Below are 47,569 nucleotides of genomic sequence, written 5' to 3' on the forward strand. Positions count from 1 at the left end.
TCACAGAGCCCGTAGGATAAGTCCGTCCGGGGAAAGGGGAACTGCGCTCAAAATCCGATTTGTGCAACAGAGCCCATAGGACCACAGGTATTCCCCACGTCGGCCCCTCCCCGACACATATCTCGCATAACGGCAATTTGCACCGCTAACGCACTAACCAGTTACTTCTTTACGAAACGCTATGTCAAGCGTTAAGAATGAGGTAGAAACGAAGGTGGGCGGCACGCAGTAGCGTGCAATTGAAATCGGAAGGTCAGGCAAAAGGACCGCGTTGGCCATTTTCACCGTGCAAAAAGCCCGGAAGAAAGGAAGTTCGAATTGGTCGAAAAAACAAAAAACAAAAAGAAAAGAGATGCTGAGGCGACAAAGGCACGGATACTTCACGCCGCGAAGAAAGAGTTTGCCAAACATGGCTTGGGCGGCGCGCGCGTGGATGAAATTGCCGAGCGCGCGGATGCGAACAAGCGGATGCTCTATCACTATTTCGGAAGCAAAGAAGATCTGTTCCGAACGGTTCTGGAAGCGGCCTATCTCGACATCCGAACCGCGGAACGCAAGCTGAACCTTGAAAGCCTGTCACCGTCTGATGCCCTGGAATCCCTAGTGAGATTCACCTGGAAATACTACCTCAAGAACCCAGAATTCATTACACTCGTCAATAGTGAGAACCTGCACCGCGCGCGCCACATAAAGTCGCTTTCGAGTCTTCCGGAAACAACCAAAGGTCTCGTGGAGATGGTGGAAGACATTTTGAAGAGAGGCGAAGAAAGTGGCGAGTTTCGTTCGGGTATAGACGCTACGCAGCTGAACATCACAATTGCCGCCATCGGGTATTACTACCTGACCAACAGGTTTACCGGCTCATTTCTGTTTCAACGGGACATGATGGACGAGCAAGCCTTGAACGAGCGCTTGGACTTCAACGTCGACAGCATTCTGCGGATCGTTCGAAATGAGCAGCCTTAGTTGTAGTGAAACGAATGCATCGAGTAATGCTGACACTTGGATGATCTGAGAAAGCCTTTCCTGCGTGGCCGCGACGTTACTTCGCGCCCATGCGAGGTGCCGAATAAGTTTTCTTGACTTGGTGAACACTTCCGTCACTATAATGAAAGTAACCGAACAGTTACAAAAATACAATCAGGGAGGACATCATGAACAAGATTGCCAAGATACTGCACTTTACGACGGCAGTTGCTGCCCTATCCGTGACAGCTGCTCAGGCCGAAGATGTGGAAGTTCTGCACTGGTGGACATCAGGCGGCGAAGCTGCGGCGCTGAACGTGCTCAAACAGGATCTGGAAAGCCAGGGCATCGGTTGGCAGGATATGCCCGTTGCCGGTGGCGGTGGAACCGAGGCCATGACTGTATTGCGTGCCCGCGTCACTGCAGGTGATCCGCCCACGGCAGTTCAGGCGCTGGGTTTTGACATACTGGACTGGGGAAATCAGGGGGCACTTGCCAATCTGAATGAACTTGCCGCCCAGGAAGGATGGGATGAAGTTGTTCCCGAAGCGCTGCAATTCTTTGCCAAAGTCGATGGCAAGTGGATTTCAGCACCTGTCAATGTGCATTCAACAAACTGGGTCTGGGCCAACAAGCCCGTGCTTGATGCCAATGGTATCGCCGTACCCGAATCCTGGGAAGATTTCGTAGCGGCAGTTGAAACTCTGAAGGCAGCAGGTATTACGCCAATCGCGCATGGCGGTCAGGCCTGGCAGGACGCAACAGTGTTCGATGCGGTAGCCATGTCAACGGGTGGGCCAGATTTCTACAAAGCCGCCTTCATTGATCTCGATGAAGAGGCTCTGGGTTCGGAGACCATGAAAGAGGCATTCGACCGGATGGCGTTCATTCGCGAAAACGTCGATGACAACTTCTCGGGCCGCGATTGGAACCTGGCGACGGCGATGGTCATCAATGGCGAAGCCGGCTTTCAGATGATGGGCGACTGGGCGAAGGGCGAGTTCCTGAATGCAGGCAAGGTTCCGGGCAAGGATTTCCTGTGCTTCCGCTTCCCCGGCACGCAGGATCAGGTCACTTTCAATGCAGACCAGTTCATGATGTTTGATCAGGGCGGCACCGTTTCGGCAGAACAGGCGGCTTTGGCCAGCGCCATCCTGTCACCATCCTTCCAGATCGCCTTCAACAAGGTGAAAGGGTCAGTCCCGGCCCGCACCGACGTAGATGGAAGCGAATTGGATGCCTGCGGCCAGCAGGGTATGAAAGACCTTGCAGCAGCGGCATCCTCGGGCAACCTGTTCGGCTCGATGGCGCATGGTCATGCTGCTCCGGCTTCGGTAAAGAATGCGGTTTATGATGTGGTCACCGCGCATTTCAACGGCGAGTATGACAGTGAAACCGCTGTTCAGGAACTGGTCGACGCGGTTTCCATCGCAAAGTGATCCATTTGCGTGGGGCGATTCCCAGTGATCGCCCCGCACGACTTTTAACTCACGTAACCCGTCCTCAGGAGAGTTGCCATGGCCACGGTTGCTGAGGCAGATTTCAAGACCCGTCTGCAAAACTGGATTCCCAAGCTCGTCCTGTCACCATCTCTGGCGATGGTCCTGATATTTGTCTACGGGTTCATTCTGTTCACGATCTACGTATCGTTTACCGACAGCCGCATCTTGCCGTTCGTCGACAAGAACGGGCAGCGGACATTCGACCTGATCGGGCTGTCGAACTACAAAAAACTGTTCAAGCTTTCCCACTGGGAGATCGCATTGACTAACATGGCCGTCTTTGCCGGTCTGTATATCGTAGTCTGCACAATTATTGGCCTGACACTGGCCATTTTGCTGGACCAGAAGATCCGCGGCGAGGGATTTTTGCGCCCGCTCTATCTCTACCCAATGGCGCTGAGTTTCATTGTAACCGGCACCGCCTGGAAATGGTTTTTGGATCCGGGCATCGGACTGGAAAACATCGTGCAGTCTTGGGGATGGCAGAGCTTCGAGTTCGACTGGATCAAAAACCGGGACTTCGCAATCTATACGGTCGTTCTGGCGGCCGTCTGGCAAACCTCCGGGTTTGTCATGGCAATGTTTCTGGCCGGTTTGCGCGGCATCGACAACGAAATCCTCAAGGCTGCTCAGATGGACGGCGCATCGAACTGGAACCTGTATCGCCGTATCATTATCCCGCAACTGCGACCTGCATTCCTGTCGGCCTTCGTGATCCTTGCGCATCTGGCAATCAAAACCTTCGATCTTGTCATCGCGATGACCGGAGGTGGCCCCGGCAGGGCAACGGAATTGCCTGCGACTTTCATGTATTCCTACACGTTCAGCCGAAATCAGATGGGTATCGGTGCATCCTCAGCCGTCATTATGCTGATGACGATTGCCGCAATCATGATCCCTTATCTCTATGCTGAGCTGAAGGAGAAGAAGTGATGGCCGTCGCAAGCTCTGACACCGCTGTCCGAACAGGCCGATACACTCGCACGCTGATCTACGTCGTGCTGATCCTGTTCGTGTTGTTCTACATGCTTCCGCTTTATGTCATGCTGGTGAATTCAGTGAAACCACTGTCCGAAATCACCGGCGGAGGGATGATGTCCCTTCCAAACGCCTTCACGCTGGAACCCTGGGTAAAGGCGTGGTCCACTGCGCAGGTCGGGGTTGAGCCGACAGGTCTCAGACCCTATTTCTGGAACTCAATTTCGATGGTCGTCCCGGCCGTTGCAATTTCAACGGTACTAGGGGCGCTGAATGGATACATCCTGACCAAATGGAGGTTCCGTGGCGACACGATCCTGTTTGGGTTGATGCTGTTTTCCTGCTTCATCCCGTTCCAGATCGTCCTGATCCCCATGGCTGCGATCCTCGGCGTTCTTGGCCTGTCCGGCAAGACCGCCGGACTGGTTCTGGTTCATGTGGTTTATGGCGTCGGTTTTTCGACCCTGTACTTCCGGAACTACTACGCGGCGTTCCCGACCGAATTGGTTCGGGCCGCTCAAATTGATGGTGCAGGGTTCTTTCAGATCTTCTGGCGCATCCTTCTGCCATCCTCGGGCCCGATTATCGTGGTTTGCGTGATCTGGCAGTTCACCAACATCTGGAACGACTTCCTGTTTGGTGCCTCCTTCGCCTCGGGCGATGGCGCCCCGATGACAGTCGCCCTGAACAACCTTGTGCAAAGCTCGACCGGCGTGAAGGAATACAACGTCCATTTTGCCGGCGCGATCCTAGCCGCAATGCCAACCCTGCTCGTCTACATCGTTGCCGGACGCTATTTCGTGCGCGGCTTGATGGCGGGCTCTGTTAAGGGGTAACCGATGGGTTTTCTCGATATCGACAACGTCACCAAGTCCTACGGCTCTGTCGAGGTTCTGCATAAAGTAAATATCGCAGTGGAAGAAGGCGAGTTTCTGGTGCTTGTTGGGCCCTCTGGTTGCGGAAAATCCACACTGTTGAACATGATTGCGGGCCTAGAGGACATCACGTCGGGCGAAATCCGGATCAAGGATGCCCGCATGAACGGGGTACACCCGTCCAATCGCAATATCGCGATGGTATTCCAGTCCTACGCCCTCTATCCGAACATGACTGTCGGCCAGAACATTACCTTTGGTCTGGAAATGCATGGTGTTCCCAAGCCCGAACGTGAAAAGGCGATGGCGGATGTCGCCAAGTTGCTGCAGATCGAACAACTGCTTGACCGAAAACCGGGCCAGTTGTCGGGCGGTCAGCGTCAGCGGGTTGCCATGGGTCGGGCGCTAGTGCGCAACCCCGACGTTTTTCTGTTCGACGAGCCCTTGTCAAATCTCGACGCCAAGCTGCGGGTCGATATGCGCACCGAAATCAAGAAGCTGCACCAGAACCTTGGTACTACCATAGTCTACGTGACCCATGACCAGATCGAGGCAATGACTCTTTCGACCCGGATTGCCGTGATGAATGGCGGATATGTACAGCAACTGGGCACACCGAAAGAGATTTACGATACTCCGGCAAACCTGTTCGTCGCTACATTCATGGGCTCACCGTCAATGAACCTGATCAAGGCATCCGTACGGGTCGAAGGGGCCTCGGTCTATGCAGTTACATTTGATGATCGCGGCGACGAAGTGCGACTCGCCCTTTGCGCGCCTTCGGACGCGATAAAGACATACGAAGGTAAAGATGTGATATTGGGCATCCGCCCCGAAGCGCTTACCGATGTGGAAGGCGCTGATCACCGGTCAACGCACATTGTGTCGATCCGAAACACGGTGACTGTGACAGAACCCGCAGGCTCGGACACATTTGTGGCCACAACGATCGGAGGCGCCGAATGCGTCGCCCGCATGCGCGCGGATGCAGAGGTTACGCCCGGCCAACAGGCCGAGTTTGCTTTCAATATGGAAAAGGCCGTCGTGTTCGACCCGGTATCCGAAAACAGAATCCCGTAGATGCTCATGACACCAAGCTAAATGCCATTTGTGATAGCAAAGATCGCCCGCTCAACCGGTTCGTTACCGGCGGGCAAATCAGCGATTACATCCGTGCTCGGTCTCTGCTCAGCAGCATACCGAATGTGGGCTGATTGTTCGGCGATCATGGCCATGGTTCCGACTGGCTCCGAGACGCCTTAAAAGACAAGGAGATACACGCCTGCATCCCCCACAGAAAGCAGCGCGAGACACCGGTCAAGTACGACAATCGCAGATCATCGGCATAGACGCCGCGATTGACTTGACGTTCATTGTCTGCCGGACATTCATGGGTTGCGGCTCTCGAACAGTGATGAGGGCCACGCGCGGCTTGTTAGTCTGGCAAATTCGATGCACGCGTTTGTTTGTTTCAAGGCGGCTAGAGGATACCTGGCCGTCTTAGAAAACTAACGAAGAGATACGAGGTGTGTCCGCGGGTTACGAAATTTCGAAGCCGCTGGGCTTTCCCGCCGTTCAGCGACCAGACACAAAACTATGCTCGACCGTTATCTTCCGTCGGAATACTTAAGAATAAATAGTGTAGACTAGAAGCCCAACAAATGGATGAGTTTTTCCCGGTCAACTTTGGATCTGTGACGTTTGTCCATTGGCATTTTTCGCACATGGACCACTTTGGAAACACCAAATTCCTGGGCCAAATTTTCCCAGTTTGATAGCTGATACGCGTCACCTTCAATGCATAAAGCGGGACTGCCGTTGAAGTTCATGAGCGCGCTGTTCGTCACGCTCGGCCATTGCCGGGCAGCTATTTCGATTGCAAAAGGAAAGATGCGGCCAGACGAAGTTGTCACCTCGCTCCCCAGTCTACCTAACAGCCACAAACGACCCAGGTCATCCAACTGACCAGCATCGCCGGTTCGATGCCAGATCGTGGCGCCATCTTTGATTTTGTTCTCTTTGGAGTGTGCTGGATCTAGATAGCCATCATTTACATGATCACCCGCCACCTGAACTTCGTCCTCCCAAATTCGAAGTTTGATTTGCGAAACCGGATGCCCGACAAGAAGTCCCTTACCCGCTGCCATTTCGCGTTGGTCGCTTTCGGAGATGTCACGCGCGTCAAGATGCGCAATCGGTTCAGCTTCGGTTGACCCATAGACGCAGACCACGTCCAGACCGGTATTGGTGAGAAGCCTTTCAATCAGGTCAGGGAACACCGGGCCGCCACCGGTGAAAACTGTATGCAGTCGGTCCGTTTCGCTACACTGAGCAAGCTTTTCGCACAAAGACGGGGGGATCAGAAGCCGCGTAACTTGCTGAATTGATATCCAGCCCGCCAACTGCTTGGGCGATAGTCGATCCAGATTTCTCATCTTCCAGTTCGGTAGAACGGTCGTGCGCCCAGCCGCAAGGTTTATCAGGGTGAACACCGGGAACGCTACCAGATCCCGCTCTGCTTCATTACTGTCAAGAAGCGGTGCGATGGCATCATGTTGTGCCATCAAAAACGCATGGCTGCGGGGGATGGCCTTGGGCCGACCTGTTGTTCCGGACGTAAAGGAAATGAGCGCCATGTCACTGTCCTTGACAGCCGCTTTCCTCAGGTCGCCCTTGGCATTGCCTGGTAGCAAAAGCCGCAGCTTCCAAAGTTCGGGCACAACAAACCTGAGCAGCGCAAAGAAACCTGATGCGCAAATGGCCTTGGGTCGGGTCGTTCTCGCTGCGTGACGCAACCCCGCTAGCCCCATCGCTGGTTCAGGCAATACCACCGTTGCACCCAACGACCACAAGGCCGCAAGACTTGCGTAGAGATCAGCATTGACTGGCATCGCCAACAGAACGCGATCGCCATGGTCAATTCCCTTTCGGCTCCACTTTCTGGCAAATTGCTGCGCACGATTCTGAAGCTCACCAAAGGTGACCTCGCGACCGTTGCTTTCGACGATGGCCGTTCGGTTTGGATATCGATCGACGGCAACGGCAAAATGGTCCAACAGATTAACCATCCAGGCGCAACCCCAACAGGCTGTACCGCCGGAAAACCTCAGCCCCTTCGACAACACTGCGGTCGGCGGATTGATTGTCATCATGGATCAACGCATGGATGGCTGTTTTAAAACCGAGATTTAGGGCTGACCTATGGAAATGACTGGCCAAATGACGGCCTGCGCCGCGCTCAAGGCTCGCATAGGTCTTCAGGATGGCCCCAGCTGGATTTGGGCCTTCTGCATAGTTGGGGATCCCAAACAGAAAACCCGCCAACGAGCCGTCCGGACGACGAGCAAAAAAGATAAGTTCGCGCTTCAACATCGGAATGACGGGCAAGTACATTGCAAGAAAATCATTCTCAGATATGGGTTTATAGAAGGCGTTTTTGGAAAAAGCCTCAACTGACAGTTGGTACACTTGCCGGAACAATCCTTCAGGGTTGGTTCCGTCCCAGGGTTCGACATCAAACGAGTCGGCTGCCGCAAGAGGCGACCTGGACGTTTGTGCCAACGACACGCGCGCCGAGAAATACCTGCTGATGGTCGTAAATCCTGCCGCCCGAAACACATCGGGCTCATGTGGCTTGTTCGTCGGCTCCATTAAAAAAGGCGCTGAACCGTCGCTATCGGATACGAACCGATAGCTATGCCATGTGTCGCCAGACATTGGCCCAATGATCCGATCAATCCCGGCCCGCCGGACACACGCAACGGCCGTTTTCAAAGCCTCCAAACCGGCCTCTGGGGTCTGGCAAGAAAAGTCGCCGATTGTTGCAGCGGGAACATCGTCCCAATCGGGGCCTTGCAGATAAACAGACAGTTTGGCGCCATCGGTCTGAATGGTTTCTTTCGTCATGATACAACTCCTGAGACCATCCCACCGCCAACGGCCCCTGCTATGGACCAGATGTAATAGGCAAGCGGTGGAAACAGTGCCAACAGCGTGAGCCTGAAAACACGATTCTTTTGGAGCAAATGTGGAAGCAACAGGGGCACAATCGCCATTGTTGCGAGTGATACAAGTGCGAGTGCAGTCAGGGGCTCGGCCCAATTCGATTGGTCAGAGTTCAGGGAAACCACCCAGGACCGGATGAAGAACAGGAGGGCGGCAGCAAACGGTATCGCTATTGGCGTGGTGCGCAACGCCACTGCAATAAGCCCCATGGCCAACCCCATCGCACTCAGCCCAAAAAAGGATATCGCATCCCATCCCGCAGCATTCCCCGCCGCGAGCCAACCGAAGCCCAACAGGCCCAGGGCGGCAACAATATCCAGATCGGGGTACTTACTGTCACACGGAGAGGCGGTGCGCGCCCAGCCGTGTGCCGCCAGAACCATGATCGGCAGTACTGTATTCTGGAGTTTCGCAGCTGCCAGTAACAGAAAGACCGCAACAACATAAACGCGGGTCGTATGTTTGGTCAGGCCCAGCTTGGTTCCCACCACGCCGAAACTGGCAAGGGAGGCAAGAAACAAAACGGCCAACAACGACAATTCTGCCAAAGAGCTATGATAGTGACTTTTCAGAAAAATCAGCAAACCAAGCGGCAGGAACAGGTTGTCAAACCCTCGCCAGCTTTGCGCCTCGACCAATGTGCCAAAGGCCGCAACCATAAGGCACAGCATCATGATGTTCGAGGGTGGTAGTTTCGACAAGAACAGGAAACAGATGATCGCAACCAATAGCGTTACGACAAAAAACACCACTGACCCTTCTAGGCTCTTGTCGCCGTCTTCAACCACGTAGCGTTTGGTTCCATATGTCGTGCCGGCAAGCGCAGCAGCAGCATCCGCCAGCGTCAAAACGGCGATCGGAAGCACGTAATACAGAGTGTTTGCCCCTGCCAGCAGAAAGCAAAACCCAACGGATAACGCCAACAGGAAATCACCGTATGAGGTGCGTTCGACGCTGTGCAGCGCTGCTCCCAGACCTTTTGAGAAACGCGGCAAACGCAAGATCAACATGACAATCATCGTTACCGCGATCAGCATGTACACCGGCCAGCGATCCGGGAAAATCCAAGGCAGAACCAGGGTGAAAAGCCCGGTTCCAACATGCATCAGTTTACGTTGCACTTCTGCGTTCAAGCCGACCTTTTGCGCCAACCGACGGACAACTGCCATTAATCCCAACAGGGCGAGAACAGACGTCAAGGCCAGCAGGATCTGTACCAGAACACTCACACAAGCACCTCTTCCACGACAAAGTCCGAGTAGAAAAAGGCCATGTCTCGCGCCTTCAGTCGATCCTCGATCGCGTGATGTGTTTCTATTTTTTCCTTGTGTACGACCGGCACGCGGCGGGGTGCCATCATGTTCCAATACACAAGGCGGGCCTTGGGCGCGGAAGCGGACAGGATAGACCCGTAAACCTGTTCAAACACTTCGGGCGACATATATTCGAAGATATCCGACAGGTTGAAACCATTGGCTTTTTCACCGGTCGAAACGAAGGCCTCCAACGACCCCGGACGGATATCCAGGCGGTCCAGGCGGGCGCGGATCGTATCAAAATGCTCGGGCCTCCAGGCCATTGGGAGTGCATCGCTATGCGTGCCCTTCAGAATCCAGTGCAAATATGGATTTCGCGATGGGTCGGTTTCAACACCTGCGTGGCGAATTCGACGAGCTACATGCTGAGCGGGGCTGCCCTCGACGTGATCAAAGAATGCCTTGTCGCGACCCATACGCCCCATCACAAAGCGCGAGAAAAACACATTCAGCAACAGCCGCCATCTAAAGGTATCAAAGCGTGTGTCAAAGAAAACTTCGCGCGCTTCGGGTGTTCGGGGCGTAAAGACGTCATCAATCGTGCGTCGGGAATGAACAATCGGCAAAAGCCGGGTGCGGAAGATGCGGAAATACCGCTCAAACTTGCCGACCCCGCCGATCCCGAAACGTTCGACGTCGGGGACCAAGCTGGTCCAGAAGGCGCGTGTTTCAGGGTCGGTTTCCCGCAGGGCCTGCGACAGCAACTCCTTGCGTCTGTTGCTTGGTCGCGATCCGGTCAGTTCCAGAAACTCGGGATGTGTCAGCGACCGGAAAGCACCGATCCTTAGCTTCAGGCAGGCAATCTGTGCCGGTGACAGATCAACTACCACAACTTTCGACGGGTCCAGCGTCAGCATGGCCAATGCATTATCCCCGGCCGAACATATGGAAACCAGCGTGCCCCCTGCGCAATCCCCCAGCGCCTCGGTTAGAACGTCTGCGTCTTCCCATAGCTGCGCGTACCGGATGTGACCGAAATCTGCTTTGCCTTCGATTTCACTATGCCCCATCGCACCGTTCCACATTGCCACTTGCTCCGTCGACCGACAGGGTTTCACCATCCTTGATCCATTGCGTAGCACCCTTCAGACCCACTACACAGGGGATGCCCAACTCGCGCGCCACGATGGCAGAATGCGACAATAGTGATCCCCGCTCCACCACAATGGCCGATGCATTCGAGAACACCGCAATCCAGCCCGGATCAGTGTGGCGCGCCACAAGGATATCGCCAGGTTGCAGCGCCTCGGTCCGCGGATCACGGATCACACGGGCCTTTGCGATTACCTGCCCGGCTGAACAGCCGGTGCCGGTTTTCACACGCTCCGGATTGCTGTCCACCTCTTCAGTATCCGCCCATATCGGAGCAATAGCGGGTCCTCGGATTTCTATACGTTCGGGCGGGTCCGCGCGTTGGGATGCAGCAGCATCTTCGCGTTGGCGTTGCGCTACTATAGTTTTCAGATCAGGCGAAAGACTGAACCCTTCGACGGCGCCCAGGACTTCATATGTTGTCAGATGAAAGACGTCGCGGGGATTTGAAAGCAGCCCTCTTGCCGCAAACTCTCGCCCGATGCCCAGAAAAACACGCCGGGCGTGACCGAATATCCGGGTGCGTTCAAAGCGCAGATTCTCTCGATCGCGTACCCGGGCCTTGGCCCACCCTACGATCCATTTTGAGATGTGGCGTTTCAACGGATTGGCTGGAAACAGGGACTTCCAGTCCGGCTCTGTGCCGATGTGCCGCTTACCCTCGGGGCGGGCGGCACTTGCTGCGATGGCCATCAGTAGACTGGTGGGATCATCGCGCAGTGGAATACTCTCCAGCTTCAGCTCCTCAGTACACCTGTCCCCGAATTTACTCAGATAAGACTGAACCTCGGCCCTGATTTGAGGATAAGATGCAAGGGTTTCCAACCGGCATTCCGCGCTCAGCTGATCAGTAATCTCAGCCTCGCGGACCAAGTGAGCCATGTGATTAATACGCTGCGCCGGTTCGGCTGAGACGATATCACCCTGGCCAATCATGACATCGTTATGCAGCTTCAGCCCGTCCTCACCCAACCATTTGTGCAGCAGGTTGCGCGATGCGCCAAAGGCGATCATGCACAGGAAATCATTTACAAGCGGCGCGTCCCAGCGATCCAGCAGGGTACTTTCGATATGACGATACTCGGCGGCCAGTTCGGTCGCATTCGCAGCTTCTATGTCCAGATCACGATCCAGAATTTCGTTCAGCCTGGCATAGAAGTTGCGCCGGGTGCGCGGCAAACGCACGGCCTGCCAGATCAGGCTGCCCGCAACCGCAGCCAGTTTGGCATACTCCAATACCTTGCACGCGCCTTTAGCAGGAGCAGGCCCAATCCCATCTGTAATCTCACGCGGCATGGGTTCTGACACACCCATCATTGTTTCCATGTAGTCGCGGTTCAGCGAGAACCCCGGAAGCAGCGCCAGCGCACGGTACCAGTTGACCAGATTGTAATAGACACGCCCATCAATGCGCCCAAGGAAATTGTCGAAGATGGCCGAGTTCCGCGCGACGGCTCTATCCGAAACGCCCAGAAGCCGCACGAAGGCGCGATAGACCCGAGAGTAGACATGCACGGCAAAGGAATAAGTCAGCGGACTGACCATGCCCGGATAGCTTTCGACAATGTTCGAGTTGTCAAAGATGGTAAGCGCATTATCCGGTATCGCCACTGGACGCAGCTCGGTCGTAATCGGCCGTGCCTGAAGAATGTGCAACCCATCAGCATCGAATGCCCATTCGATGTCTTGCGGGCCCCCAAAAGCCTCTTCCGCTTTGCGCGCCAGCATTGCGACCTGAAGCGCCTGGTCCCGTGTCAAAACCTGGGGCGTGTCTTGCGCGCATTCAGGCTGTCTGGCTTGTTCGATGGTCCAGTCCTCGCCATCAACCTCACCTGCGACCAGGGCATCGCCCAGGCCTTTGACGGCAGACACGACTACAGTGTTTCGTCGCCCGGTTACCGGATCGGCCGAGAAAGCGACACCGGCGGTCGTCGCATCAATCATGCGCTGTACGATGATTGCAGGGGCTTCTGCCTCGCCCCCGGATTTGACCGAGCGATAGGTGGCGACAGAATCCGTAAATCCCGATTGCCAAACCCGTTTCGCCGCCAGCAATATCTTGCTAGCATCGACATTCAAGACCGTATCGAACTGCCCTGCATGACTGTGCTCCGCACCATCTTCGGCCCGACCGGAACTGCGCACCGCATATGGCCCCGGACCCAATGCATCCAATGCAACGCCAAGTGCATCACTCAGCCCGCGCACCGCGACTGGTCCAGTCTTGCCTGGTCGGAAAGCGGTATCGCTGATGACAAAAAACGCAGGCGGATTGAATCCGTGGCAGACAAGGCTCGATAACGCAGCGGCTTTACCTCCGACCACGGTCGGGTCAGTTGCATCGGATTGATTGACGATAAAGGTCATCTGAAGCCTCCGACCAGAAACGGTAAAAAGCCCGCTGTGGCGTAACAGAAGAACACCCAAAGTCCCGCGACTGTGTCCATCTTGCCTTGTGCCTTGGGTGTTGGCGCTTTTACGTAACTGCCTGCCGCAAGGCCACAAAACACAAACGCAGCGGCCCCGAGCACGACGGTTAACCAACCAACGCCGGTCGCAAACCCAGTACCCACCAACAACAGAAACGACAGCGCAACACTGCACAGCCAAACGATGGCGGCACAGCGATATCCCCAAAGGTCCGAATAGGTGTCTACCCCGTCAATTTCGTTTTCAGGCGACCATAGCTTGCGTCCGATTTCAAGAACGCAACCGTTCACGAAAGACAAGGCCAGAAACAACCATAGCTTCGATGCGGCACCACCGGCTGGAAGCCATTCTATACTGGTGAGCAGCAAATCGATCAGGGGCATAATCGCCATGTGGCTGAACAGATAGAGGACCGGCCGCGCCTTTAACCAGACTGGCGCCCCGAATTCGGCTGTCATTGCCGTCAGCCAAAGCCAAACTATAAAAAGGCACCACAGAACCGGGGGGTGCCACAACCATGCAGCGGCGACAGTCACCGGCAATGTCAGCAAGCCAAGTACCAGCACCTCAGCCTGTGACACTAACCCTCTTGGAATGGGGCGCTCGGGCCGGTAACGACGGTCGGCCTCGGCATCCTTGAATTCGTCGCAAACGCGCATCTGAAAAAACAGCATCATCGCCAGGATGAAGCCGACGGCGAAGGCGGGCCATTCGGGCAAGGGGCGATCGGCAAGCCGAGCCGAGACACAGATGCTTGCCGCAGAAAATACCAGCAAGAGCGGAACGGTCTTCTTTAACGGAAAGCGTTCGGACTGATAGATCCACAATCGAGCCAGCAAAGTCATCGTTGGCGGGCCAGACTCTCATGGGCGCGCGTGAAATGCCCGGCAGCGATTGCAGCAACAATCGATATCTCTCCGCACAGACAGATAGCTGCAGCTACTTCGGCCAGCGCCTTGCCATGACCCGAGCCCTTCAGTCCCAGAATGTTCAGCGCCGCAGTCTGGCTGGGCAATCCGGTGCCCCCACCCACGGAACCGACAAGGATATTTGGGAGCGTCACCGAGCAGAAAAGATCATCCCCTCTGGGCTCCATCCGCGTCACTCCCATCGCGCTTTCAGCGACACAGGCCGCGTCTTGCCCGGTCGCGATGTAAAAGGCCGCAAGCCCATTGGCATAGTGAGCCTGAGCCCCAAACTGACCCGATATATGTGATCCAAGATTGGCGACCCGGCCGTAGGCCAACATGGCATCTACCGTGGTGCCAAGCGTCTTTTCCACGACGTCCGCAGGCAAGGTTACCGACGCGCTTACCTTGCGGCCGCGACCCGTCACCAACCCAAGCGCCGAGGCTTTCTTGTCGCCCGAAAAATTCCCTTCAATATACCAGTTTTCAATTGGCACTGGGCAACCGCTTTCAATTGCACGGCACAGCGCATCTGTTGCAATGGTTACCATGTTCTGACCCGCCGCATCGCCTGTGGTGTAACGGCAAATCAGAAAAACGACATTTGTGTCTATGAAGGGCTCCAACGAGACAAGTTTGCCATGCCGGGTTGTGGCTTCAGCCGCTTTCTGGAGATCATCGACATTGCTGACCACCCAATCCACGAACTGGCCGGCCTGCAAAAGGCTTTCGAACACAAAGGCTGGCGTTCGCAATACACCTTCATACAAGACAGCCGTACTGACCCCACCAGACCGACCAACGGCAAAGGCTCCCCGCGCGTAAGAGGCAACAAGAGCAGCCTCAGTCGTCGCCAGAGGGACAAAAAAATCCCCGTTGGCGTTCATGCCGTTCAAACGCAATGGTCCAACGATGCCAACTGGAACTTTCACAGTTCCAATGAAGTTCTCAATATTGGCGCTATAGGTTTCCGAATCCTCGACTGTTGCAGAATCCGCAATCAGTGCTTGATCTGCGTCGCTTGCAGTAGGCTTTAAATGATCCCAGAACCGCGCAATCGTCTTACTGTCAGCCCTGCGAGAGGGGCGCAAAGACGAAAACCCGTCGTCGCTTGGGGCCAACTGCTTTGGCGTGCGGTCAACATCATATCGCGCATTAATTCGCCGCAGCATCTCCCGGACATGAAATGGAATGATCAAAAGGCAGCTCCGATAAACGCTGTACAAAACGACTGCAGATTTAATTCTGCACTGGCTGCACCCTAACAAGAAAGCAAACGATATCCAGCGAATACATCCTGTTGGAGGTTGTGAGTGACTCTACCCTTTTAAGGCGATCCGCCCTCAAAGCTGGGAAACCGAGGATCAGATGGGGCTTCAAGCGGAACAAGCCTGAAGAGATTCCACGAAGTTATGGCAGGTTGGGATGCCATACGGTCTAGGAATGCAGCATGTTGTTGCCACCTGCCAAACCAACCGAATCGTGCGTTTCCGCAACCATTGGATGTTTCGCCGCATCGTAACAAACTGCAAACACCGCTGGAGGGGCGGAAGGTGAAGCGATCTCTGGTTGAGTGGTCCGTCCGCCCACAGTCTACCGATCAAGTCACCTAACACCACCTGAAGCGGCCTTTACCCGCCACATTGATTTTGTTCGCCTAGTCCGATTTTCAGACCGGCTGCTTTTTCGGCTGTCCATCCGAGCCCCGCCCAAGAACAACTTGCCTGTAGATATGTACATACCTGCGAGACATCTTCTTTAAGCTCCAATTTGGAGAAGGAGGATGTAATCGATGACAGAGGACACGCGAGAGAAGCACCTGAACGAGTGCCTGCGCGCCAGAAGCGACCACCACATGACGTGGCTTGCAACCATTCATGGGTCAAGTCGATCAGAGAAAGCCGCCAGCAATTGGTTCAGCGAAGCCTGCCGGAAAGCCGGTCTTAAAGTTGAGAACCGGAGAACGGCCCACGGGTTGCGTGACACATGCTGCGCCAGACTTGCCGAGAGCGGCGCAACCTCTCATCAGCTGATGACGTGGTCAGGCCATGAATCGCTTGATGAGGCTGAACGCTACACCAAGGAAGCAGACAAGAAACGCATATTGTCGGTGGACGACTCGGGAACGAAAATTGTTCAGGTCGCAAATACCTGAAAAAAATGGCATACAAGTCATTGATTTTGTGGTAGGTTTTTACCAAGTGGCGGACCGAGGAGGATTCGAACCCCCGACCCCTTGATTCGTAGTCAAGTACTCTATCCAGCTGAGCTATCGGTCCGCGTTGGTGAGGCGCTGTTTAGACCTGTGGTCAAAGACGTGCAAGCCGATTCTTCAAAAAAAAATCAAAAAGTCATGTCTCCACGCGGAAGCCTGATTTCAAAGATCGTTCCTTCGGGTCCGGTCTCTTTCAGTGTCAGGTTACCGCCATGCCCGCGCACCAGTTCCTGAGAGATTGCAAGGCCCAGGCCAGAGCCTCCTTTGCGGACCCCACCCTGAAACGGTGTGAACAGGTTTTCACGTGCTTTTGGCGGAAGACCCGGCCCGGTGTCGCGAATTTCAAGACACCAGGCATCCTGATATTCACACCCGACGATGGTGATGTGACCCGGCTTACCCGAGGCTTCCAACGCCTGTCTTGCGTTACGCACGAGGTTCATGATGATACGAAACAACTGCTCGGGGTCGGCGCGGGCGATCAGATCTTCCGGCACTTCGTTCACGATCTCGACGCAGCCCCCTGCGACTGCCAGCTGTTCGCTGGTGGCGACATCAGCCGCAATTGTCCGCAGGGGCACCATCGTCAAGGTGGGCGCAGGTTCTTCTGCACGGCCGAATGCCAATGTGCTTTCACACAGCGATACAGCACGTGTGATCGAATTCACCAACTTCGGAGCCATTCGCCGGACCAGCGGGTCATCACTGGATTCGATCCTGTCCGTGAACAGCTGCGCCGATGTCAGAATGTTGCGCAGGTCATGGCTGACCTTTGCAACCGCCCCACCCAGTTGCGCCAACCGCTCGCGCTGTTTGAGAGCCTGCGTCAGTTCCGTTTGCAGCATCTTCAGCGCTTCTTCCGCCTCGCGCAATTCTGTCACTCTGGAATTCGGAGAGATGATGCCGCGCGCATCCTCGGGCGCGCTGGCATAGCGCTGCATATATCCAACCACGCTTTTGATGGGCCGGACAAGAACCACGCGCACCGCAAGGAACAGTAAGGACGCCGTGATGATCGAGATGACAAAGGACAGCCCCAGAATGCGCAGGCCGTAATCAACCATCGCCATACGCAGGGGGGCGCTGTCGATGGTGACCTCGATCAGCAGCCCCGCGCCCTTGACCGGCTCGCCAATGATACGGATGACTTCATTTTCAGGTATAAATATCCGGCTCACCGCATCCCGGATCAAAATCCATGGACCGGCATCCCGTAGATCAAATGTTTTGGTGATTGCCTCTGGAATCGGAGACGACAGCATAAGTTGGCGGACTTCATCCCGACGCAATACCACGTTGTAGACACCGGCATTCGCCAGCAATTCCGCCTCAAGATCTTCGGCCAGCATATCATCTGCCAACAAAGCCAGCGATGCGATCTGAGCGCGTTCCAGACGGTTCAGCAGGAAATCCTCGCGGAACCGGGCAATCGACGGGACAAAGATCAGGATTTCGGCCAACATAACGAAGACCGTCGTCAGGATCAGAAATCGGCCCGACAGCGAGTTCAATTTACGCTCCTTTACAGGTCAGGGAATCCAACGCTGAACAAACCTGACCACACGTTTAACTGTCTGATTCTCAAACAGCCTTGGAGAGAAATAAGCGCCAGCAACGCGTTTGTTAAGCTCTCCGATTGTCGGATAGGGTGAAACCATAGCAGCTATCTGCCCCATCTTCAGATTATTGGCCAAAGCCAACGACCACATGTTTATCAACTCGCCCGCCTGATGGCCCACAATCGTGGCGCCGACGGGCCTGCCCTTCACCACCATGACCTTTACGAACCCTTTGGTTTTGCGCTCGGCCAAAGCGCGGTCATTGTGGTGATAATCAAAGCGCGCAACCTCCAGCCTGTCGCCATGCCGGTCGCGGGTCTGAGCTTCGGTCAGACCTACCTGTGCCAGTTCAGGATCGGTGAACGTTGCCCACGGGATATGCGCCGTTTTCGCCCTGGAGGGCAGGCCGAACAAGGCGGATCGAATGATGATACCCGCATGATACCCGGCAACGTGGGTGAATTGCAGCCCCCCCACGACATCGCCGATCGCATAGACCCGGCGGTTTGACGTCCGCAAGCTGTCATCCGTCTTGATTCCGGTTCTGGTGCGGTCAATTCCCGCCGCAGTCAGGTTCAGACGCTCGATATTGGCTTTGCGCCCTGCGGCGATCAAAAGGTGAGAGCCCCGGTGAATATCGCCGTTCTCGGTCACGACCTCCACAGCGCCATCCTTTCCGCGAATCTGGGCCACCACGGCGTTTTCGTGGATCACGACACCTTCACTGCGCAAAGCCTCCAGCACAATGGACGCGGCCTCGGGGTCGTCTTTGCCCAACGCCTTCTGCCCTTCAACGACTGTTACTTTACTGCCCAAACGGACATGAGCCTGCGCCATTTCCATACCCACCGGACCACCGCCAATGATCAGCAGGTGTTCCGGACGCTCGCGCAGGTCGAAGATGGTTTCGTTTGTTTGATAAGGTACAGTGTCCAGACCAGGGATTGGCGGAACCATTGGCGACGACCCGGTCGCAATCACGATCCGGCGCGCGGTGATGACATGATCTCCGGCCTGCACTTTGGTCGGGGAGATAAAGCTGCCATATTCGCGGATCACTTGGACACCCAAACCTTCGAAGCGCTCCTGGCTGTCCATCGGTTCGATCTGGGCAATCACATCCCGCACATGATCCTTCGCCGCCGCATAGTCGATCTGAGGGTTTACATCGGCCACGCCAAACGCGGCGGAATGCGCCTGACCAAAGGCCGCTTTGCCGCTTGCGATCAGCGCTTTCGACGGGACGCAGCCGAAGTTCAGGCAGTCGCCACCCATCTTGTGCCCTTCCAGAAGGATCACCTTCGCACCCATCTGGCTGGCACCGGCCGCAACCGATAACCCACCGGACCCGGCCCCAATGACCAGGATATCTGTCTTGAGGTGTTGCATGGGTCAGGCGTCCTTTCCGCCACGCAGGGACTTGATGACAATCGGCAAAGCAGCCAGCACACACAAGCCGACAATGGGGCCAATGACGAAGGGTTCCCACAACAAAGAAACGTCCGGTGTTTCGCCACGGTCGAACACACCGCCCAGCCCAACGCCGATCCAAGTATAAACGATACCCCCCGGAATTATGCCCAACGCCGTCGTGATCAGAAAATTGCGAAATTTGACGCCCACCAGCGCAGGCACCAGATTGGCCACAAAGAACGGCACAACCGGGACAAGCCGCAGCAGGAACAGCACCGAGATTTCGTTCTCGCGCAACCTGTCTTTCAGCTTCCCAATCGTCCCCTTTGAGGCATCCAGCCGGGCCGTCAAAGCATTGCCCAACCCCCAGCGGGCGGCCAAAAAGATGGCCGATGCGCCAATAGTGGCCGAAAATACATTGAACACCGTTCCGGCAAACAGTCCAAACAGGAACCCGCCGGTCACCGAGGCGACAGCAGCCCCGGGCAGCGAAAACGCGACGATTACGATATAGACGGCAATGAACCCGGCCACCATGGCCCAAAAGTTTGCGTCCCGCCACGCCAGCAACGCTTCGCGGTTGTCGCGCAGGGTTTCGAAAGTCAGGTAATCACCCAGCGTGAAAAACCCCACCGCGGCGACACCGAGAATCACCAGCAAGGGGATATGACGCGCCAACCCGTTTCGTGGAGCGTGGCTTGTTTCGGACATCTGGCCTTCCGGTTCTTCTTGCTTCATCTTACGCCCAACATGCGCTGCTTGCGCTTTTGGCAACAGTGGGTTCACGGGGCCTTGATCTATGTGGCCGCGAACGTGACAGTTTCAGACGATAATCGACCGATTTGAAATCTTTTCTGCATCCGGTTTACAGAATTGTTGCAAAAGCCGCGAAAACCGGACTGTTGGGGTTTGACTTACACTTCGCTTGGCAGTAGAGGACGGGCTTCGAACACTAGGGCCAGGCGAATCCGCGCCGCACCCGACCGCTATAGATTGGAGACGGAGCGATGAAACGCACCTATCAGCCTTCGAACCTGGTTCGCAAACGCCGCCACGGTTTCCGCGCGCGCATGGCCACCAAAGCCGGCCGCAAGATCCTGAACGCACGCCGCGCCCGCGGCCGCAAATCGCTGAGCGCATAAAACCGCCCACCGATCAGGGTATGAACATGACGCCGCCGGAGGCCCCTGAGGATGGTAAGAACCACCCCGGGAATACGCCCCCGGCGGCTTCTGTTTGTCTACCCACATCCCTGACGATCCTGAAAAAACGAACCGATTTCCTGAAAGCCGCCCGCGCGCGCAGGCAGGGAACGTCTTCGATGATGGTGCAGGCCCGCAGACGCGCTCCGGATGAAGCGGTGGGGCTGCGCGTTGGCTTTACCTGCTCAAAGAAAGTCGGCAATGCCGTGGCCCGCAATCGTGCCAAGCGCCGCCTGAGAGAAGTCGCACGGGCCGTCTTGCCTGTGTATGGTCTTGAAGGTTGGGACTATGTGCTGATCGGGCGGGCTGATGTAACCGCCGATCTTCCTTATGACGTCCTGCAGAGCGACTTGCGGTATGCGCTTCGCAAAGTGCATGCGGATCGCAAATGACCTTTCTGTCCCATATCGTCGCCCTGCCCGTTCGCGCGTACCGACTGATTTTCAGCCCCTGGGTTGGTTTCAACTGCCGCTATCAGCCCACATGCTCGGCCTATGCACTGGAAGCATTGGAAAAACATGGCGCGATCCGGGGATCGTGGCTGGCTGCGCACCGGATTTGCCGGTGCCACCCCTGGGGCGGTGACGGTTACGATCCGGTGCCCGACAATACCGACCCTTAAGTCAACGCCAGGTTGCCGCGGTCGGTGAAGCTGCGGGTCGGAATGACCTCTCGGTCCAGTTTCCCCATCAACGTATGGTGCAAGTCTTCGAAAAACCGAGGCGAATCAAAATACCAATTGTGTGTCGCCGAAGGCCCATCCCCGTATTCATCGCGGGTATTCTTGAAATGGGACCCGCAATACAGATTGACCGCTTTCTCAGGCCGGTCGTTTGGCATTCCGACACGGCCCAGTCGGCGCGATACTCCGACACGCTTGACCTCTGAAATCGACAAAACCTCGTCAAAGGGGCTGTAATAGCATGTCAGCCTGGTACAACGTCGCATCAGAGAGGAGGTCTTGGAACTGCCGTCGCGGAACGATTTCGCGGATACATCCGCCGCGACAAACGCGATCTGGCTGGTCATCCAGCTGTGTTGCGCGGTTTCATGGTCGTCATCGGCATAATCCATGGCTTCGCGCACCAAGAACGTGCCCATGGAATGCGCCAGAACATGGACGTTATACCGGCAATCCGCGGTCTGCATCCGGGACAGCCGCGTGATCCCGTGACTGAACAATTTTTCTGCCGCACGCCGCGCGTCAGCCCGGTCAACGTTATAGCCCAGAACCGATCCATCGCTTGGCCAGTCATAGCTGATGACCACACCGTTAAAACCATGCGCCTCAAGACCGGTGCGTATTTTGCGGTGACGTTCCAGCATCTGATATTGCTCGATATTGAACCCGTGCACGAAGACGACAATATGCCCATTCTCGGTAGCCGTCGCCCCGGCTTCGGCCTGAATCCGGCTTATCCATTGAGACTGCGGTATTTCATGCTGCCGTGCCGGTTGCCCGACATTTCCCGGAATAGCGAGATATCGCGCGGCACCCATCTTGTTTGAATAGTGATCGCCGCTGCGGGCGCGGACCGAAAAGAAATAGTCCATAATATACCTCCTGAAAAATACGCGCAGGGTAACACGGGTGCAACTACGCTCCAAACGCGGTTGATCCTGCTTCTACGCCTTGCCCGGGCCTTCGGTTCGCTGTAACCACGGCGCATGTTTGATGATGCAGACGATATCCACCCGCTGTTTGCCGGCGCGCCCTCGACAACCGAGTTCAAGAAGCTGCGTAAACGTATTGTGCGCCAGACCCGTGAAGCGATCGAGCAATACGGGATGGTGGATCCGTCCGCCCACGACAAGGATGGCAAGCCGCCCCGCTGGCTGGTCTGTCTTTCGGGTGGCAAGGACAGCTATACATTGCTGGCCGTTCTCTACGAGCTCAAATGGCGGGGCCTGTTGCCTGTCGATCTGCTGGCCTGCAATCTGGATCAGGGCCAGCCGGGCTTTCCGGCTACGGTCCTGCCCGAGTTTCTGGGTCGAATGGACGTACCGCATCGGATCGAATATCAGGACACATATTCCGTTGTGATGGACAAGGTTCCGCAGGGCCGGACCTATTGCGCCCTGTGCTCCCGTTTGCGCCGTGGCAACCTCTATCGCATCGCGCGCGAGGAGGGATGCTCGGCGGTCGTCCTGGGGCATCACCGCGACGATATCCTTGAGACGTTTTTCATGAACCTGTTCCACGGCGGCCGCCTGGCCACGATGCCGCCGAAACTGGTGAATGAAGAAGGCGATCTTTTTGTATTTCGCCCGCTCGCCCATGTCGCCGAAGCCGATTGCGAGAAATTTGCAAAGGCGATGCAATACCCGATCATTCCCTGTGACCTGTGCGGCAGTCAGGATGGGTTGCAGCGCCAGCAGGTCAAACAGATTCTCGATCAATGGGAAAAGAACAGCCCGGGTCGGCGACAGGTTATGTTCCGAGCGTTAACAAATGCGCGGCCATCGCACCTTCTGGATGGAAAGCTATTTGATTTCATTAACCTTTCGCTAAATTCCAACGAAAATTCCGGGAATATGGAAGAGATTCCGCTTCTGCGTTAACGACTGACTCAGACTGGTTTCATAGGCTTTGCCTTGTGCAGATCATGCCCAAGGCCAGAAAGCTGATGCGGAACCATCCCCTTACCGACCGTTTTGTCCATTCGTTGAAAACCGTTCTGGGCGGCCCAGCCGCGCTGGCCTTTGTTCCGGCGCTTTGTCTGAGTGCATTCTGGATTGGGGGAGAACAGGCCCTGGTTGCACTGGCCCTGATTTTGCCTCTGATCGTCGCAGGCATCAATGCGCTCGCAGCCAATCCGTCGCGTAAGGGGCTTTGGCGTTCAGGCGGTCTGCTGTCAAAAGACCAGTTTGAAACAGTTTTGGAGAAGGTATTTGCCGACGCCCGCCTGAAGGGGGAAAACTCGGCCTGTTTCGCGGTGGTTCTGGATGACTTTACGCAATTGCTTGATCTGCACGGACAGGCGGCGGCAAACCACGTTGCACAGCAATTCTGCTCGCGCGTTTTGTCCATGATCCGCTCAAATGATTGCGCAACCCGGATGGGTGGAAACAGGATGATGGTTGTTCTGCACCCGGCACGGCAACTGGATTTGGAAGCTTGTATTCAGATGTCGGGCCGTATGCAAAACGCCGTAGAAGATCCCATCATGCTGAATGGCACCGGCGTGTATATGTCCTGTTCCATTGGCTTTTGCCTGAGCAGCAATATCACTGACGGCTCTGCAATCGATTGGCAGGAGGCCGCAAATAACGCCCTTTTGGAGGCACAACAAAACGGGCCATCCACGATTCGCGCTTTTTCCTCTCAGACGCGCAGACGGGCACAGGTCAGGATCAACTTGCGCAAAGAATTCGAAGCGGCGCTGGACAGCGGTGAGATCCGTCCATGGTTTCAACCCCAGATCTCAACCGATACCGGGCGTATCAGCGGGTTTGAAGCTCTGGCCCGCTGGGAACATCCGAAAAAAGGGGTTCTTGCCCCCAATGTGTTCCTGCCCTTTGCCGAACAGGCCGAACTGATGGACCGGTTGGGTCAGGCCATGCGGCATCATTCCTTTTCCGCAATGCGCGACTGGGATCGGTCCATGCTGTCGGTGCCGCGCATCGGGATCAACTTTTCATCTGACGAACTGCGCAATCCGGGCCTGATCGACCGTCTGAAATGGGAACTGGATCAATTCGATCTGACCCCTGACAGGTTGGCGGTCGAGGTGTTGGAGACCGTGTTCTCCAGGCGGCCCGACGATGTCATCACCCGCAACGTCACCGGGCTTGCCGCAATGGGGTGCTGTATTGATCTGGACGATTTCGGGACAGGACATGCCTCGATCGGTTCCATCAAACGGTTCAACGTATCGCGCATCAAGATCGACAGATCATTTGTTGCCAAAGCGGATCTGGACCCAAGCCAGCAACAGCTTGCCAGCGCCATTTTGATGATGGCAGAACGTTTGCATCTGGAAACTCTGGCCGAAGGTGTCGAAACGCCGGGTGAGCACGCGCTGATGGCCCAACTAGGTTGCGATCATGTTCAGGGGTTTGGCATCGGTAAGCCCATGCCATTCAAAAAAACCAAGGATTGGATCACGTCATACCGCAACAAGGTCGACGGTGTTCCCAAAATCGGGCGGAAAACGCGGTAGGGAACCGGAAATCGCGGTAAAGAAGACCCCTCCGTGACGAAATGACGGGCGATTCCGCTTGACCTTTGGGTCTGCACTCTGTTGAACCCTGCGGGTGTCTTTCACTGCTCAAGGTGGCTGTCCCCGATGGACGATCAGAACAAGAACCTTATCCTCGCAACCGCGCTCAGCTTTCTCGTGATCCTGGTCTGGTTCGTGCTGTTCCCCCCTCCGGAACAGACGACAACCCCGGATCAGGCTGAAGTAACCAGCGTCGAAGGCAGTGAGGTTCAGACGCCCAGTGCGGCCGACACCAGCACTGTCGGAGAGGCAACCGCGGCAGCTGCCGAAGCTGAACCCGAGGCCGAAGCGCCCCGCATCAATATCGACACGCCCCGCCTGACCGGTAGCCTGTCCCTTGCTGGCGGTCGGATCGACGAGCTGTCATTGAAAGACTACAAGGTCTCGCTGGCCGAGGATTCTCCGATTGTCGAGTTGTTGTCGCCAGTCGGATCGCAATCCGCCTATTACGCCCTCTATGGCTGGGCTCCTGGCGCGGGCCTGACCGGTGCAGATGTTCCCGGACCAAATACCATCTGGACGCTTGAGCAGGGCGAAACCCTGGGTGTTGACACACCTGTGACGCTGGCCTGGGAAAACGGCAATGGACTGACGTTCCACCGCACCATCGCGGTCGACGAGAACTATATGTTCACGGTCACGCAATCTGTCGAAAACGCCACCGGGGTTGAAATAGGATTGGCACCTTATGGCATTCTTGCGCGCCACGGCATTGGCGAAGACGGGGACCTGCCGGACCTGAAGAACTTCTTCATTCTGCATGAGGGTGTGATCGGTATGGCCGACGGCACTCTGACCGAAGTGGATTATGGCGACGTTCGTGATTTCGATATCGACCCGGACGAGCGCGCTCAGGCCGAGGTGTTTCAGGTCAAGGAAAACGGCTGGATCGGGTTCACTGATCACTTCTGGATGACCACGCTGATCCCGGAACCCGGTTCTGCGTTCAAGGCGGCTGCCAAATACGACTCGCGTCGCAAGATTTACCAGACAGAAACGGTACTTCCGACGCTGACCGTAGCGCCGGGTGCGACCGAGCAGGTGACAACGCAGCTGTTTGCCGGCGCAAAAGAGTGGGAGACCATCCGCGAATACCAAGCTGACGGTGTGCAGAAATTCATCGACAGCATCGACTGGGGCTGGTTCTTCTTCCTGACCAAGCCGATTTTCTGGCTGCTGCACAACATTCATGCGCTGATCGGCAATATGGGTTGGTCCATTATCGGCCTGACGCTGATCATCAAGGCAATCCTGTTCCCGCTGGCCTTCAAATCCTACGTCTCAATGGCGAAGATGAAGGAACTGCAGCCGCAGATGGAAGCCCTGAAGGAAGCCGCGGGCGACGACCGTCAGAAGATGCAGCAGGGCATGATGGAGCTGTACAAGAAGGAAAAGGTGAACCCCGCTGCCGGTTGTTTGCCGATCCTGTTGCAGATCCCGATCTTCTTTTCACTGTACAAGGTGATCTTCGTCACGATCGAACTGCGTCAGGCACCGTGGTTCGGCCCCTTCCAGGACCTGAGCGCACCTGACCCGACCTCGATCATGAACCTCTTTGGCTTGCTGCCCTGGGCCGGCCCGCAGCCGGACACCCTGATGGCGCTTATCTTTATCGGTATTCTGCCGCTGCTGCTGGGGATCTCGATGTGGCTGCAACAGAAACTGAACCCGGCACCAACCGATGCTACACAAGCGATGATCTTCGCGTGGATGCCATGGGTCTTCATGTTCATGCTGGGCGGTTTTGCCAGCGGTCTGGTCGTGTACTGGATTGCGAACAACACGATCACCTTTACCCAACAGTACCTGATCATGCGCAGTCAGGGCTATACGCCGGACGTGTTCGGAAACATCAAATCCGGATTTAAGCGATTGCCGAACACGGACAAGAAATGAGCGGAACAGTTTCAGGCCTTTGGCGTCACCCGATCAAAAGCCATGGGCGTGAAGCCCTGAGCCAGATTACCCTCAACCCCGGGCAGACCATGCCCGGGGATCGCGTTTGGGCGGTTGCCCATGAAGCGGCCAAGACCGACGGGACGGAATGGGCCCCGTGTGTGAATTTCAGCCGCGGTTCAAAAGCCCCCAAGCTGATGGCGATTTGGGCGAAACTGGCCGGCGAGCAGGTCACGTTGCGCCACCCGGACCGCCCGGATCTGAGCTTTCACCCCGACATGGAGCAATCGGTTTTCCTGGACTGGGTAAAACCGCTTATGCCCTCGGATCGCGCTGCGTCCGCCCGAATTGTCCGGGTGCCCGGGCGCGGTATGACCGATACCGATTTCCCGTCAATCAGCCTGTGCAACATGGCGTCTCATCGCGCTGTTGAACAAAAGCTGGGCCAGTCTTTGTCTGCGGCGCGATGGCGCGGGAACATCTGGTTCGAAGGCCTGCCTGAGTGGGATGAATTCAACTGGCTGGGCCGAGACCTTCACATTGGCGAAACCGTGCTCCGGGTGCGCGAGCGTATCGTACGCTGTCTGGCCACCACCGCAAATCCGGAAACCGGCGAACGCGACGCGGATACTCTGGGCGCGCTGAACAGCTGGGATCATCAGGATTTCGGTGTCTATGCAGAAGTCATTCAGGGTGGTGAAATCCGCCTGAATGATACGCTGGAGGTGCTATGACCACGCTTCCGTTTCCGCTGGCCGAAGAGCCGGATGACTTCGCCAAAGAACGCGGTCGCAAGCTGTTTGCCGGCCCGTCTGAATTTGTCAAAGGCGTGGTCGCCATGACCGGTCTGCCCGCCCCTGACCGGCTGGAGGTTTGCTTTGCCGGGCGCTCGAATGTCGGCAAATCCAGCCTGATCAATGCGCTAACCGGAACAAAGGGGCTGGCGCGTGCCTCGAACACACCGGGCCGTACGCAAGAAATCAACTTCTTCACGCAAGGCCCAGACCTCTATCTGGTGGACCTGCCGGGCTATGGGTATGCCAATGCACCGGTTAACGTGGTGGAAAAATGGCAGAAGCTTCTCAAGCAATACCTGAGCGGTCGTCAGACGCTGCGCCGTGCCTTTGTCCTGATTGATGCGCGCCACGGGGTTAAACCGGTCGACGCTGAAATCATGAAGTTGCTGGATACCAGTGCCGTGACCTTTCAATGCGTTCTCACCAAGGCCGACAAGGTCAAGGCCAACGAGCGCGAGAAGGTTCTGGAACAAACCCGTGCGGCTTTGTCCAAACATCCCGCAGCATTCCCGGAAATCGTCCTGACCTCGTCCGAAAAAGGCGACGGGATTCCGACCCTGCGCTCGATCATTGCGCATCTGGAATAGCTTCGCCCTTGGCAGCGCGGTGCAAAGGCCCTAACACGGACGGTCATAGGGACCTTAGCAATGAAGACACGTGACATGAACCGGGACTGGATCGCCACCGCAGCAACTCTGAACAGCGCATTGCCCTATCTGCAGCGCTATGATGGGGCCATCGTCGTCATAAAGCTGGGCGGGCATGCCATGGGCAGTGACGAGGCGATGGAGAGCTTTGCCCGCGATGTCGTCTTGATGCGGCAGGTCGGCGTGAACCCGGTTGTCGTGCATGGCGGTGGTCCGATGATCAACGCGATGCTGAACAAGCTGGATATCCAGTCCGACTTTGTGAACGGCAAGCGCGTGACCGACACGGCAACCGTCGAAGTTGTCGAGATGGTTCTGTCTGGCCTAGTGAACAAGCGCATCGTTCAGGCTATCAATGGACAGGGCGGTTCGGCCGTGGGTCTGTCGGGCAAGGATGCAAACCTGATGATCTGCGACCAGACGGATGTGTCGCTGGGTTATGTCGGCACCCCGTCCGAGATGAACCCGAAAATCCTGCATGATCTGTTCTCACATGATGTGATCCCGGTCATTGCGCCTCTGGGCGCGGGCCGTGAGGGTGAAACGTTCAACGTGAACGGCGATACGGCAGCCGGGGCGATTGCCTCGGCATTGAAAGCTGACCGCCTTCTGCTGCTGACTGATGTCTCGGGCGTCAAGAACGCGGCTGGTGACGTGGTGACCGAGCTGAAAGCCGGCCAGATCCGCGAGATGACCCGCGAAGGCACCATCGCGGGCGGTATGATCCCCAAGACCGAAACGGCCCTCGATGCCCTGCACAGCGGCGTTCGGGCCGTCGTGATACTTGACGGGCGCGCGCCAAATGCGGTTCTGCTTGAACTGTTCACGGAACATGGCGCCGGGTCGCTGATACGGCCAGACTGATCGCAGCAAAAGCCGAGGGAAGATGACAGACCTTGCGCAACCTTCCTCTGTTCCGGATGCGGAAACTTATGGCCGCGTAGAACACGCGGCGCGTCAGGCGGGGTTGATTGTCATGGGTGCGCTGCATCCTCATCGCGTGGCAGCCCGGCAACTGGACACTGGCACGCTGGTCTTGCTGGGCGCGGGTCCTGATTTCTGGCCTGCTCTGAAAGCCTCGCCGGAATGGCGGGGGCCTGATCCAGTAGACCGCTGGTCAACCAGAATCGTCGGCCAGATGGCGCATGCGTTCGGTGCACAGGCCTATTTCCCCTTTGGTGGTCCACCCTATGCGCCTTTCATCGACTGGGCCCTGAAATCGGGACGCACCTTCAGCAGCCCGGTGGGGGCTTTGGTACATGACACGGTCGGCATGATGATCTCATATCGCGGCGCACTGCATTTCGCCCATGAGTTTGCCATCCCAGAGACACCCGGCGTTTCCCCCTGTAACACCTGCGCCGCCCCGTGCACGACGGCCTGCCCTGTCGGCGCGCTGAACGTGCAAAACTTCTATGACCTTGCAGCCTGCCACGACCATCTTGATACCACTGAGGGTCAAACCTGCATGACAGGCGGCTGTCTGGCCCGCCTCGCCTGCCCGCTCAGCGCGGGCGCAGGGCGCGATCCCGAACAATCAGCCCATCATATGAGGGCTTTTCACCCGACATGACCCGCACTCTGATCCTGACACGTCACGCCAAATCCAGCTGGGATAACCCAGGACTTGGCGATCATGAACGCCCCCTGAACAAGCGTGGGCGGAAGTCAGCCCCGGCCATTGGTGCATGGCTGCGCGATAACGGCTGGCTGCCGGATGAAGTGCTAAGCTCGACGTCAACCCGCACCCGCGAGACATGGGACCGGATGGGGTTAACGGCCGATAAGGTCCGCTTTCACAATGCGCTCTACCACGCCGACGCCGAAGACATGTTGCGCGAGTTAGCAGGTGCCTCGGAACCGACTGTGTTGATGCTGGGCCATAACCCCGGAATCGCCGAATTCGCCAACCGCCTTGTGCAACGGCCACCGGATCACATGCGCTTTTTCGATTATCCGACTTGTGCAACCACTGTGATGACATTCAACGCCGACAGCTGGTCGGACGTGCGATGGCATATGGGCACCGTGCTGGGCTTCACCACCGCGCGAGAGTTGCTGGAATAGAAAAAGGCGGGGCAAAAACCCCGCCTTACCACCATTTTGAGCCGTTCAGTGTCCCAGAATCTGGCTGAGGAACAGTTTCGTCCGCTCACTTTGCGGATTATTGAAGAACTCTTCCGGTTCGTTCTGTTCCACGATCTGGCCCGCGTCCATGAAGATCACACGGTTGGCAACCTGACGGGCAAAGCCCATCTCGTGCGTCACGCACAGCATGGTCATGCCTTCCTCGGCCAGCTCGATCATGGTGTCGAGCACCTCTTTGATCATCTCGGGGTCCAACGCCGATGTCGGTTCATCGAACAACATGATCCGCGGCATCATGCAAAGCGAGCGGGCAATTGCCACACGCTGCTGCTGACCACCCGAAAGTTGACCAGGATACTTGTCGGCCTGCTCGGGGATTTTCACCTTTTCAAGGAAATGCATCGCGCGCTCTTCGGCCTCTTTCTTGGGCGTCTTGCGCACCCAGATCGGGGCCAGCGTGCAGTTCTCCAAAATGGTCAGGTGCGGGAACAGGTTGAAGTGCTGGAACACCATGCCAACCTCGGACCGGATCTTGTCGATGTTCTTGAGGTCATTCGACAGCTCGGTCCCATCCACGATGATCGTGCCCTGCTGGTGTTCCTCCAGCGCGTTCAGGCAGCGGATCAGGGTAGATTTCCCTGACCCGGACGGACCCGCAATAACAATCCGCTCGCCCTGATTGACGGTCAGATTGATGTCGCGCAGCACGTGAAAGGAACCGTACCACTTGTTCATGTTGGTGATTTCGATGGCGACCTCGTCGCTCACCTGCATTTTGGAACGGTCGATTTCGCGGTCAATTGCAAGTTCAGACATGTGTTGAACTCCTTAACGGTGGCCAGTCTGAAGCTTGCGCTCCAGATACATGGAATAACGGGACATAGAGAAGCAGACGATGAAGAACAGGAACGCGATGAACGCGAACAGTTCCCAATAGATGCCGTTCCAGGCTGTGTCGGCGCGGATAGCAGATGCCAATCCGATCACGTCGAACAACCCGATAATCGACACCAGCGTCGTATCCTTGAAGATCCCGATGAATGTGCTCACGATGCCCGGAATTGAGATTTTCAGGGCTTGCGGCATGATGATCAGCCTCTGCGCCTGCCAGTAGTTCAGGCCCAGACTGTCGGCGCCTTCGTACTGTCCTCGTGGCAGGGCAGCCAGACCACCCCGGATCACCTCGGCCATGTAGGCCGCCGAGAACAGGGTCATCATGATCATCACCCGCAGGATGATGTCAAAGTTGGTGCCTGGCGGCAGGAACAGGTTCAGAAGCAGCGACGCCACGAACAACAAGGTGATCAGCGGCACACCGCGAATGAACTCGATAAAGCCCACGCACAGGTATTTGACGATCAGCAGGTCCGACTGACGCCCCAGCGCCAGAACGATACCGATCGGAAGTGAGACACCAATGGCCACAACGCCCAGCAGGATCGCCAGCATGAAACCACCGAACTGACGGCTTTCAACAGCTTCGATGCCAATCGGCAGAACCGAGTCCAACGCGCCCGTGAAATAGCTGGATAGCACCAGCCACCAGATCACTGCGGCAACGACCGCACCGATCATACCCACCAGTTCACTCACCTGCTTGCTGAGGACCGAATACGCAAACCAACCGACGACAAACCCAAGCGCGGCCGAGACTGGCCCCCAGATGGTTCCGCCCCACATCAGGAACGGCATCAGGAACGGGTAGATTGCTGTGACGATCAGCATCTTGGTTGGGACGCGGTCCGAATACAGAACCGGCGCCAATGCGACCAGCAACAGAACCAGCGCTAGGATCGGTCTCCAGTACAGATGGCTTGGATAGAAGCCGAACAGCAACTGTAACCAACGGTCATTGATAACCGCCCAGCAGGCGTGCCCATGGGTCGACCCCCAGGTGGCCATCATGATCTCGCGGCACTCGTTGAGAGAGTCGGCATTCCACACGGACTGGAAAATCCATGGCAGAACACCTGACAGCACGTAGTAGATCGCATAAAGCGAAACCACCGTCAGGATCGTGTTAAACCAACTTGAGAACAGGTTGTGCTTGACCCATCCCAGCGCACCGACCTCGGAAGCAGGCGGTGCCTGCTCGGGCAGCATTTCCGTGCGGACAAATGAAACATCACTCATATTACCGCTCCACCAGTTTTACACGGTTGTTGTACCAGTTCATCACCCCTGAGATGCTCAGCGAGATGGACAGATAGACCAGCATCAACAGCAGAACACATTCCAGCTCGCGACCGGTCTGGTTCATTGTGATGCCGCCAAGGGTCCCCGTGATGTCCATATATCCGACCGCGATCGCCAGTGACGAGTTCTTGGTCAGGTTCAGGTAGTTCGAGATCATGGGTGGAATGATCACCCGCAATGCCTGCGGCAGGATCACAAGGCGCATGGTCCGGCCCGGGCGCAGACCCAGCGCCGATGCGGCTTCGGTTTGGCCTTTTGAGATGGCCAGGATACCCGCACGAACGATCTCGGCGATGAAGGCCGCCGTGTAAAGCGACAAGGCCAGCCACAGCGCGATCAACGAGTTACGCAAATGTGTGCCGCCGGTAAAGTTGAAGCCTTTCAGCTCAGGGAAACCAAGGTGAAACCCCAGGATGGTGAGAAGGACAATCATCGGCACAAACAGAATACCCAGCTGGATGTGCCAGATAGTCGGACGATCACCGGATGCCTCTTGCTTGGCTTGTGCCCAGGCGGACACCTTGCGCATCGCAAAGATGCTGCCACCAAGCACGATCAGAATGGCGATCAGGTCCAGCGAGATATCGAACCGCAGGCTCGACGCACCGAAGATGTGTATATCACCCAGGCTGCGCGAGAACAGGAACTCCGGGATATAGACCCCGCGATTGGTCACCGCGACAGAATCGAACAGATTCATCGTGGCTTCTGGGTTTTCTCCGCGGAACGCCCTTGGTGCTGGCAGGCTTTCGATCAGAATGGCCATGGCCAGAACGATCCACAGCAGCACAGGTACGTTGCGGAACATCTCGACATAGACGGTCATGATCCGCGCAACCAGCCAGTTGTTGGACAGGCGCAGAACACCAACCAAAACACCGACTATCGTTGCCGTGATACAACCAAGAACCGCCACAACCAGCGTGTTCAGCAAGCCGATAAAGGCCGCGCGCAAGTGACTGTCGCGCGAATCGTATTCAAGCAAGCGCTGGTTGATATCGTAACTGGCCGGTTCTGCGAAAAAGCCGAACTCAACCGGTTTTCCAAGCGCTTCGAGGTTTTGGATGGTATTGGAAATGATCCAGGCTGCCAGAAGCATAAAACCAATCATTGCAATGACCTGAATGGTCGCAGATCGGTACCGCGTATCATAAAGGAGCATGGACAGCCGGAACTGCTCCTTCGGCGGGTCAGTGAGAGTCGTCATGACCTATGTATATCCCCGTGCATCCCGTAAATATGTCGGCAGAGTTGATCCCTGCTCAAAACCGTACGGGCGTGATTTTTATGGATGGAAAAAGGGCGCAGGTTGCCCTGCGCCCTTCTCCGTCGATATTAGCGGAACGGCGGCGAGTACAGCAGGCCGCCTTCGGTCCACTGTGCGTTCAGGCCGCGTGCCAGACCAATCGGGGTTTCTTCACCGATGTTCTTGGCAAACACTTCGCCATAGTTGCCACCGGCTTTGATCGCCTTGGCTGCCCAGTCAGCGTCCAGACCCAGCATCTCGCCCAGGGTGCCTTCGGTACCCAGCAGGCGGTTGATTTCGGGGTTTTCGGTGCCAGCGGCCAGTTCATCGATATTGGCCGAGGTTACGCCCAGCTCTTCAGCCGAGATCAGCGCGTTCAGAGTCCAGCGCACAACGTCGCCCCACTCGTGGTCGCCGTGACGGACCAGCGGACCCAGCGGCTCTTTCGAGATGATTTCAGGCAGCAGGATGTGATCACCGGGGTTTTCGAATGTGGCGCGGGTTGCCGCCAGACCCGAAGCGTCGGTGGTGTAAACGTCACATGCGCCAGCCAGGTACTGCTGCTGTGCTTCGGCGTTGGTTTCGATCGGAACCGGTTCGTAGCTGATGTTGTTCGAACGGAAGAAGTCCGCCAGGTTCAGCTCGGTTGTGGTGCCGGTCTGGATACAAACGGTTGCGCCGTCCAGTTCCTTGGCCGAGCTTACGCCCAGTGCCTTGGGAACCATAAAGCCCTGACCGTCATAGTAGTTCACGCCGGTGAATTCGAACTTCAGGTCGACGTCGCGGCTGAAGGTCCAGGTGGTGTTACGCGCCAGCATGTCGATCTCGCCCGAGGCCAGAGCGGTAAAACGTGTCTTACCGGTGGTCGGAACGAATTCTACCGCGCTTGCATCGCCCAGAACAGCAGCAGCAACGGCACGGCACAGCGATACGTCAAAGCCCTGCCATTCGCCATTGGCGTCAGGAGCAGCAAAGCCAACCAGACCGGTGGTCACACCACAGTTCAGCTTGCCGCGCGCTTTAACGTCGTCAACGGTCCCTGCTACGGCTGCGCCAGCAGCAAGACCGGCAATCGTTGCCGCGCCCAAGATTACGGATTTTTTCATTTTTACCTCTTCCTGATTTCCCGCCCCATCAGAGGCGGCTCTGCCCGGCAAGTGGATGCCGGATAGGTTACTCCAAAGGTGTCTCTCCTTTAGTGGCACTGAGTTTGGGCGTATTCATAAACAAACGTCAAGGGTCGGATCATCGAAAACGATGGATCAGACCCCAACCAATTTGAACATTTGGCCAAAAATCGGAAAATAAGGATCAAACCGACATATCAAAGAAGCGTTTAGCATGCAGAAATGCGGCTTTCTTCGTTTCGGCAACCGCATGGGCCTCGTCATCGTGACCCCATTGTTCGATCTGCCAGGTTTCGTCCAGGCGCGAAATGCGCCAAATTTCGGCCGGTTCGCGCCAATCCATGGCCGCCGCAAACCCGAGAATCAATGACCCTGACAAGCTGACCAGATCGTGGAACGCCGCCAGTTGAAACGCATCCAGCGCATAGACGCGAGCACGCAGCGCCGACAGGGCAGCGGCAGATTGCGGTTTGTGCAGCACACCGACAACTGGCCGCAAGCGAGCAGACAGTGCGACCTCGGCCCAATCCAGTGCCGGATCCCATTCGGCGCTTTGACGTTCCTGCAACTCTGTTGGATGTGTCGCTCGATAGCACAGCAGATCAGAATCGCCGTAATCCGCAAGCATATCGGCAACTTCCCCGTGCTGGGACCGAACCTTGTCGATTGCCGCATTCGCCGAACGGGTGCATGGCATCGTCGACGGATCTACCTCTTTCTGCTGGGCATCCCATTCTGACGCAACCGCTTCGGCCATGGCGCGGGTCGGCAGGATCAACGCCGCTTTGGCAGGGGTCTTGACGCGGCGGCCATCCAGTTCAACCGTAAACCCGCCGTCGACCTCGGTAATCCGGCTTTCTTTCCAGAAGCGTTTCGGTTTCCAGTCACTCATGTTTCAGTTCCATATCCCGGCCAGCGCAGTGGGCAACTGGTCAAAGGTCTCAATCACGCAGAAGGCCGAGGTCAAAGCAGACCGATCATGGTACCCCCATGCCACGCCGATGCCGCGCACCCCGGCAGCGGCAGCCATGTCCATGTCATAGCTTGTATCGCCGACCATCACCGCGCAGTCGGATTCGACACCGGTCTCGGCCAACGCGGCCTGCACCATGGAAGGATGCGGTTTCGACGGATGGTGGTCGGCGACCTGCCGGGTGACGAAGTAGCGCTCAAGCCCATGCACTTCGATCAACGCATCAAGTCCGCGCTTGGATTTGCCGGTTGCCACCCCAAGAAGCACTTCGGGTACGGCGTGCAAGGCTTCAATCGCCTCTCGCGCGCCGGGATAGAGCGGAGAGCTGGCAGCGCCCAAATCCAAGCGATGCGCGTGATAAGCTTCCTTGTACCCTTCAACGAGATCGTTCTGTACCGAGGAAGGTTGGTCCGGCACCAATCGTGCGATGGCATGTGGCAGGGACAAGCCGACAATGGACAGGATCACCTCTCGCGTCGGTACAGGTACCGACGCCGCCTGAAAGCTGGTGGTCATGGCGTGAACGATACTGCCCTGACTATCGACCAGAGTGCCATCGACATCGAACAAAACCAGCCGCAGCGGTGCGCTCATTGCAGCGCCTCAAACGGGTCGTCTGCGGCCAGATCTTCGGTCCAGCCGAAGGTGTCCCAGCTGTGTTTCATATGTTCCGGCAAGGGCGCGGTCACGGTCACAGGTTTGCGCGTGATCGGATGCAGGAATGACAGTCGCCGCGCGTGCAGATGCAGCTTTTTGCTGATGATCCCACCCAATTGTGCGCCCCAGCCATCACCTAGGTTTTCCTGCCCCGAGCCACCGTATTTGCCGTCGCCGATGATCGGATGCCCTATCGCTGCCATATGCGCGCGCAGTTGGTGGGTGCGGCCCGTGATTGGCTCCATCGCCACCCAAGCGGCGCGCCCGGCCACCCGGTAGAGGGTTGCATAATGTGTATGTGCCCGTTTCGCACCGGGGGTGCTGTCGATCTCGTTCATATGGACGGGGATCATCTTTTCACCCTCGCCGTGAGCGCCATGACCGGCTGCTTTCACAAGACCCGTCTTGATTTCACCCAGATATGGCGTGGGAACACCTGCAACCAGCGCCCAGTAAATCTTGCGCGTGTCGCGGTGACGGAAAGCGGCTGTCAGCCCCTTCGCGGCTTCGCGCGTGCGGGCCAGCAGCAGAACACCTGACGTGTCCTTGTCCAGGCGGTGAACCAGACGCGGGTTTTCGTCATATCCAAACCGCAACGCCTCAGACAGGCTGTCGACATGCCGGGTCTGCCCGCTGCCGCCCTGAACCGGCAGGCCCTGCGGCTTGTTCAGGGCCAGAATGTGATCATCACGGTAGATCACGCAGGACTGGATCATCTTGGCATCCGCATCCGAAATACGATGCTTGACCTCAACCGGTTTGTGATCAGGCCCCGGCAATGGCGGCACACGAACCACCTGCCCGACCTCCAATCGGGTCGAGGCCTTGGCCCGGCCACCATCCACACGCAGTTCTCCCTTGCGGCACATCTTTTCGATGCGGCCCTGGCTGACATGCGGGAACAGGCGGCGCAACCAGCGGTCCACACGCTGATCGCCGTCCCCTTCAGCGACTGTAATCATCTGTACGCCACTCATGCCATTGCCCCTTGCGCCGTGCGGGTGATCCGCCCGGATTGCGTCTTTGTCCGTGTCCCAGAAATCATGGGGGTCTCTCGCGCGCAACGCGGCAAGAGTCAAGGTATCAGACAGGAACCTTTGGCGTTCGTGGGGGCCCAGCGCCGACCGCCACTTCTCGGCGCGGTCAATACATTCCCAGCCAGCCTAGCTGTTGCGCTGGGTCCGAAGCTTGGTGAAGTAATCGAGGCGCTTTTTCAGCTCACGCTCGAATCCGCGCTCGACCGGTTGATACAGAACCGGGCGTTTCATTGTTTCGGGAAAATAGTTCTGACCGGAAAACCCGTCTTCGGCGTCATGGTCATACGCATAGCCAGCACCATATCCCTGATCCTTCATCAGTGATGTGGGGGCATTCAGGATATGTTTGGGCGGTGGCTCGCTGCCTGATTGCTTGGCCAGCCGCATCGCTGCCTTATAGCCGACATAGGCACCGTTGGACTTCGGGGCCAGGGCCAGATAAACCAGCGCCTGCGCCAGCGCCAGTTCACCTTCGGGAGAGCCGAGCCGCTCATACGTTTCCCAGGATTGCAGGCAGATGGCCTGCGCCTGCGGGTCGGCCAGACCGATATCCTCGACCGCCATCCGTGTGATCCGACGCGCCAGATAGCGCGGGTCTTCGCCCCCTGTCAGCATTCGCGCAAACCAGTACAGCGCCGCATCCGGGTCGGACCCGCGCACCGATTTGTGCAGGGCTGAAATCAGGTTGTAATGTTCATCGCCCGACTTGTCATATTTCGCCGCCCGCCGCATCAGCCGCGTCGACAGAGCGTCCGTGTCCAGTGGCGCATCCACCTTCCAGGCCGAGACCTGTTCGATCAGGTTCAGCAACGCCCGCCCGTCACCATCTGCCATTTCCTGCAACGCATCGCGGGCTGCGGGTGTCAACGGTAGCGCGCGGTCCAGCTCTTTTTCGGCGCGCTGGGTCAGGCGTTCAAGATCGGAAAGGCCAAGCCGTTCCAGCACCAGAACCTGCGACCGGCTGAGAACGGCGGCGTTCAGCTCAAAGGACGGGTTCTCGGTCGTTGCCCCGACAAGAAGGATCGTGCCATCCTCCATATGCGGCAGAAACCCGTCCTGCTGTGCCTTGTTGAAGCGGTGGATCTCGTCCACGAACAGCAAGGTCCCCTGCCCGTTCTGGCGCCTGATCTTGGCCGCTTCGAAGACCTTCTTCAAATCCGGCACACCGGTGAAAATCGCACTGATCTGAACGAATTGCAGATCGGTTTCCTGCGCCAGCAACCGTGCGATCGTCGTCTTGCCGACACCGGGCGGCCCCCAGAAGATCAGGCTGGACAGACTGCCCGACGCCAGCATGACCCCCAGCGGCGCATCCGGGCCAAGAACCTGTTCCTGACCGATGACCTCGGCCAGTGACTGCGGGCGCAACCGGTCCGCCAGGGGACGGTGTGGCGCAGCGGTGGGTTCCGTTGGCCCGGTATCGAACAGATCGCTCACGGGTTACAGCCGGAACCGCAATGAGACTGACCGACCACCGCGCAGAAGTCCCATTTGCACGCGACGACCCGGATCTGTCAGCGCATTCTCCACATCCCCAGGGCGTTCGATGTCATTGGAATTGATGCTTTCAAGAATATCCCCCGATCGCAAACCCGCGCGTCCACCATAGGGGCCGGGATCAACAACAACGACACCTGTCTGGGACAGTGGCAAGCCCATATCGGAGATCACCGCAGGGTTGACGCGGGACACCACCAGCCCCGGCAGGACAGTGTCTTCATCCAATGTCGTCTTTTCAGCGGCGGGGGTTTCCGGCGCTTTGATCAGTGCCACCTCAACCTCTTCGCTCTGGGTGCCGCGCAGCCGTGTCAGAACCGATGTTCCCCCCACCCCCGCTACGGACATGCGAAACTTCATCTCGGCGGGCGAGTTCACTTCGTCCCCGTCCACATGGGTCACGACGTCCCCCACCGTAAGCCCCGCCTCACGCAGCGGGCTAAGGTCATGCAGGTCCGAGATGACAACACCCAGCGGAATGGCAAGACCAAGGGATTCAGCAATGTCCGCGCTCATATGCTGACCGGTCATGCCTGCCCAGGGGCTGACAAAACTGTCATTGCCCTGCTGCGCCTGTTTCAGAAACTCGGCCACAAGATTTGCGGGGATGGCAAAACCAATGCCATTCGACCCGCCGGAGCGTGTCAGAATAGACGTGTTGATCCCGATCAGGTCCCCGTTCACATCAATCAGCGCACCGCCAGAGTTGCCCGGGTTGATCGCCGCATCCGTCTGAATGAAATACCCGCGTGCATTGCCTGTCGCCGTACCTGTGCGCGCCAAGCCCGAGATGATACCAGAGGACACCGTCTGCCCCACCCCGAACGGGTTGCCGATGGCAAGGGTCAGTTCGCCAACCTCGACCTGATCGGAATCGCGCAGGGTCAGGTAGGGCAGGTCTTGCGCCTGTTCCAGACGCAGGATCGCAATATCGCTTTCTTCGTGCCCCAGTACGACCGAGGCAGAAAACTCGCGCCGGTCGGTTGTCACGACCCTGATCTCGGTCGCCGAGCCCACAACATGGTAGTTGGACACAACGTAGCCATCTTCAGACAGGATGACCCCGGAGCCCAACGAGTTCTGAACCCGCTGCTGCGGCGTTCCCAGGCTGCCGCCAAAGAAATCCCGAAAGAACGGGTCTGAGTAAAACGGGCTGGCCCGCCCCTGCCGCACGATCTTGGCGTAGATATTCACCACCGCAGGCGAGGCCTTTTTGACCACCGGAGCAAAGCCCAGAGAGATTTCGGACTGCGATTGCGGGACGCGGGTTTCGGCAAATGCTGGCAGGGCCATGACAAGCATAAGAGAGATAAAGGATGCGCGGATCATGGGGGCTCCGGATTAGATTATCCTTGGGATATGCGGGGCAAAGGCGACAAATGCAAGCCGCGCGCTCAGCTTCGGCGGCGCAGGAACTTGAGCCCGGACCAATCGGCATCAATCGCGCAAACCTTCACGTCGACCCAGCCCAGCGGCAGGATTTCACTGCGCAGCATATCCTCGGTCACACCTGCGTGCAGGGGCGAAGATTTCTTGGCCCAGGAGACCCACAGCATTCCTCCGGGCCGTATGTGGGCGATTTGCTCAGCGGCCAATTCGGCGATCTGGTCCGGATGGTTCAGGAACATGTGAACCGCATCCGCAGGATCGGCTGCAGGGTCGAACAGAACACCGTCGGCACCGGCTGTCAGGTTGGGATAATGGGCAGGAGCGTTGAGCGTGCGGACCGCATATCCGGGTTTGAAACCCAGTTTCGACCAGAGCGGTTTGCCCGAGTATCCAGTTGCAGGTTTATTTGTCATAACGGTTTGAACTTAATGGACAAACCGTATGATGACAATTGGCTGACTGAGGCACAAAAAAAGCCTGCCCGATTGCTCGGGCAGGCGCATTAGGTCGATGACCTTAGTGCTTATTCTTCGGCTGCGGCTTCTTCGGCGGCAGTACGGGCTTTGTCCGCGGCGCCTTTGGCATCAACATCGCGATCGACGAATTCGATGATCGCCATCGGAGCCATGTCACCATAGCGGAAGCCAGCTTTCAGGATGCGAACGTATCCGCCCTGACGCTCGGCATAGCGGGGGCCCAGAACTTCGAACAGCTTGGCGACGTCTTTGTCTTCTTTCAGCTGTGCTGCGGCCTGACGGCGGGCGTGCAGGTCGCCGCGCTTGCCCAGGGTGACCAGCTTTTCGATGATCGGGCGCAGTTCTTTTGCCTTGGGCAGAGTTGTCTTGATCTGCTCATGTTCGATGAGCGAGCCAGCCATGTTTGCAAACAGAGCCTTGCGGTGCTCATGAGTACGGTTCAGGCGGCGGTAACCACGTGCGTGACGCATTTTCAATTCCTTCTTTCGCGTTTTGCTTTGTCCGGCTTCCGATGCGTGTCAGAAGCTCACCTTGGGGCGGGATTGCCCGGATTGTACGTTTTGTACCGGCTTTCGGACCCGATTGGTCCAAAATGTACAAAACCTGCGACGGCAGGTTGGCCCCGCCGCCGCAGTCGAAGATGCTTAGAACGCGTCTTCGAATTTCTTTGCCAGATCTTCGATGTTGTCGGGCGGCCAGTCCTCGACATCCATGCCGAGGTGCAGACCCATGCCGGACAGCACTTCCTTGATCTCGTTCAGCGACTTGCGGCCGAAGTTCGGGGTGCGCAGCATCTCGGCTTCGGTCTTCTGGATCAGGTCGCCGATATAGACGATGTTGTCGTTCTTCAGGCAGTTTGCCGAACGGACCGACAGTTCCAGCTCGTCCACTTTCTTGAGCAGCAGCGGGTTGAACTCCAGACCATCGTCTTCGTCCTGGCGACCAGCCGATTCCGGCTCATCGAAGTTGACGAAGATCGACAGCTGATCCTGCAGGATGCGCGCGGCGTAGGCCAGTGCATCCTCGGGGGTGATCGAACCGTCGGTGTCGATCTTCAGGGTCAGTTTGTCATAGTCCAGAACCTGGCCTTCGCGGGTCGGCTGCACGTCATAGGCGACTTTCTTGACCGGCGAATAGATCGCGTCGATCGGGATCAGACCGATGGGCGCATCTTCCGGCTTGTTCTTTTCAGCCGAAACGTAACCCTTCCCGGTGTTGACGGTCAGCTCCATGAACAGGTCGGCGCCGTCATCCAGATGACAGATGACGTGATCGCGGTTCAGAACCTCGATACCTGCGCTTTCGCTGATGTCACCAGCCGTAACGATTGCCGGACCTTTGGCATTGATCGACAGGCGCTTGGGGCCTTCGACTTCCATGCGCAGGGAAACCTGCTTGAGGTTCAGGATGATGTCGGTGACGTCTTCACGCACACCCGCCACGCTCGAGAACTCGTGCAGGACGTTGTCGATCTGGACGCTGGTGATGGCCGCGCCTTGCAGCGAGCTCATCAAAACGCGACGCAGGGCGTTGCCCAGGGTCAGACCAAAACCACGTTCCAGCGGTTCGGCAACCAAGGTCGCCTGACGCGCAGGGTCGTTGCCCGGCTTGGCTTCCAGCTGGGTCGGCTTGATCAATTCTGCCCAATTCTTGTGGATCATGTAATCCCTCCATTCCTGCCCGCGCCCCATGACCAACAAGGTGCAGACGCCCGAGGTTCAAAATGACGTGCTGGGGCCGTGCAAAAACACAGCCCCAGCTTAATTCCAGATCGCTTAGACGCGACGACGCTTCGGCGGGCGGCAGCCGTTGTGAGCAATCGGGGTCACGTCGCGGATCGACGTGATATTGAAGCCCACGGCAGCCAGCGCGCGCAGAGCCGATTCACGACCCGAACCGGGGCCCTGAACTTCGACTTCCAGCGTCTTGACGCCATGTTCCTGCGCTTTCTTGCCTGCGTCTTCCGCAGCCATCTGCGCGGCATACGGAGTAGATTTCCGCGATCCCTTGAAGCCCATGGTACCGGCAGACGACCACGAGATGGCGTTGCCCTGTACGTCCGAGATCAGGATCTTGGTGTTGTTGAAGGTCGAGTTCACATGGGCAACGCCCGATGCGATGTTCTTGCGCTCTTTGCGCTTGATGCGAGTCTTATCGCGTGCCATCGGTCAGACCCTCCCTTATTTCTTCTTACCGGCAATGGCCTTTGCGGGGCCTTTGCGAGTACGAGCGTTGGTGTGGGTACGCTGACCGCGAACCGGCAGGTTGCGGCGGTGACGCAGACCGCGATAGCAGCCCAGGTCCATCAGACGCTTGACGTTCATCTGAACTTCGCGACGCAGGTCACCTTCGACGGTGTAGTTGGCGTCGATATGTTCGCGGATGGCCAGAACTTCGGCATCCGACAGTTCATTGACGCGGCGGTGCGCTTCAATGCCCACGGCTTCGCAGATTGCGTTGGCCGAGGTGTTACCGATACCGGTGATATATGTGAGGGCGATTGGAACCCGCTTTGCAGTCGGGATGTTTACGCCGGCAATACGTGCCACGTGTCACTTTCCTTTTTGTTGCGGTTCCGTAACTCCGGAACCTTTTTTCACAACACTTTACCGTGGCAGTGACGCCAGAGGGTCCAGTATTATTCGAGGTGGTCGGGGCAATTGGGACGAATCCCGCATGCGGTCTTGATTCCCTTTAGGGATGGGGGTCGATATGGGCTTTTGGTGGGGCCGTCAAGCCCCAACTTTCGGTCAACCCAGTATCGCCTCGATCGACGCCGTCACTTCCTTGATATCCGCCAGCCCGTTCACGGGGCGCAGATCGCCCTTGGCGTAGTAATAGCCAATCAGCGGAGAGGTCTTCTTGTAGTATTCCATCAGGCGCGTGCGCAGGCTGTCTTCGTTGTCATCGGCGCGGCGCTGGAAATCATTTTCCTTGCCGCAATTGGTGCATTTGCCATCTGCCGGGATCGGCTTGGTGTTGTCGTTATAGACCTCGCCACATCCGCCGCAGGTTGAGCGTGCGGTGATCCGGCCCACCAGCGCGTCGTCATCAACGCGCATCTCGATCACGGTGTGCAGCGACTGGCCCAGCTTGGCCAGCAAAGCAGCCAGAGCATCGGCCTGCGCCAGCGTGCGGGGAAAGCCGTCAAAGATGAAACCGGCGCCTGTTTCGGTGGTCAGTTTCTCTTCGATCAGGCCGATCACGATTTCGTCGGTGACCAGCTTGCCCGCATCCATGATCGCCGCAACCTTCCGGCCCATCTCGGTGCCCGAGGTCTTGGCTTCGCGCAGCATGTCGCCCGTGCTGAGCTGTACCATGCCGCGTGTTTCAACCAAGTGACGCGCCTGCGTTCCTTTCCCGGCCCCCGGGGGGCCCAACAGAATGATATTCATCGACGAGAGGGTCCCTTCCTGCCGCGTTTCTTGCTTTTGCCGCGCAGTTGAGACTTTTCGATAAGCCCTTCGTATTGATGCGCCAGAAGATGGCTCTGAACCTGTTGGATCGTGTCCATGGTCACGGAGACGATAATCAGAACCGAGGTGCCGCCGAAATAGAACGGGATGGCAAATTGGCCCCGCAGGATTTCAGGCAGCAGACAGACGGCGGCCAGATAGGCCGACCCCAGCACCAGCACGCGGTTGACCACGTATTCCAGATACTCGGCGGTTTTCTTGCCGGGGCGGATACCGGGCACGAACCCGTTCTGCTTTTTCAGGTTGTCCGCCACATCATCCGGCTTGAACGACACGTTGAACGTGTAGAAATACGCAAAGAACACGATCATCGACGCGAAGAACAGCAGATACAGCGGCTGTCCGGGGCCGAAATTGGCCAGCAGCCACGACATGACCGGCCCGTTTGCAGCGCCCGACGAGAAGGTCGAGATCGTCACCGGCAGCAGCAGCAGCGAGCTGGCAAAGATCGCCGGGATCACGCCTGCGGGGTTGACCTTGACCGGCAGGTGGCTGGAGCCACCTTCGTAGATTTTCATCCCGGCCTGACGGCGCGGGTACTGGATATGGATCTTTCGCAGCGCCCGTTCCATGAAGACCACGAACATGATGACGGCAATCACCATCACGATCACGCCAACAATCACGGCGGGGCTGATTGCGCCCGAACGGCCCGACGCGAAGAACTGCGCCAGGGCGGCGGGAACCTCGGCGATGATGCCGACGAAAATGATCAGAGAGATACCGTTGCCGATGCCGCGCGCGGTGATCTGCTCACCCAACCACATCAGGAACATGGTGCCGCCGACCAGCGTGATCATGGTCGACATGCGGAAGAACAGGCCCGGATCGGTCGCCAGATCGCCCGATTCCAGCGACACGGCCAGACCGTAGGCCTGCACGGTGGCCAGTGCCACGGTGCCGAAACGGGTGTATTGGTTGATCTTCTTGCGGCCCTGCTCGCCCTCTTTCTTGAGCTGTTCGAGCGCGGGAACCATCGATGTCAGCAGCTGCACGATGATCGAGGCCGAAATATAGGGCATGATGCCAAGGGCAAAGATGCCCATTCGGCCAAGCGCCCCGCCTGTAAACATCGAAACCATGCCGCCGATGCCCTGCCCCGCTTGTTCCATGAACTCGCGCAATGCTGCTCCGTCAATCCCCGGCACCGGAATGAAGGTGCCCAGACGATAGACGATCAGCAAACCCAACGTGAACAGGATGCGGTTGCGCAGATCGGTGGCCTTGCCAAGGGCAGCCCAGCTTGTGTTGGCTGCCATTTGTTCTGCTGCTGATACCATAAAGTCGGTCTCTCTTATGCAAACGCCGCCCGGAACCGTTTTCCGGCTCGGACGGCGTCTTGGAAAACTCTGAAGTCTATGTAAGCGGGTCTTTGCCCGCTCACAAGCGCTTACTCTGCCGCAGCGGCTTTTGTGACTTTCAGTGAACCGCCCGCTTTTTCAACTGCCTCGACAGCAGCTTTCGACGCACCGGTCACTTCCAGATCAACCTTGGCGCTGATCTCGCCTTTGGCCAGAACGCGGATACCGTCCAGCTTGCGGCGGACCAGACCGGACGCTACCAGAGCGTCTTCGGTGATCGCAGCCTTGGCGTCCAGCTTGCCGGCTTCGACGAATTTCTGGATCAGGCCCAGGTTGATGACGGCGAATTCCTTGCGGTTGGGCTTGTTGAAGCCACGCTTGGGCAGACGCTGGTACAAGGGCATCTGACCGCCTTCATAGCCGTTAATGGCCACACCCGAGCGGGATTTCTGGCCTTTGATACCACGGCCACCCATTTTACCTTTGCCGGAACCCGGACCACGGCCAACGCGGGTGCGTTTTGGGGCGGCGCCAGGATTGTCGCGCAATTCGTTCAGTTTCATTTCGCTTCTCCTAAGCCGGATATGACCCCCGAAGCGTGATGGGCCAAACACGGCATTTCTTGGTTTTGATTCTCGCGGCCAAAAAGCCACCGCAGGCGTATAGGCCCGATGATCCCCCTTGGCAAGCCTGTAGATCGCCAGCCGCTCGGCCTGACCGGCCAAAGCCCCGCGACCGGCCCCGCAAGGTGAACCCAAAAGGACACCTTCACCGGGGTCTGACCGAAAATTGAGCACGAAATATGGCGATTTTGGCAAATATCGCTTGCCATGACCGGGCGGTAGTCTATCCGGATTGCCACAAACAAGAACTTGGCAGGCGCATGACTGAAACCACTCTTTCGACCCGGACACAGCCTGGGGCTACCGCTGCACGTGACTGGGTCACAACGCTTGCCAAATATCGCGAACCCGATCAGCTGCGCAGCGCGTTTGAACTGGGCGTCAGTATCATCCCCTTCTTCGCGCTTTGGGCCTTGTCCTGGATGTTGCTGTCGGTCAGCTATTGGCTGGCTTTTGCGATTTCCGTTCTCAACGCGGCCTTTCTGTTGCGTCTGTTTGCCATCCAGCATGATTGCGGGCACGGCGCGTTCTTCAAGAACCGGACGGTCAGCGACTGGGTTGGACGCGCGATCGGAGTTCTGACGCTGACACCTTATGATGTCTGGCGCCGCACGCATTCCACACATCACAACAGTTCCGGCAATCTGGGCAAGCGCGGGATGGGCGATATCCACACCCTGACCGTGGCCGAATATCAGGCAAAAACTTCGATGAACCGGTTCTGGTATCGTGTGTATCGAAACCCGATCACCCTGTTCGTCTTTGGCCCCGGATATCTGTTCCTGTTTCAGAACCGCCTTCCACTGGGTCTGACCGACAGCGTCCGGTTCTGGGTCAGCGCCATGGCCACCAATCTTGCCATTCTGGTTGCGCTTGTGGCCATTTACTATTTTGGCGGGCTGATGCCGATGGTTCTGATCTTCCTGCCCTCGACCCTGATTGCCGCTACCGCCGGGGTATGGCTGTTCTATGTGCAACACCAGTTCGAGGACACGCATTGGGACGCCGATGAAGACTGGCAGTTGCACGAAGCGGCGCTGCACGGAAGCTCTCATTATATATTGCCGTCCGTGTTGCAGTGGTTCACCGCCAATATCGGTATCCACCACGTGCATCATTTGTACAGCCGCATCCCGTTCTATCGCCTGACCGAAGTGCTGCGCGACCATGATGAGCTGGCAAACAGCAACCGGATGACCATCCGCGAAAGCCTCGCCAACGCGCGCCTGCACCTGTGGGATGAGCAAAGCCGCCGACTGCTGTCCTTCGCCGAGGCGCGGGCGCTGTATGGGTAAGCGTTAAGTTTCGCGGCCAGCTGGGCCGTCGGATAGACGTCAAAAAAGCATATGTGACCATGGAAGAGGGTAACACCATCGAGGTGTTGATCAGCCCCACTTGTGTGGTCCAATTTGATTGTTAGTGCATGATTGGCCTTTGGTCCATCTGAACGATGGTTTCC

Annotated in this window: 46 protein-coding genes, 1 tRNA gene and 1 pseudogene; 19 read left to right on the forward strand and 29 right to left on the reverse strand. The window is 57.2% G+C overall.

Annotated features, from left to right (window positions below):
• The first annotated feature begins 318 nt into the window (after nucleotides 1–318).
• From AC2FPW_RS09170 to AC2FPW_RS09195, 6 genes and pseudogenes are all read left to right on the forward strand, one after another.
• Complete coding sequence (locus AC2FPW_RS09170; protein WP_496813415.1) at nucleotides 319–966, forward strand: TetR/AcrR family transcriptional regulator; 648 nt, start codon at nucleotides 319–321, stop codon at nucleotides 964–966.
• 188 nt (nucleotides 967–1,154) lie between these two features.
• Nucleotides 1,155–2,405 (forward strand): ABC transporter substrate-binding protein, encoded by a 1,251-nt coding sequence (locus tag AC2FPW_RS09175; protein ID WP_496813416.1) that lies wholly within the window; start codon nucleotides 1,155–1,157, stop codon nucleotides 2,403–2,405.
• A gap of 78 nt (nucleotides 2,406–2,483) precedes the next feature.
• Entirely contained in the window at nucleotides 2,484–3,401 is a 918-nt protein-coding gene (locus AC2FPW_RS09180; RefSeq protein ID WP_496813417.1) for a carbohydrate ABC transporter permease, read from the forward strand.
• Complete coding sequence (locus AC2FPW_RS09185; protein ID WP_480832463.1) at nucleotides 3,401–4,282, forward strand: carbohydrate ABC transporter permease; 882 nt, start codon at nucleotides 3,401–3,403, stop codon at nucleotides 4,280–4,282. The genes AC2FPW_RS09180 and AC2FPW_RS09185 overlap by 1 nt, the downstream gene beginning before the upstream one ends.
• Before the next feature lie 3 nt (nucleotides 4,283–4,285).
• Nucleotides 4,286–5,401 (forward strand): ABC transporter ATP-binding protein, encoded by a 1,116-nt coding sequence (locus tag AC2FPW_RS09190; protein WP_496813419.1) that lies wholly within the window; start codon nucleotides 4,286–4,288, stop codon nucleotides 5,399–5,401.
• Between the two features lie 8 nt (nucleotides 5,402–5,409).
• Nucleotides 5,410–5,658: pseudogene (locus AC2FPW_RS09195) on the forward strand (IS5/IS1182 family transposase); the annotation flags it as partial.
• A gap of 309 nt (nucleotides 5,659–5,967) precedes the next feature.
• On the opposite strand, the gene AC2FPW_RS09200 reads toward AC2FPW_RS09195, so the two are convergent.
• The 7 genes from AC2FPW_RS09200 to AC2FPW_RS09230 form a co-directional block, all read right to left on the reverse strand.
• Nucleotides 5,968–7,389, reverse strand: coding sequence for an AMP-binding protein (locus tag AC2FPW_RS09200; RefSeq protein WP_496813420.1), 1,422 nt, complete (start codon nucleotides 7,387–7,389; stop codon nucleotides 5,968–5,970).
• Nucleotides 7,382–8,038, reverse strand: coding sequence for a hypothetical protein (locus tag AC2FPW_RS09205; RefSeq protein ID WP_496813421.1), 657 nt, complete (start codon nucleotides 8,036–8,038; stop codon nucleotides 7,382–7,384). Before AC2FPW_RS09205 ends, AC2FPW_RS09200 begins: the two co-directional genes overlap by 8 nt.
• 185 nt (nucleotides 8,039–8,223) lie before the next feature.
• Nucleotides 8,224–9,555: a hypothetical protein gene (locus AC2FPW_RS09210; protein ID WP_480832455.1), complete on the reverse strand. Its 1,332-nt coding sequence runs from the start codon at nucleotides 9,553–9,555 to the stop codon at nucleotides 8,224–8,226.
• Complete coding sequence (locus tag AC2FPW_RS09215) at nucleotides 9,552–10,652, reverse strand: BtaA family protein (protein ID WP_496813423.1); 1,101 nt, start codon at nucleotides 10,650–10,652, stop codon at nucleotides 9,552–9,554. The genes AC2FPW_RS09210 and AC2FPW_RS09215 overlap by 4 nt, the downstream gene beginning before the upstream one ends.
• Entirely contained in the window at nucleotides 10,642–13,101 is a 2,460-nt protein-coding gene (locus AC2FPW_RS09220; protein WP_496813425.1) for a PEP/pyruvate-binding domain-containing protein, read from the reverse strand. Before AC2FPW_RS09220 ends, AC2FPW_RS09215 begins: the two co-directional genes overlap by 11 nt.
• Complete coding sequence (locus AC2FPW_RS09225; RefSeq protein WP_496813426.1) at nucleotides 13,098–14,009, reverse strand: UbiA family prenyltransferase; 912 nt, start codon at nucleotides 14,007–14,009, stop codon at nucleotides 13,098–13,100. Before AC2FPW_RS09225 ends, AC2FPW_RS09220 begins: the two co-directional genes overlap by 4 nt.
• On the reverse strand, nucleotides 14,006–15,271 hold the full coding sequence (locus tag AC2FPW_RS09230) for a hydroxymethylglutaryl-CoA reductase (RefSeq protein ID WP_496813428.1): 1,266 nt from the start codon (nucleotides 15,269–15,271) through the stop codon (nucleotides 14,006–14,008). The genes AC2FPW_RS09225 and AC2FPW_RS09230 overlap by 4 nt, the downstream gene beginning before the upstream one ends.
• Nucleotides 15,272–15,864: 593 nt before the next feature.
• Between AC2FPW_RS09230 and AC2FPW_RS09235 the strand changes: the two genes are divergently transcribed.
• Nucleotides 15,865–16,227, forward strand: coding sequence for a tyrosine-type recombinase/integrase (locus tag AC2FPW_RS09235; protein WP_496813429.1), 363 nt, complete (start codon nucleotides 15,865–15,867; stop codon nucleotides 16,225–16,227).
• A 47-nt stretch (nucleotides 16,228–16,274) separates the two neighbouring features.
• Here the strand turns inward: AC2FPW_RS09235 and AC2FPW_RS09240 are convergent.
• The 4 genes from AC2FPW_RS09240 to AC2FPW_RS09255 all read right to left on the reverse strand — a co-directional run bounded on the left by AC2FPW_RS09240 (nucleotide 16,275) and on the right by AC2FPW_RS09255 (nucleotide 19,997).
• Nucleotides 16,275–16,351: transfer RNA gene (locus tag AC2FPW_RS09240), tRNA-Arg, on the reverse strand.
• A 64-nt stretch (nucleotides 16,352–16,415) separates the two neighbouring features.
• A complete protein-coding gene (locus AC2FPW_RS09245) occupies nucleotides 16,416–17,798 on the reverse strand; it encodes an ATP-binding protein (protein WP_496813430.1) in 1,383 nt (460 codons plus the stop codon).
• A gap of 18 nt (nucleotides 17,799–17,816) precedes the next feature.
• Entirely contained in the window at nucleotides 17,817–19,235 is a 1,419-nt protein-coding gene (locus AC2FPW_RS09250; RefSeq protein ID WP_496813431.1) for a dihydrolipoyl dehydrogenase family protein, read from the reverse strand.
• A 3-nt stretch (nucleotides 19,236–19,238) separates the two neighbouring features.
• Complete coding sequence (locus tag AC2FPW_RS09255) at nucleotides 19,239–19,997, reverse strand: TVP38/TMEM64 family protein (RefSeq protein WP_496813432.1); 759 nt, start codon at nucleotides 19,995–19,997, stop codon at nucleotides 19,239–19,241.
• 269 nt (nucleotides 19,998–20,266) lie between these two features.
• Between AC2FPW_RS09255 and rpmH the strand changes: the two genes are divergently transcribed.
• The 3 genes from rpmH to yidD are packed head-to-tail and all read left to right on the forward strand — an operon-like array spanning nucleotide 20,267 to nucleotide 21,083.
• Nucleotides 20,267–20,401 (forward strand): 50S ribosomal protein L34, encoded by a 135-nt coding sequence (gene rpmH / locus AC2FPW_RS09260; RefSeq protein ID WP_005980833.1) that lies wholly within the window; start codon nucleotides 20,267–20,269, stop codon nucleotides 20,399–20,401.
• Nucleotides 20,402–20,427: 26 nt separating this feature from the next.
• Complete coding sequence (gene rnpA, locus AC2FPW_RS09265; RefSeq protein ID WP_496813433.1) at nucleotides 20,428–20,853, forward strand: ribonuclease P protein component; 426 nt, start codon at nucleotides 20,428–20,430, stop codon at nucleotides 20,851–20,853.
• The gene (yidD, locus tag AC2FPW_RS09270; RefSeq protein WP_209505895.1) at nucleotides 20,850–21,083 is read left to right on the forward strand and encodes a membrane protein insertion efficiency factor YidD; all 234 of its coding nucleotides are present in this window, start codon (nucleotides 20,850–20,852) and stop codon (nucleotides 21,081–21,083) included. Before rnpA ends, yidD begins: the two co-directional genes overlap by 4 nt.
• Here yidD and AC2FPW_RS09275 read toward each other — a convergent pair.
• Nucleotides 21,080–22,015: an alpha/beta fold hydrolase gene (locus AC2FPW_RS09275; RefSeq protein WP_496813434.1), complete on the reverse strand. Its 936-nt coding sequence runs from the start codon at nucleotides 22,013–22,015 to the stop codon at nucleotides 21,080–21,082. The genes yidD and AC2FPW_RS09275 overlap by 4 nt on opposite strands.
• Nucleotides 22,016–22,129: 114 nt before the next feature.
• Between AC2FPW_RS09275 and ttcA the strand changes: the two genes are divergently transcribed.
• The 8 genes from ttcA to AC2FPW_RS09315 all read left to right on the forward strand — a co-directional run bounded on the left by ttcA (nucleotide 22,130) and on the right by AC2FPW_RS09315 (nucleotide 30,091).
• Nucleotides 22,130–23,023 carry a tRNA 2-thiocytidine(32) synthetase TtcA gene (ttcA, locus tag AC2FPW_RS09280; protein ID WP_496813436.1) on the forward strand — a complete coding sequence of 298 codons (894 nt, stop codon included), beginning with the start codon at nucleotides 22,130–22,132 and terminating at the stop codon, nucleotides 23,021–23,023.
• A 65-nt stretch (nucleotides 23,024–23,088) separates the two neighbouring features.
• Complete coding sequence (locus AC2FPW_RS09285) at nucleotides 23,089–24,624, forward strand: putative bifunctional diguanylate cyclase/phosphodiesterase (RefSeq protein ID WP_496813438.1); 1,536 nt, start codon at nucleotides 23,089–23,091, stop codon at nucleotides 24,622–24,624.
• 126 nt (nucleotides 24,625–24,750) lie between these two features.
• Nucleotides 24,751–26,580 (forward strand): membrane protein insertase YidC, encoded by a 1,830-nt coding sequence (gene yidC, locus AC2FPW_RS09290; protein ID WP_496813439.1) that lies wholly within the window; start codon nucleotides 24,751–24,753, stop codon nucleotides 26,578–26,580.
• On the forward strand, nucleotides 26,577–27,314 hold the full coding sequence (locus AC2FPW_RS09295) for an MOSC domain-containing protein (RefSeq protein WP_496813440.1): 738 nt from the start codon (nucleotides 26,577–26,579) through the stop codon (nucleotides 27,312–27,314). Before yidC ends, AC2FPW_RS09295 begins: the two co-directional genes overlap by 4 nt.
• Nucleotides 27,311–27,964 carry a ribosome biogenesis GTP-binding protein YihA/YsxC gene (gene yihA / locus AC2FPW_RS09300; RefSeq protein ID WP_480547311.1) on the forward strand — a complete coding sequence of 218 codons (654 nt, stop codon included), beginning with the start codon at nucleotides 27,311–27,313 and terminating at the stop codon, nucleotides 27,962–27,964. The genes AC2FPW_RS09295 and yihA overlap by 4 nt, the downstream gene beginning before the upstream one ends.
• A gap of 60 nt (nucleotides 27,965–28,024) precedes the next feature.
• On the forward strand, nucleotides 28,025–28,888 hold the full coding sequence (argB, locus tag AC2FPW_RS09305) for an acetylglutamate kinase (protein ID WP_496813441.1): 864 nt from the start codon (nucleotides 28,025–28,027) through the stop codon (nucleotides 28,886–28,888).
• 22 nt (nucleotides 28,889–28,910) lie between these two features.
• A complete protein-coding gene (locus AC2FPW_RS09310) occupies nucleotides 28,911–29,597 on the forward strand; it encodes a ferredoxin (protein ID WP_496813442.1) in 687 nt (228 codons plus the stop codon).
• Entirely contained in the window at nucleotides 29,594–30,091 is a 498-nt protein-coding gene (locus AC2FPW_RS09315; protein WP_496813443.1) for a SixA phosphatase family protein, read from the forward strand. The genes AC2FPW_RS09310 and AC2FPW_RS09315 overlap by 4 nt, the downstream gene beginning before the upstream one ends.
• 45 nt (nucleotides 30,092–30,136) lie before the next feature.
• Here the strand turns inward: AC2FPW_RS09315 and AC2FPW_RS09320 are convergent, their stop codons facing one another.
• The 17 genes from AC2FPW_RS09320 to rplO form a co-directional block, all read right to left on the reverse strand.
• Nucleotides 30,137–30,928, reverse strand: a complete 792-nt coding sequence (locus AC2FPW_RS09320) for an amino acid ABC transporter ATP-binding protein (protein WP_480484762.1) — start codon at nucleotides 30,926–30,928, stop codon at nucleotides 30,137–30,139.
• A gap of 12 nt (nucleotides 30,929–30,940) precedes the next feature.
• Nucleotides 30,941–32,245 (reverse strand): amino acid ABC transporter permease, encoded by a 1,305-nt coding sequence (locus AC2FPW_RS09325; protein WP_496813445.1) that lies wholly within the window; start codon nucleotides 32,243–32,245, stop codon nucleotides 30,941–30,943.
• 1 nt (nucleotide 32,246) lies between these two features.
• A complete protein-coding gene (locus tag AC2FPW_RS09330; protein ID WP_480474035.1) occupies nucleotides 32,247–33,515 on the reverse strand; it encodes an amino acid ABC transporter permease in 1,269 nt (422 codons plus the stop codon).
• A gap of 128 nt (nucleotides 33,516–33,643) precedes the next feature.
• Nucleotides 33,644–34,660, reverse strand: a complete 1,017-nt coding sequence (locus AC2FPW_RS09335; protein WP_480508501.1) for an amino acid ABC transporter substrate-binding protein — start codon at nucleotides 34,658–34,660, stop codon at nucleotides 33,644–33,646.
• A 205-nt stretch (nucleotides 34,661–34,865) separates the two neighbouring features.
• Nucleotides 34,866–35,573 (reverse strand): ATP12 family chaperone protein, encoded by a 708-nt coding sequence (locus tag AC2FPW_RS09340; RefSeq protein WP_496813447.1) that lies wholly within the window; start codon nucleotides 35,571–35,573, stop codon nucleotides 34,866–34,868.
• Between the two features lie 3 nt (nucleotides 35,574–35,576).
• Entirely contained in the window at nucleotides 35,577–36,248 is a 672-nt protein-coding gene (locus AC2FPW_RS09345; RefSeq protein ID WP_480487312.1) for an HAD-IA family hydrolase, read from the reverse strand.
• Complete coding sequence (locus AC2FPW_RS09350) at nucleotides 36,245–37,288, reverse strand: RluA family pseudouridine synthase (RefSeq protein ID WP_480833377.1); 1,044 nt, start codon at nucleotides 37,286–37,288, stop codon at nucleotides 36,245–36,247. Before AC2FPW_RS09350 ends, AC2FPW_RS09345 begins: the two co-directional genes overlap by 4 nt.
• A 186-nt stretch (nucleotides 37,289–37,474) precedes the next feature.
• Nucleotides 37,475–38,785, reverse strand: a complete 1,311-nt coding sequence (locus tag AC2FPW_RS09355) for a replication-associated recombination protein A (protein WP_496813448.1) — start codon at nucleotides 38,783–38,785, stop codon at nucleotides 37,475–37,477.
• Between the two features lie 3 nt (nucleotides 38,786–38,788).
• Nucleotides 38,789–40,174, reverse strand: a complete 1,386-nt coding sequence (locus tag AC2FPW_RS09360) for a trypsin-like peptidase domain-containing protein (protein WP_496813450.1) — start codon at nucleotides 40,172–40,174, stop codon at nucleotides 38,789–38,791.
• Nucleotides 40,175–40,239: 65 nt separating this feature from the next.
• Entirely contained in the window at nucleotides 40,240–40,647 is a 408-nt protein-coding gene (locus AC2FPW_RS09365) for a hypothetical protein (protein ID WP_496813452.1), read from the reverse strand.
• Nucleotides 40,648–40,757: 110 nt separating this feature from the next.
• Nucleotides 40,758–41,180 (reverse strand): 50S ribosomal protein L17, encoded by a 423-nt coding sequence (gene rplQ, locus AC2FPW_RS09370; protein WP_496813454.1) that lies wholly within the window; start codon nucleotides 41,178–41,180, stop codon nucleotides 40,758–40,760.
• A 174-nt stretch (nucleotides 41,181–41,354) separates the two neighbouring features.
• The gene (locus tag AC2FPW_RS09375; protein WP_209505863.1) at nucleotides 41,355–42,371 is read right to left on the reverse strand and encodes a DNA-directed RNA polymerase subunit alpha; all 1,017 of its coding nucleotides are present in this window, start codon (nucleotides 42,369–42,371) and stop codon (nucleotides 41,355–41,357) included.
• 114 nt (nucleotides 42,372–42,485) lie between these two features.
• The gene (gene rpsK, locus AC2FPW_RS09380) at nucleotides 42,486–42,875 is read right to left on the reverse strand and encodes a 30S ribosomal protein S11 (protein WP_170462414.1); all 390 of its coding nucleotides are present in this window, start codon (nucleotides 42,873–42,875) and stop codon (nucleotides 42,486–42,488) included.
• 15 nt (nucleotides 42,876–42,890) lie between these two features.
• Entirely contained in the window at nucleotides 42,891–43,259 is a 369-nt protein-coding gene (gene rpsM, locus AC2FPW_RS09385; RefSeq protein ID WP_209505862.1) for a 30S ribosomal protein S13, read from the reverse strand.
• 201 nt (nucleotides 43,260–43,460) lie between these two features.
• A complete protein-coding gene (locus tag AC2FPW_RS09390; protein ID WP_267363761.1) occupies nucleotides 43,461–44,105 on the reverse strand; it encodes an adenylate kinase in 645 nt (214 codons plus the stop codon).
• On the reverse strand, nucleotides 44,102–45,466 hold the full coding sequence (secY, locus tag AC2FPW_RS09395; RefSeq protein WP_209505860.1) for a preprotein translocase subunit SecY: 1,365 nt from the start codon (nucleotides 45,464–45,466) through the stop codon (nucleotides 44,102–44,104). The genes AC2FPW_RS09390 and secY overlap by 4 nt, the downstream gene beginning before the upstream one ends.
• Before the next feature lie 110 nt (nucleotides 45,467–45,576).
• Nucleotides 45,577–46,050, reverse strand: coding sequence for a 50S ribosomal protein L15 (gene rplO, locus AC2FPW_RS09400; protein WP_480496037.1), 474 nt, complete (start codon nucleotides 46,048–46,050; stop codon nucleotides 45,577–45,579).
• Nucleotides 46,051–46,370: 320 nt separating this feature from the next.
• Between rplO and AC2FPW_RS09405 the strand changes: the two genes are divergently transcribed.
• Nucleotides 46,371–47,405, forward strand: coding sequence for a fatty acid desaturase (locus AC2FPW_RS09405; RefSeq protein WP_496813455.1), 1,035 nt, complete (start codon nucleotides 46,371–46,373; stop codon nucleotides 47,403–47,405).
• Nucleotides 47,406–47,569 lie beyond the last annotated feature (164 nt).

The organism is Ruegeria sp. SATB027 (assembly GCF_059613825.1).

What these genes read in the sequence shown, in the direction of transcription:
- AC2FPW_RS09175 (WP_496813416.1), top strand. Translation starts at nt 1,155, where the DNA reads ATGAACAAGATTGCCAAGATACTGCACTTTACGACGGCAGTTGCTGCC.
- AC2FPW_RS09275 (WP_496813434.1), bottom strand. Translation starts at nt 22,015, where the DNA reads ATGGACTATTTCTTTTCGGTCCGCGCCCGCAGCGGCGATCACTATTCA.
- AC2FPW_RS09250 (WP_496813431.1), bottom strand. Translation starts at nt 19,235, where the DNA reads ATGCAACACCTCAAGACAGATATCCTGGTCATTGGGGCCGGGTCCGGT.
- AC2FPW_RS09340 (WP_496813447.1), bottom strand. Translation starts at nt 35,573, where the DNA reads ATGAGTGACTGGAAACCGAAACGCTTCTGGAAAGAAAGCCGGATTACC.
- rpmH (WP_005980833.1), top strand. Translation starts at nt 20,267, where the DNA reads ATGAAACGCACCTATCAGCCTTCGAACCTGGTTCGCAAACGCCGCCAC.
- AC2FPW_RS09220 (WP_496813425.1), bottom strand. Translation starts at nt 13,101, where the DNA reads ATGACCTTTATCGTCAATCAATCCGATGCAACTGACCCGACCGTGGTC.
- yidD (WP_209505895.1), top strand. Translation starts at nt 20,850, where the DNA reads ATGACCTTTCTGTCCCATATCGTCGCCCTGCCCGTTCGCGCGTACCGA.
- AC2FPW_RS09335 (WP_480508501.1), bottom strand. Translation starts at nt 34,660, where the DNA reads ATGAAAAAATCCGTAATCTTGGGCGCGGCAACGATTGCCGGTCTTGCT.
- yidC (WP_496813439.1), top strand. Translation starts at nt 24,751, where the DNA reads ATGGACGATCAGAACAAGAACCTTATCCTCGCAACCGCGCTCAGCTTT.
- AC2FPW_RS09225 (WP_496813426.1), bottom strand. Translation starts at nt 14,009, where the DNA reads ATGACTTTGCTGGCTCGATTGTGGATCTATCAGTCCGAACGCTTTCCG.
- AC2FPW_RS09190 (WP_496813419.1), top strand. Translation starts at nt 4,286, where the DNA reads ATGGGTTTTCTCGATATCGACAACGTCACCAAGTCCTACGGCTCTGTC.
- AC2FPW_RS09235 (WP_496813429.1), top strand. Translation starts at nt 15,865, where the DNA reads ATGACAGAGGACACGCGAGAGAAGCACCTGAACGAGTGCCTGCGCGCC.
- secY (WP_209505860.1), bottom strand. Translation starts at nt 45,466, where the DNA reads ATGGTATCAGCAGCAGAACAAATGGCAGCCAACACAAGCTGGGCTGCC.
- AC2FPW_RS09315 (WP_496813443.1), top strand. Translation starts at nt 29,594, where the DNA reads ATGACCCGCACTCTGATCCTGACACGTCACGCCAAATCCAGCTGGGAT.
- AC2FPW_RS09295 (WP_496813440.1), top strand. Translation starts at nt 26,577, where the DNA reads ATGAGCGGAACAGTTTCAGGCCTTTGGCGTCACCCGATCAAAAGCCAT.
- yihA (WP_480547311.1), top strand. Translation starts at nt 27,311, where the DNA reads ATGACCACGCTTCCGTTTCCGCTGGCCGAAGAGCCGGATGACTTCGCC.
- AC2FPW_RS09185 (WP_480832463.1), top strand. Translation starts at nt 3,401, where the DNA reads ATGGCCGTCGCAAGCTCTGACACCGCTGTCCGAACAGGCCGATACACT.
- AC2FPW_RS09365 (WP_496813452.1), bottom strand. Translation starts at nt 40,647, where the DNA reads ATGACAAATAAACCTGCAACTGGATACTCGGGCAAACCGCTCTGGTCG.
- AC2FPW_RS09215 (WP_496813423.1), bottom strand. Translation starts at nt 10,652, where the DNA reads ATGGGGCATAGTGAAATCGAAGGCAAAGCAGATTTCGGTCACATCCGG.
- rplQ (WP_496813454.1), bottom strand. Translation starts at nt 41,180, where the DNA reads ATGCGTCACGCACGTGGTTACCGCCGCCTGAACCGTACTCATGAGCAC.
- AC2FPW_RS09405 (WP_496813455.1), top strand. Translation starts at nt 46,371, where the DNA reads ATGACTGAAACCACTCTTTCGACCCGGACACAGCCTGGGGCTACCGCT.
- argB (WP_496813441.1), top strand. Translation starts at nt 28,025, where the DNA reads ATGAAGACACGTGACATGAACCGGGACTGGATCGCCACCGCAGCAACT.
- AC2FPW_RS09350 (WP_480833377.1), bottom strand. Translation starts at nt 37,288, where the DNA reads ATGAGTGGCGTACAGATGATTACAGTCGCTGAAGGGGACGGCGATCAG.
- AC2FPW_RS09390 (WP_267363761.1), bottom strand. Translation starts at nt 44,105, where the DNA reads ATGAATATCATTCTGTTGGGCCCCCCGGGGGCCGGGAAAGGAACGCAG.
- AC2FPW_RS09320 (WP_480484762.1), bottom strand. Translation starts at nt 30,928, where the DNA reads ATGTCTGAACTTGCAATTGACCGCGAAATCGACCGTTCCAAAATGCAG.
- AC2FPW_RS09180 (WP_496813417.1), top strand. Translation starts at nt 2,484, where the DNA reads ATGGCCACGGTTGCTGAGGCAGATTTCAAGACCCGTCTGCAAAACTGG.
- AC2FPW_RS09345 (WP_480487312.1), bottom strand. Translation starts at nt 36,248, where the DNA reads ATGAGCGCACCGCTGCGGCTGGTTTTGTTCGATGTCGATGGCACTCTG.
- AC2FPW_RS09325 (WP_496813445.1), bottom strand. Translation starts at nt 32,245, where the DNA reads ATGAGTGATGTTTCATTTGTCCGCACGGAAATGCTGCCCGAGCAGGCA.
- rplO (WP_480496037.1), bottom strand. Translation starts at nt 46,050, where the DNA reads ATGAAACTGAACGAATTGCGCGACAATCCTGGCGCCGCCCCAAAACGC.
- AC2FPW_RS09200 (WP_496813420.1), bottom strand. Translation starts at nt 7,389, where the DNA reads ATGGTTAATCTGTTGGACCATTTTGCCGTTGCCGTCGATCGATATCCA.
- ttcA (WP_496813436.1), top strand. Translation starts at nt 22,130, where the DNA reads ATGTTTGATGATGCAGACGATATCCACCCGCTGTTTGCCGGCGCGCCC.
- AC2FPW_RS09310 (WP_496813442.1), top strand. Translation starts at nt 28,911, where the DNA reads ATGACAGACCTTGCGCAACCTTCCTCTGTTCCGGATGCGGAAACTTAT.
- AC2FPW_RS09330 (WP_480474035.1), bottom strand. Translation starts at nt 33,515, where the DNA reads ATGACGACTCTCACTGACCCGCCGAAGGAGCAGTTCCGGCTGTCCATG.
- AC2FPW_RS09285 (WP_496813438.1), top strand. Translation starts at nt 23,089, where the DNA reads ATGCGGAACCATCCCCTTACCGACCGTTTTGTCCATTCGTTGAAAACC.
- AC2FPW_RS09360 (WP_496813450.1), bottom strand. Translation starts at nt 40,174, where the DNA reads ATGATCCGCGCATCCTTTATCTCTCTTATGCTTGTCATGGCCCTGCCA.
- rnpA (WP_496813433.1), top strand. Translation starts at nt 20,428, where the DNA reads ATGACGCCGCCGGAGGCCCCTGAGGATGGTAAGAACCACCCCGGGAAT.
- AC2FPW_RS09255 (WP_496813432.1), bottom strand. Translation starts at nt 19,997, where the DNA reads ATGAAGCAAGAAGAACCGGAAGGCCAGATGTCCGAAACAAGCCACGCT.
- AC2FPW_RS09375 (WP_209505863.1), bottom strand. Translation starts at nt 42,371, where the DNA reads ATGATCCACAAGAATTGGGCAGAATTGATCAAGCCGACCCAGCTGGAA.
- AC2FPW_RS09205 (WP_496813421.1), bottom strand. Translation starts at nt 8,038, where the DNA reads ATGTCTGGCGACACATGGCATAGCTATCGGTTCGTATCCGATAGCGAC.
- rpsK (WP_170462414.1), bottom strand. Translation starts at nt 42,875, where the DNA reads ATGGCACGCGATAAGACTCGCATCAAGCGCAAAGAGCGCAAGAACATC.